This is a genomic window from Geobacter sp. AOG2 (assembly GCF_019972295.1).
Lineage (GTDB): Bacteria > Desulfobacterota > Desulfuromonadia > Geobacterales > Pseudopelobacteraceae > Oryzomonas.
The window spans coordinates 1,418,755-1,467,599 of the sequence record NZ_BLJA01000001.1 but is presented as its reverse complement, the minus strand read 5'-3'; the positions used below and the strand labels follow the sequence as shown (position 1 = coordinate 1,467,599).

At 54.0% G+C, this 48,845-nt stretch carries 36 protein-coding genes (1 of these 36 running past the window's edge); 19 read left to right on the top strand and 17 right to left on the bottom strand.

Annotated elements, in window-relative coordinates; genetic code table 11:
- On the bottom strand, positions 1 to 524 hold a 524-nt coding region (locus LDN12_RS06665; RefSeq protein ID WP_223924035.1), incomplete at its 3' end, for a porin family protein.
- A 380-nt stretch (positions 525 to 904) separates the two neighbouring features.
- Here LDN12_RS06665 and LDN12_RS06660 point away from each other — a divergent pair.
- From LDN12_RS06660 to LDN12_RS06640, 5 genes are all read left to right on the top strand, one after another.
- Positions 905 to 1,309 (top strand): MGMT family protein, encoded by a 405-nt coding sequence (locus tag LDN12_RS06660; RefSeq protein WP_308464310.1) that lies wholly within the window; start codon positions 905 to 907, stop codon positions 1,307 to 1,309.
- A 100-nt stretch (positions 1,310 to 1,409) separates the two neighbouring features.
- Complete coding sequence (locus tag LDN12_RS06655; protein ID WP_223921899.1) at positions 1,410 to 2,162, top strand: ATP-binding cassette domain-containing protein; 753 nt, start codon at positions 1,410 to 1,412, stop codon at positions 2,160 to 2,162.
- Positions 2,155 to 2,952 carry an iron export ABC transporter permease subunit FetB gene (gene fetB, locus LDN12_RS06650; RefSeq protein ID WP_223921898.1) on the top strand — a complete coding sequence of 266 codons (798 nt, stop codon included), beginning with the start codon at positions 2,155 to 2,157 and terminating at the stop codon, positions 2,950 to 2,952. Before LDN12_RS06655 ends, fetB begins: the two co-directional genes overlap by 8 nt.
- A gap of 30 nt (positions 2,953 to 2,982) precedes the next feature.
- Positions 2,983 to 3,894 carry a methylenetetrahydrofolate reductase gene (locus tag LDN12_RS06645; protein ID WP_223921897.1) on the top strand — a complete coding sequence of 304 codons (912 nt, stop codon included), beginning with the start codon at positions 2,983 to 2,985 and terminating at the stop codon, positions 3,892 to 3,894.
- Positions 3,891 to 5,045 (top strand): MalY/PatB family protein, encoded by a 1,155-nt coding sequence (locus LDN12_RS06640; RefSeq protein ID WP_223921896.1) that lies wholly within the window; start codon positions 3,891 to 3,893, stop codon positions 5,043 to 5,045. The genes LDN12_RS06645 and LDN12_RS06640 overlap by 4 nt, the downstream gene beginning before the upstream one ends.
- 789 nt (positions 5,046 to 5,834) lie before the next feature.
- Here the strand turns inward: LDN12_RS06640 and LDN12_RS06635 are convergent.
- The 3 genes from LDN12_RS06635 to LDN12_RS06625 form a co-directional block, all read right to left on the bottom strand.
- The gene (locus LDN12_RS06635; RefSeq protein ID WP_223921895.1) at positions 5,835 to 7,454 is read right to left on the bottom strand and encodes an NADP-dependent glyceraldehyde-3-phosphate dehydrogenase; all 1,620 of its coding nucleotides are present in this window, start codon (positions 7,452 to 7,454) and stop codon (positions 5,835 to 5,837) included.
- Between the two features lie 203 nt (positions 7,455 to 7,657).
- Complete coding sequence (locus LDN12_RS06630; RefSeq protein ID WP_223921894.1) at positions 7,658 to 8,578, bottom strand: 2-dehydropantoate 2-reductase; 921 nt, start codon at positions 8,576 to 8,578, stop codon at positions 7,658 to 7,660.
- A 502-nt stretch (positions 8,579 to 9,080) separates the two neighbouring features.
- On the bottom strand, positions 9,081 to 9,275 hold the full coding sequence (locus LDN12_RS06625) for a hypothetical protein (RefSeq protein WP_223921893.1): 195 nt from the start codon (positions 9,273 to 9,275) through the stop codon (positions 9,081 to 9,083).
- 204 nt (positions 9,276 to 9,479) lie between these two features.
- On the opposite strand from LDN12_RS06625, the gene LDN12_RS06620 reads away from it, so the two are divergent.
- The 3 genes from LDN12_RS06620 (at position 9,480) to LDN12_RS06610 (ending at position 13,130) form a co-directional block, all read left to right on the top strand.
- Positions 9,480 to 11,729 (top strand): trehalose-6-phosphate synthase, encoded by a 2,250-nt coding sequence (locus LDN12_RS06620; protein WP_223921892.1) that lies wholly within the window; start codon positions 9,480 to 9,482, stop codon positions 11,727 to 11,729.
- Complete coding sequence (gene otsB / locus LDN12_RS06615; RefSeq protein ID WP_223921891.1) at positions 11,726 to 12,517, top strand: trehalose-phosphatase; 792 nt, start codon at positions 11,726 to 11,728, stop codon at positions 12,515 to 12,517. Before LDN12_RS06620 ends, otsB begins: the two co-directional genes overlap by 4 nt.
- Before the next feature lie 121 nt (positions 12,518 to 12,638).
- Positions 12,639 to 13,130 carry a MarR family winged helix-turn-helix transcriptional regulator gene (locus tag LDN12_RS06610; RefSeq protein ID WP_223921890.1) on the top strand — a complete coding sequence of 164 codons (492 nt, stop codon included), beginning with the start codon at positions 12,639 to 12,641 and terminating at the stop codon, positions 13,128 to 13,130.
- 111 nt (positions 13,131 to 13,241) lie between these two features.
- Here LDN12_RS06610 and LDN12_RS06605 read toward each other — a convergent pair whose 3' ends face one another.
- From LDN12_RS06605 to pal, 7 genes are all read right to left on the bottom strand, one after another.
- Positions 13,242 to 15,035 carry a chloride channel protein gene (locus tag LDN12_RS06605; protein ID WP_223921889.1) on the bottom strand — a complete coding sequence of 598 codons (1,794 nt, stop codon included), beginning with the start codon at positions 15,033 to 15,035 and terminating at the stop codon, positions 13,242 to 13,244.
- A 158-nt stretch (positions 15,036 to 15,193) separates the two neighbouring features.
- The gene (locus LDN12_RS06600) at positions 15,194 to 16,633 is read right to left on the bottom strand and encodes a DegQ family serine endoprotease (protein WP_223921888.1); all 1,440 of its coding nucleotides are present in this window, start codon (positions 16,631 to 16,633) and stop codon (positions 15,194 to 15,196) included.
- Positions 16,634 to 16,753: 120 nt separating this feature from the next.
- Complete coding sequence (locus tag LDN12_RS06595; RefSeq protein ID WP_223921887.1) at positions 16,754 to 17,479, bottom strand: hypothetical protein; 726 nt, start codon at positions 17,477 to 17,479, stop codon at positions 16,754 to 16,756.
- 167 nt (positions 17,480 to 17,646) lie between these two features.
- Complete coding sequence (locus LDN12_RS06590) at positions 17,647 to 17,919, bottom strand: cytochrome c7 (protein ID WP_223921886.1); 273 nt, start codon at positions 17,917 to 17,919, stop codon at positions 17,647 to 17,649.
- 118 nt (positions 17,920 to 18,037) lie between these two features.
- Positions 18,038 to 19,399: a DUF4403 family protein gene (locus LDN12_RS06585; RefSeq protein ID WP_223921885.1), complete on the bottom strand. Its 1,362-nt coding sequence runs from the start codon at positions 19,397 to 19,399 to the stop codon at positions 18,038 to 18,040.
- An 89-nt stretch (positions 19,400 to 19,488) separates the two neighbouring features.
- On the bottom strand, positions 19,489 to 20,760 hold the full coding sequence (locus LDN12_RS06580; RefSeq protein ID WP_223921884.1) for a chloride channel protein: 1,272 nt from the start codon (positions 20,758 to 20,760) through the stop codon (positions 19,489 to 19,491).
- A 175-nt stretch (positions 20,761 to 20,935) separates the two neighbouring features.
- Positions 20,936 to 21,502 carry a peptidoglycan-associated lipoprotein Pal gene (gene pal, locus LDN12_RS06575; RefSeq protein ID WP_223921883.1) on the bottom strand — a complete coding sequence of 189 codons (567 nt, stop codon included), beginning with the start codon at positions 21,500 to 21,502 and terminating at the stop codon, positions 20,936 to 20,938.
- A gap of 230 nt (positions 21,503 to 21,732) precedes the next feature.
- Here pal and LDN12_RS06570 point away from each other — a divergent pair, with 230 nt between their 5' ends.
- Positions 21,733 to 22,167 (top strand): MarR family winged helix-turn-helix transcriptional regulator, encoded by a 435-nt coding sequence (locus LDN12_RS06570; RefSeq protein WP_223921882.1) that lies wholly within the window; start codon positions 21,733 to 21,735, stop codon positions 22,165 to 22,167.
- A gap of 131 nt (positions 22,168 to 22,298) precedes the next feature.
- Here the strand turns inward: LDN12_RS06570 and LDN12_RS06565 are convergent, their stop codons facing one another.
- The 6 genes from LDN12_RS06565 to LDN12_RS06540 all read right to left on the bottom strand — a co-directional run bounded on the left by LDN12_RS06565 (position 22,299) and on the right by LDN12_RS06540 (position 30,478).
- On the bottom strand, positions 22,299 to 24,206 hold the full coding sequence (locus LDN12_RS06565; protein WP_223921881.1) for a potassium transporter Kup: 1,908 nt from the start codon (positions 24,204 to 24,206) through the stop codon (positions 22,299 to 22,301).
- Positions 24,207 to 24,211: 5 nt separating this feature from the next.
- A complete protein-coding gene (locus LDN12_RS06560) occupies positions 24,212 to 25,831 on the bottom strand; it encodes a TIGR00341 family protein (protein ID WP_223921880.1) in 1,620 nt (539 codons plus the stop codon).
- A 19-nt stretch (positions 25,832 to 25,850) separates the two neighbouring features.
- Positions 25,851 to 26,474, bottom strand: a complete 624-nt coding sequence (locus LDN12_RS06555; protein ID WP_223921879.1) for a hypothetical protein — start codon at positions 26,472 to 26,474, stop codon at positions 25,851 to 25,853.
- 28 nt (positions 26,475 to 26,502) lie between these two features.
- Complete coding sequence (locus LDN12_RS06550; RefSeq protein ID WP_223921878.1) at positions 26,503 to 27,750, bottom strand: sodium:proton antiporter; 1,248 nt, start codon at positions 27,748 to 27,750, stop codon at positions 26,503 to 26,505.
- Positions 27,751 to 27,861: 111 nt separating this feature from the next.
- Entirely contained in the window at positions 27,862 to 29,337 is a 1,476-nt protein-coding gene (locus tag LDN12_RS06545; RefSeq protein ID WP_223921877.1) for a hypothetical protein, read from the bottom strand.
- A 7-nt stretch (positions 29,338 to 29,344) separates the two neighbouring features.
- Entirely contained in the window at positions 29,345 to 30,478 is a 1,134-nt protein-coding gene (locus LDN12_RS06540; protein ID WP_223921876.1) for an SPFH domain-containing protein, read from the bottom strand.
- Positions 30,479 to 31,288: 810 nt separating this feature from the next.
- Here LDN12_RS06540 and LDN12_RS06535 point away from each other — a divergent pair.
- From LDN12_RS06535 to LDN12_RS06490, 10 genes are all read left to right on the top strand, one after another.
- A complete protein-coding gene (locus tag LDN12_RS06535) occupies positions 31,289 to 32,707 on the top strand; it encodes a tetratricopeptide repeat protein (RefSeq protein ID WP_223921875.1) in 1,419 nt (472 codons plus the stop codon).
- Between the two features lie 90 nt (positions 32,708 to 32,797).
- Positions 32,798 to 34,111, top strand: coding sequence for a lysine 2,3-aminomutase (gene ablA, locus LDN12_RS06530; RefSeq protein ID WP_223921874.1), 1,314 nt, complete (start codon positions 32,798 to 32,800; stop codon positions 34,109 to 34,111).
- Positions 34,104 to 34,955 (top strand): putative beta-lysine N-acetyltransferase, encoded by an 852-nt coding sequence (gene ablB, locus LDN12_RS06525; RefSeq protein WP_223921873.1) that lies wholly within the window; start codon positions 34,104 to 34,106, stop codon positions 34,953 to 34,955. Before ablA ends, ablB begins: the two co-directional genes overlap by 8 nt.
- A 78-nt stretch (positions 34,956 to 35,033) precedes the next feature.
- Positions 35,034 to 36,095: a mechanosensitive ion channel family protein gene (locus LDN12_RS06520; protein WP_223921872.1), complete on the top strand. Its 1,062-nt coding sequence runs from the start codon at positions 35,034 to 35,036 to the stop codon at positions 36,093 to 36,095.
- Positions 36,096 to 36,165: 70 nt separating this feature from the next.
- Positions 36,166 to 38,037 (top strand): malto-oligosyltrehalose trehalohydrolase, encoded by a 1,872-nt coding sequence (gene treZ, locus LDN12_RS06515; RefSeq protein WP_223921871.1) that lies wholly within the window; start codon positions 36,166 to 36,168, stop codon positions 38,035 to 38,037.
- A 1-nt stretch (position 38,038) separates the two neighbouring features.
- Positions 38,039 to 40,489: a DUF3536 domain-containing protein gene (locus tag LDN12_RS06510; protein ID WP_223921870.1), complete on the top strand. Its 2,451-nt coding sequence runs from the start codon at positions 38,039 to 38,041 to the stop codon at positions 40,487 to 40,489.
- Complete coding sequence (locus tag LDN12_RS06505) at positions 40,486 to 43,470, top strand: malto-oligosyltrehalose synthase (RefSeq protein ID WP_223921869.1); 2,985 nt, start codon at positions 40,486 to 40,488, stop codon at positions 43,468 to 43,470. Before LDN12_RS06510 ends, LDN12_RS06505 begins: the two co-directional genes overlap by 4 nt.
- 71 nt (positions 43,471 to 43,541) lie before the next feature.
- Entirely contained in the window at positions 43,542 to 45,035 is a 1,494-nt protein-coding gene (gene malQ / locus LDN12_RS06500) for a 4-alpha-glucanotransferase (RefSeq protein ID WP_223921868.1), read from the top strand.
- Positions 45,032 to 48,376: a maltose alpha-D-glucosyltransferase gene (treS, locus tag LDN12_RS06495; protein ID WP_223921867.1), complete on the top strand. Its 3,345-nt coding sequence runs from the start codon at positions 45,032 to 45,034 to the stop codon at positions 48,374 to 48,376. The genes malQ and treS overlap by 4 nt, the downstream gene beginning before the upstream one ends.
- A gap of 69 nt (positions 48,377 to 48,445) precedes the next feature.
- A protein-coding gene (locus LDN12_RS06490; RefSeq protein WP_223921866.1) for a c-type cytochrome crosses the window boundary here: on the top strand, positions 48,446 to 48,845 show its start. It continues 1,382 nt past the right edge of the window; the window shows 400 of its 1,782 coding nt (coding positions 1-400); it begins with the start codon at positions 48,446 to 48,448; the stop codon falls past the right edge of the window.

Genomic DNA, 48,845 nt, shown 5'->3' with positions numbered 1-48,845 from the left:
CCTTTGACGCCTCCAAAAGGGATGGTTACGCCCAGGGTATACTCAAACGCGCTGGCATTGGCCACGACGTGGCGCACATCCGCCCGCAAAGCCAGCCGGTCGTACAGGAAGTATTTTACACCGGCCCCGTAGTCGACGAAACCCATCACTTTACGCGAAACAAGGGCCGAAGGGCCGGACATGTTGTAACCGCCAAGCCCGAACGCCACGAACGGCACGAGTTGCTTGTCCGGCATGAAGTGGTACAACCCTTCGACTCCATACTTGAAGATGGCGACATTCTTGTCCGTCACCAGCTTGGATGAGGTGATCGAGTAGTCCAGCCCGGCTTCAACCCCGATGTTGTCCGTAAGATTGTAGCCACCCTTCAAGGAATACATGGGGGCTGTTTCGAGATGCTGGCCGCCATCGTAGGTATATCCTCCGATCATGGGAGAAATCGAGAACTGCCCCTCCGATACGGCCCCGAACACCGTGCCGGAGAATACCAGTACCAAGAAGGATATGGCCGCAAATGCATACACTCTTTTCAAGAAACACCTCCCCTTCCGTCAAGCTATCATTTCAATGTGAATCGTGACCGATATTTTTTATCCGATTCTGTAAATATAGCCATAAACGCACAAAAAAACAAAACAAAAAGAGCCATGTTCCGACATGGCCGGACAGACCTCTCATTACCCCACGTCAGGTGGCATAAGGAACGTCGGTGAAACGCGGGGCAGAATATCATGATTGTCGTGCGTGGTCAAAGCGAGGTTCGGGGTTCAGACGTTTATGGAACAATCTGAGCAAGCGTCAGGTATTTGTGTTTTTCACGAATATGTGAGAAAAGATGTTTTAATTTTGAGTTGCTTGGCAAACCGGTTTTACAGTTGAACGTTCGGCATCATCGCCTGCCCGGATGCGGCAGGCGGAAAGGCAGCGCGCCGCGGAATCTATCATGCCGACATCTGCGTCCGTATACCGGAAAATTTACGCAATTGTATCGAGCATCCCTCAGGGGCGCGTGGCGACCTACGGACAAATCGCACGTTTGGTGGGTATGCCCGGCCATGCACGGCTCGTGGGTTACGCTTTGAGTTGCCTTCATGACCGGGCTACCGTCCCATGGCACCGCATAGTGAACGCCAAGGGGCAGATCAGTGTGCGTTCCGACGGCAGTCCGGCAGACATGATACAGAGACTTCGCCTTGAAAGCGAGGGTGTGAGCTTTGACGAGCACGACCGCATCCCGCTGGGCAGGTTTCAATGGCAACCGGAGAGCAGTGAAGACAGTCCATTCCCACCTGCTCTCCGGAGCTCATAAGACTTTAGAAGTCCTATCGAGTCCTAGAGGCCTCGTTGGGAGAGGGCATTACATGACGTCGCTTCAAATGTCACAAAAAATACCACCGGAATCCCGACCGATGGTTCAGGTGGAAGGGATAGGCCTGACGCGGTTTAACCAGCAGGGCCTGAAGGCCATCATCCTGAGTGACATATCCTTCTCGGCCGCCAGAGGACGGATTACTGCCATCGTGGGGCCTTCCGGGGGTGGCAAAAGCACTTTGATCCGGTTGATAAACCGCCTGGACGACCCGACTACGGGTCGCATTCTACTGGATGGCTCGGATATTGCGGGTCTGGACCCCCTGCTGCTGCGACGAAAGGTTGCCATGGTACTACAACGGCCGTTCATGTTTCCCGGCACGCTGTTTCACAACCTGCAACGCCCTCTGGCCTATCGCAAAGAGCCTTTGCCGAACGCTGCCAGCCCGGAGGTCAGACGTACCATGGAACTGGCCCGCCTGACCCCTGACCTGCTGGAACGGGATGCCCGGAGCCTGTCCATCGGCCAGCAACAGCGGGTCAGCCTGGCCCGGGCAGTGATCACCTCTCCTCCGGTGCTGCTGCTGGACGAACCGACCAGCGCCCTGGACCGGCCAACCGGCGATCAGGTGGCCGCCGCCCTCCAAGACATCTGCCGACAACAGGAGATGGCGGTCATCTTGGTGACCCATGACCTGCGGCTTGCCGGCAAGGTCGCCGATGACCTGATCTACCTGGAGGCGGGACGGATCAGGGAAGCAGGACGTGCGGCGACGGTTCTGGCAGAACCTGCAAGTTCCGAATTCAGACGATTCCTGGCAGAGCCGGAGAAATGGAATAGTCATGGATAACCACGGACTCGTGAATCTGGATCTCTCTAACCTTCTGCTGGCCTTTACCCTGATTCTGCTGGCCATGGCCCTGTCCCGTTTCCAACTGCTGGGACAAACACGAAAGATTGGCTGGGCCGCACTACGGATGATCGTCCAGCTTCTTGCTGTCGGTTATGTCCTCCATCTTGTTTTCTCCGTCAAGAGCCCGCTTTTGGTAGTGTCCATACTGATCGTCATGGCCGGGTTTTCCTTTCAGGTGGCGGGTTCGCAGGCCAAGCGGAAAATGCCGGGATTCTACCGAGTGATGGGAGGCTCGATCCTGGCAGGCTGTGGGGGTGTAACCTTCTTCTTCTGCACCCTAGTGGTGAGATACTCGCCCTGGTACGAGCCCCGCTACCTGATCCCCCTGTTCGGCATGATCCTCGGCAACTCCATGCAGGGAGCCAGTCTGGCGGCCGAACGGCTGGAGGCCGAGATCGGGGAACGACGCGAGGAGATCGAGACGGCACTCTGTCTGGGAGCCACTCCCCGCCAAGCGGTTGAGACAGCCCTGCGCAACGCCTTCTCCGCTGCCCTGATCCCGACCCTCAACACCATGGCGGCCATGGGGATCGTCTCCCTGCCCGGCATGATGACCGGCCAGATCCTGTCCGGCACGGAGCCGGCGGTTGCTGTCCGCTACCAGATCGCCATCATGTGCGCCGTGGCGGGCGGAGTGGCGGTCACCGCCTTCCTGCTCCTGATGCAGGGGTATCGGCGCTATTTCACCCCGGCACAGCAGTTACGACACTGGGATTCTCCACAATAACGACCTTACGACAGGAGCACATACTTCCCCATGAAGATAATCGATACCATAACACCGGGCACACCATTTCTTTCCCTGGAATTTTTCCCCCCAAAAGAGCGATCGGAATGGCCTGCCTTTTTCCACACCGTCGACCGCTTGAAGGAGGTAAACCCTCTCTTTTGCTCCGTTACCTACGGAGCGGGGGGAAGCACCCATGGGGACAGCCTGGAGATCGTCAGCCGACTCAAGCAGGAACATGGCCTGGAGACGATGGCCCATTTGACCTGCATCGGGGCTCACGACGGCGATGTGCACACATTTCTGGATCAGTTGACGCAGGCACAGGTGGACAATGTCCTGGCCCTACGCGGCGATCTCCCCCAGAACAGCACGGCTGAATCATCGCCCCACCGCCCCCTGCTGCACGCCTCGGACCTCGTGTCCCTCATTCGTGGCTCCCACCCCCATGTGGGCCTGGGAGTGGCCGCCTACCCTGAGGTTCACCCCGAGGCTGCGAGCCCTGCGGCGGATATGGCATATCTCAGGCTCAAGCTGGACCATGGTGCCGACCTTGCCATCACCCAGCTCTTCTTCGACAATCGCATTTACTTCGATTTTGTCCGCAACGCCCGCGACCACGGCATCACCAAGCCGATCATTCCCGGCATCCTGCCGGTAGTCAGCCTGAAGGTGATCAAACGTATCGTATCATTGTGCGGCACGGTTATGCCGGCGGAATTCATGGCACAGCTGGAAGAGGCGGATCGTCGTGGAGGTGCCGCAGAGGTGCAAAAATTGGGAGTCGCCCATGCCCGAAGACAGACGGAGGAGTTGTTGGCCGGCGGCGCGCCGGGTGTACATCTGTACACCCTCAATCGGGCTGACGCCGTACTGGAAGTGACGGCCGGCCTGCTACCACTCTCCGCCACCCTCCGCCTCCCCCAAGAGCCCACTCCATGACGGCCGACGCCAGATTCGACTTCGATGCCCCCATCGACCGCAGGAGCAGCGGCAGCGAGAAATGGGACCGGTACCAGGGACGCGACATCATTCCCCTGTGGGTGGCGGACATGGACTTCCGTTCCCCTCCGGCGATCATCGAAGCACTCCACGAGCGGGTCAGCCATGGTGTATTCGGCTATACGCATCCGTCGCATGAGTTGACGGCAGCGGTTCTCAACCACCTTGAACGGGATTTCGGTTGGCGGGCGGAGCCGGGTTGGATTGTCTGGCTGCCTGGCTTGGTGTGCGGGCTGAACGTACTCTGTCGGGCCGTGGGTGATGCGGGCGACGCGGTTGCCACCTTCGTGCCGGTCTATCCCCCTTTTTTGTCAGCCCCGTCTCTATCGCAACGCAGCCTCGTAACGGCGCCGCTTCATATGCAGAACGGTCAATGGGTGGCTGAAATGGCGGAACTGGAGCGCACCATCACCCCGCAAACAAAGCTGCTGTTGTTATGCAGCCCCCATAACCCGGTGGGTAGATCCTGGTCCCGGGAAGAACTGCTCCGGTTTGCCGAGTTTGCCGAGCGCCACGACCTGGTGATCGGCTCGGATGAAATCCATGCCGGGCTGGTCCTCGACAAGGCCAAGCGCCACATCCCCATTGCAGCCCTCTCTCCGGATATAGCCCGCCGCACCATCACACTGCTGGCCCCTAGCAAGACCTACAACATCCCCGGCCTGGGATGCTCCTTTGCCGTCATTCCCGATACGGGGCTACGCAGGGATTTCCAGAAGGCCATGGGCCGCATCGTCCCGCATGTCAACCTTCTGGGCTATACCGCAGCCCAGGCGGCCTATAATGAGGGAGAAGCATGGCGGCAGGAACTTATTGCCTATCTGCGCGGGAACCGCGACCTGCTGACCGAAGGGATAGCCCGGATACCGGGCCTCTCCATGACCCCGGTCGAGGCCACCTATCTGGCCTGGATTGATGCCCGCGGGACCGGTATCGACCAACCGGTACATTTTTTCGAAGAGGCGGGAGTGGGGCTTTCGGATGGGAGTGATTTCGGCGCCCCGGGATTCATTCGGCTCAACTTCGGTTGTCGGCGCGAACTTCTTCGCGAGGCTCTCAGACGGATGGAGGCAGCGCTAATACGCCGTTGAGTCTGTCAAAGGCTGGTCGGGCTTCTGGGGCTTTATCCTCATCAGGCCGTACTGACACACTAGCTTTCCTGATGGGTAAAGAAGGGGACCATAAACCTGTCGGCCAGGCAGAGTTTTTTGAAAAGATAAATCTCGCCCAATGATATTTTTGTCATACCTGTTATACTGGACACCATGAGAAAGATATGTGCATGGTGTTATGGCGAGATAGGATTTACGGTCTCTCCGGGTGAGATACACCCTAGCGTCAGCTATGGCATATGCCTGGAATGCGCCAACCTTTTTCTTGCGGACCAGGGAGTTCATCTGTCCGCCTTCCTTGATGCCTTGAATGTCCCCGTGCTTCTAGTCGATAACGATGTAAGGGTTATTGGTGCGAACACCTTGGCACTATCCCTTGTCCAAAAGGATCTACCTGAAATAGAAAACCATCACGGAGGTGATGTTTTCGAATGCATCTATGCGGCAACGCCGGAGGGCTGCGGCAAGACAGTTCATTGCAGCGGATGCGCCATCAGGATCGCCGTCAGGGACACCTTTCACTCGGGCTGTAGCCATCGGGAGATACCCGCCTACCTGAAGTGCGAACGCTCGGGACAACCTGAACGGATCGGGCTCTTGATATCAACCGAGAGGGTTAATGATGCCGTCTTATTGAAAATAGACAGTGTGATTTAGCCGAAGCTGTTGCAGTAAAAAGCGCGAGGAGTTTCCGGAAAACGGCCCCTGAAACAAACGTCTCCTCTCTCCCACCATCCCTAATGAACGCCACCAAAGCAGTTTTTACCTTTACAACATGAAATCCGTGGAGAGAAAGTGTGACTTCCGCCCCTTGACGATGTCGGTGATAATCTCACGGTTGGCCTCGGATTCCCGCGCTGCGACTACGATCCTGATGGAAAATATGCGCAGGGCGTCGGCCACGGATTGGGTCCCCTCGGCGGAGTTTTTGCGGCCGTTGAAAGGGAAACAATCAGGGCTTCGCTGGCATTGGCTGTTGATGTTGATGCGGCAGACCTGATTGACCAGGGCATCCACCAAGTGGGACAGCAGGTCACTATCCCGACCGAAGATACTAGCCTGTTGGCCGTAATTCGAGGCGACCACATAGTCGATCGGTTCCCGGATATCGTCGTAGGGGACGACCGGGATTACCGGTCCGAACTGCTCCTCGTCGTAGACCCGCATGGCTGGGGCGACCGGGTAAAGCAGCGCGGGATAAAAAAACGAAGCGTCGTTGATGCCGCCGTTCCTGTTCAACACTCGTGCACCGCGGGCCTGGGCGTCCCGCACCAACCCTTCCAGATAGCCCGGTTTTTCCGGTTCCGGGAGGGGCGTGATAGTCACATTTTCATCCCATGGCATACCGCATTTCAGGGCATCTATACCTGCGGACATCCGCTCCACGAAGTCATCCGCAAGGGAACGATGGACAAACATGATCTTCAGCGCGGTGCAGCGCTGGCCGTTGTAGGTGAGACTCCCCCTCAGGCATTCGGCCACCGTAAGGTCCAGGTCAGCATCAGGCAGAATGATGGCCGGGTTTTTGGCGTCCAGCCCGAGCACGCAGCGCAAACGGTGGGGGCGGGGATGAGTTGCGCGGAGCGCGTCCGCAACCCGATGGGTACCGATAAAACCAAGAACATCCACCTTGCCTGAGGCGAGCAAGGGCGGCACGACCACCTCGCCGTCGCCGTAGACCATGTTGACAACCCCCGGCGGAAATGAATCACGGAAGGCCTCCAGCAGGGGGTGAAAGAGCAGGATACCGAAACGGGGCGGCTTGAGCAGTATGGTGTTTCCCATGATCAATGCGGGGATGAGAGTCGTAAAGGTCTCGTAGAGCGGGAAGTTATAAGGCCCCATGCAAAGCACGACCCCCAGAGGAGCACGCCGTATCTGGCCAATGATCCCCTGTTGGATGATAAACCGGGACGACACCCTGTCCAACTCCTTCAATGCCTCGATGGTGTCGTGAATATAGACAACGGCACGCGCGAACTCCCGTTCTGCCTCTTGCAGCGACTTCCCGATCTCCCACATGAGGAGCTTGACAATCTCCTCCCGTTTCTCCAGCATGACGCTCGTAAAACGTTGCACGCACTGGATGCGCTCCCCCACCGACATGGTCGGCCAGATCCCACGACCGGTGTCATAAGCCTGCACCGCTACCTGAAGAGTCTCCATGGCCGCCCCCTCGCTAAGAAGTGGCGACTCCCCTACCCGCTTCTGGATAAGCCCTCCGGATGTTCTGACCCGGACCGGCGAAAGAACATCCTGCAACGGGCCGTCCCAATGCCGCAATTCACCCGCGACCAGGTAATAGTCCTGCCGGATCGGCGTATCGATACGATATGGCTCAGGGATTTGCCCTTCCTCGGGAAAGAGTGATTCAATGGTCTGTTTCATGGGGCTGTTTTCCTGTTCATGTTGTCTGTTCTTTGCGGTGCCTCAGGGTAAAAAAAAACCGGGGGTTGTCACCCCCAGCCTCCGTTCCCGGCCAGCTCCCGTGCAAACACCAGAGTTTAACCACTAACAATATCAGTACAGATAGCTATCCTTACACCTGATCATTGTCAAGTAAAAGGTGTGAGGATGGCCGCAAACGGACGTTACGGATTAACCGGTTCCCCCAAGTCCAACAGGGCACGGAGCATTCCGACCCGGACCATATTTACCCCGTGTCGTGCCGCATAAAGCAACGGTATCCGATAGATCGCCTCCAGTTCCAAAGGACGCCCCTCAAGCCGGTCAACCATCATGCTGGGCCGGTAGTCGCTGGTATGTCGGACCGTACTGGTCAGCATCTCTTCGCCGTATTCCCGGGAGATCGGCTCGGACAAGCCTTGGGCGTTGCCTCCGGAGATGACCTCATCCATAATTTCCACAACCAGACATCGGGTGGCAGGATTGGCCAACAGCTTACCGGGGGTCTGGTTGGTCAAGGCGCACAAACCGTTGAAGGGGATATTCCATACCAACTTTTCCCAGCGAATCTTTCGGAGGTCGGCTACCGCCTCGCAGATAACGCCGGCGGTAGTGAACATGGTTGCCAGTTGCTCACTTCGCGACGAACGTCCGCCGTTGAACTCCCCCAGCCGGATGGAGCCGAGCGCCATATGGTTCACCACACCCGGCTCGCCGCGGGTAACGCCGATCATGGCCACTCCGCCTAGGACACGATCACCGCCAAAGGCGTCTGCCAGCAATTCTTCGTTGCCGAGACCGTTCTGGATGGTCAAAAGCGCGGTGCTGTTTCCCAAGAGCGGGCGCACCATCTCCACCAGATGTTGATTGGCAAAAGCCTTTAGTGCCACAAGGACCAGATCGACAGTCCCTATGTCGCAGGAATTGTGAAACCCTTGGACCTGGTCAAGATGAAAATTCCCTCGCGGGGAGTTGACGGTCAGGCCGGACCTGGTAATGGCGTCATAATCCCGCCGCAGTAAAAAACGCACATCATGGCCGGCACGCTGCAAGAGACTTCCGTAATAGAGGCCGACGGCCCCGGCCCCAATAACCCCAATCTTCATGGATCTATTTTCCTCATCACCGATTTTTTAGTTATCAGTCGGCCATGGTTCGACTGCCATGCTAGGCTTGGCACAAGGAGGTCCAAATGTCAATGTTGTAGACCGATTAAACATCCGTCATCTTAATCATTGTAGCAAGCAGACGCTACTGTGGGGGGCCTGCCCCCTGGCTGGTAGGGCAGCAATGCCATGATGCGTCATCGCAAATACCTCTTTACTATTCACAGTTCCGGTGATGTGTAGTGTTTTATTCGCTAAAACGCATAACGTTCCATCTTTAGTTCCGCATCACGACAATATGTAAAAAATAATAATTTCAGTATAATACATAGCAAGTATCTTACACAAGCTGGGTTGTGTCGCCAAATCAAACCTTGACGGGATAACGATATACCATTATCATTTATATACCAATAATTGGTAACACCAATTAATATGTTGGCCGGTTTCAGTAGTTGTACTCGGGGACAATGAAGCGGGGACCTTGGAAATTAACGACAACTTAGAGCCGGGTGTTCCAGGCAATCGACCATATTCCAAGAAAGCAGAACGAATAGTCGGTTATCGGCAAAGGTTGCTGCTGGCTCCGGACGCCGGAGGTTCCTTTTTTCGCTAAGTCGAGAAACACGACTTCGTTGCCCCCGAGAACGCCCTCGCCGTTTGAACCTATGGGTATCTCCATGTACTTCTTGTCCATGTGGGCGGTTCACCGAAGCAGGACCGCAGTCCAAGCACCTACTGGCGCGGTATAGTCGATAAGGTCTCATTGCCAGGCGCCTTGACGTTTTAACATGAAAACAGGAGGTAATTTTGTCGAGAGCCACAGTATGGCCGGATTAACCAACGCCGCCATCCGGTTCATCAAATGCTGCGACTACCCACTTAAGAGGAGAATACGGTAATGTCGACTCTACGATCCCTTCGCCTGTCACTGCGCTTCATCTTGCCTCTCGTCATCGCACTGACACTACTTGCCTATGCGGTGGTACCCCTGGTTGACAAGCTTACCATGCGTTGGGCCATTCGTGATATGGATATCCGCTCCCGCCTGATTGCCAACACGCTGCATGACCCGCTGGCCGAGCTTCTCCAGCAGGGAAACAAAGCCAAGATCAATGCCCTTCTGCTCCGGGTCATACAGGACGAGCGCCTGCTGGCTCTTGGTTACTGTGATGGCGATGGCAAGCTTCTCTATCGCACGCCGACCTTTCCGGAATCCCTTTCCTGCTCATCTGCCGTATTAAAAGACGATAAGTCGGTAAGTCCTCCTCTTCACCAACTTCCCCAAGGGTCGGTTCATGTGGCCGTTTATCCAATGGTACAGGATGGGGGACAAAAAAACGGCTCCCTGATTCTCGTTCACGACATGAGTTTCGTCGAGCGCCGCAGTGCCGATACCCGCAAATATATTATTATCGTCTTTGCGCTACTCGGGGTTGTCATCTCAGTCATCACGGTATTTGTCGCTCATCTGAGCTGGCGCGGTTGGATGGACGGCGTACGGGCCATGCTGCGCGGCGAAGGCATACTCAAGCCGTTTTCCCAACCTGCGGTAGCTTCTGAATTACAGCCGCTCGTGGGGGATCTGCGCACACTCCTACGGGCGATCGATACCGAGCGGCGATTTGCCGATGACGCGACCATTACATGGAGTCCTGACTCCCTACGGCAACTCCTGCATAAACAACTCACCGGTGAACGGATTATCGTCGTATCCAATCGAGAACCATACATCCATATCAAAAAAGAGGAACGGATCGAGGTCAATCGCCCCGCAAGCGGCTTGGTGACGGCAGTTGAACCGGTCATGCGGGCCTGTTCCGGCACCTGGATCGCCCATGGCAGCGGTTCGGGCGACCGTGAGACTGTTGATCGCCATGATCGGGTTCAGGTTCCCCCGGAGCACCCCGAATATACGCTACGGCGGATCTGGCTAACCAAAGAAGAGGAAAACGGTTATTACTACGGCTTTGCCAATGAGGGGCTTTGGCCGCTCTGCCATATTGCTCACGTACGCCCCATTTTCCGTTCCAGCGATTGGAAACAATATGTGGCCATCAATCAGCGATTTGCCGACGCGGTGGCCAAAGAAGCGGACAGCGACGATCCGGTTATTCTGGTTCAGGACTATCACCTTGCACTGCTACCGGGAATGATCCGTAAAGCGCTCCCCAAGGCAACTATTATCACCTTCTGGCACATCCCCTGGCCCAACCCGGAATCCTTTGGCATCTGCCCCTGGAGAGAGGCGTTATTGCAGGGGATGCTCGGCAGCACAATTCTTGGATTCCATACCCCCTTCCATTGCAAGAACTTTCTTGAAACCGTGGACCGCTACCTGGAAACACGCATCGAGCACGAATCTTCCACGATTTCCCGTCACGGCAAACTGACGATGGTGGAAAGCTATCCGATCTCGATCCAGTGGCCCCCGCCCTGGCGAGATTCGCAGCCGACCGTTGAGAGTTGCCGGGCGAAAATACGCAAGGCGTTTGGGCTCCTGCCGGATCACAAAATAGGGCTCGGCGTGGATCGGATGGACTATACAAAAGGAATACTTGAGCGCTTCAGAGCCGTTGAAAAGCTGTTGGAACTCTATCCCGAGATGGCGGGACGCTTTACCTTTATCCAGATTGCTGCACCAACCCGCTCGGCACTTGAAGACTACCAAGCGTTCGAATCACAGGTCCGGGGCTTGGCCACAAGCATCAACCAACGCTTCTCGTACGGGAGCTGGCAACCGATCTACCTCAAAGCGGAACATCACGAACCCGAAGAGGTGAACCATTACTACCGGGCAGCGGACGTCTGCATGGTGACAAGTCTTCACGACGGGATGAATCTGGTGGCGAAAGAATTTGTAGCCTCCCGTGACGATGAGCTGGGGGTGCTGATCCTAAGTCAGTTTACCGGTGCTGCCCATGAATTGCACGAAGCGCTCATCGTTAACCCCTACCATATCGAACAGACGGCTGAGGCGCTGTATCGCGCGCTCACCATGCCCGACTTCGAGCAACGCGAACGCATGCACAGTATGCGGGCGCTGGTTCGCGATTTCAATGTCTACCGATGGGCCGGCAGGATGCTTCTGGATGCGGCCCGTGTTCGCCAGCGGGAAAAATTAGCTACCAGGATAGGGAGGAAAGGATGACTTCATCATACTTATTTCATTCGGAGGGACTTGCTGCCCTTGCCGGCTATGTGGCTCCTGACACCCTGTTCGCCTTCGACCTCGACGGCACGCTGGCACCGATAGTTGACGATTATTCCGCAGCCCGGATTGTCGAACCGATGCGAACTACTTTGGATAAATTTGTCAAACTGGCGAAGTTCTGCGTTATTACGGGGAGAGCGCGACAAGATGCCTTGGACATTCTCGGTGTTGAACCGCAATTGGTCATCGGCAACCACGGTGCAGAATGGCCGGCTGATTCATATCTGCAGAATCCTCAATTCAGGCAATGGAGCAGTGCCTGGCAAGATCAGCTCCATGAGCGTCTTAACGGCATAAATGGAGTGGAAATCGAGTTCAAGGGGGCATCGCTTTCCATCCATTATCGCAAGGCAACCGACCAGGCGAACACCCTCTCGCTTATAGATGCCGCGATTAGGGACCTCAAGCCCAGCCCAAGGAGGATAGGCGGCAAATATGTGATCAACCTGTTACCAATGGAAGCCTTTACCAAAGGAGAGGCACTTGTGGCCGCCATGGATATCTTCGGGTTAAAAAGGGCAATATTTTTCGGAGATGATGTGACCGACGAAGAGGTCTTTCGACTGAGAAATGTCGATGTATTCGGCATTCATATCGGCGAGGACGATCAGACGGCTGCGCCGTATTATCTTTCCAAGCAATCGGAACTGACCGGACTCCTCAATTCAATGATCGGAATTCTGGAATTACATCGATTTGAAGGTGAAAGCACGCATGAGGAATGAACCTCCTCGTAGCAAGCCGTGGGAGAGTTCCTTTTTGAAAATATTTTAAAAATCGCATGATTGTGTAACAGACTGAAATTATGTTATTGAAACATAATACGTGTTGGCAAGGGAGTTTGGAATGAAAGCTACACCGGAACTGGTGGCGGGCATAATCGATAATTTGCGGCGCGTATTTCAGGTCGTCAATGAACAGTCGAAAAGGGCCGAACACGAGACGGGGTTAACCGGACCGCAACTTTGGGCGATCAAAGTGATGTCCGAAATTGCTCCGATCAAGCTTTCTGATTTGGCTCGCAAGATGTATTTACATCCTGCGACGGTTGTCGGTATTATTGATCGACTCGAAGCAAGGGGGTTGGTCGAAAGGACAAGGTCAACCAAGGACAGGCGGGTTGTCGAACTTGCGCTTACCCCTCTCGGGAACGAAAAAGTCAGCCAATCTCCAAATGTGGCCCAAGAACTTCTTGTCGGTGGACTTGAAGCTCTAACGGACGCGCAACTGATAAACATATACGACGGACTGGAACAGTTTGTTAAGATTTTGGGGGCACAGGAAATTCCTCCTCAATTGATTATGTCACCCGAGGTAAATGTGCCTAAGCCTTTGTAGACAACTCGTTAAAACTATCTATGAGGACTTTGCTCTACTATAATTCTAAGCTGGCACCACCAACATTACCCCTTAATGCCAACGAAAAGCAGCCTCCCGAATCTTTCACACTTATCTGCCGCCCGACAGAACCGGAAAAAATTCAGCTCCTTGGGCAACCGTTTTGGTTATCTGGGTGTTGCCGATAACGCCAACCACGTTTCCAGGCTGCAATGCTTCATCCCGAACCACTAATGCCGCTGCGGCATTGGCAAGGTGCATCCGCACAATGATATTGTAAAATAGAATATCTTCCCTCACGATTATAAAACTAAGCGATGAGGCGGATTCCACATTTTCCGCACCCGACCTGGAGACCACCGCTTCGAGGGCCGCTTCCCGCGATAACAGGCCAACCAGTTCTTCCGCGTCTGTGATGAGAAACCACTGAGTATCGGGCTCATCCTGAACCAGCTCAGCCAGTTTGTGAATGGAAAGACCCGGTGGTATCGCGGTGAACCGAGTCTCCATAATCTCTTCCGCCCTTCTCAGGTTATGAAGAGTCGAATGAAGCGCATCCGGCATCACATGGCCACGTCTGGCAAGCTTCATGGTGTAGATGCTCTCCCTGCAGAGGAGTTTCCTTACACCAAAGCTGATTGCGACGGTTATAGTCACAGGAATCACCACGCTGTAGTCAAGGGTCATCTCCAGAGTCATCACGATTGCTGTCAGGGCCGCCCCAGTCACCCCACCAACGCTTCCAGCCATTCCCGCCACGACAAATGCGGGAGCTATTATCCCCATGTTCGGAAAAAATTGATTGATAACGATACCATAGGCCCCTCCGAAGGCTGCCCCGATAAATAGGGACGGTGAGAAAATTCCTCCTGAACCACCTGATCCGATCGTGAGGGCCGTAGCAACCAGTTTCATCGCCAACAAAATGAGAAGAAAGCCCGCCCCATGAAGGGTCATCGTAAGGATGTCCTGAATCGTTGCGTAGCCGACTCCTTCAATGTAATAGTGTCCTGTATACCTCATAAGTATCATGAACATGAAGCCGACAATGAACATTCCGGTTATGTGGCGTACATAGTCATTGCCGGGGAACCGTCTTTCAAAGAGGTCCTCGATACCATAGAAAGTTCTTATGAAGATGGCTGATACCACCCCCATCGTAATACCCAACCCAATATAGGCGATAAGTACTGGCGGATTGTCGAGATGAAAGAAGGGGGATTCAAGGGCTGGAATTTTAAAAGCCGGATAAGTGCCAAAAAAGAGCTGACCGATATAAGTTGCCGATGCGGTGGCAATAATTACCGGGACCAGGGTTCTGACGCTTACCTCATAGAGCAGTATTTCAACCGCAAAGAGAAGGCCGCCCAGAGGGGTATTGAATGTTGCGGCGATACCACCTCCCGCTCCTGCGGCGATAAGGACGTTACATTGCCAAAGACTGACCCGCAGCATTTGTCCAAGTGTGGATCCAAAGGCTGACCCTATCTGGGCAATCGGACCCTCCCGCCCCACAGAACCGCCACTGCCTATTGAAATGGCGGAAGCAAGCGATTTCACGACTGCAACCATGGGCCGGATGACTCCACTATTGTAGTAGATTGCATCCATCACCTCAGGGACCCCATGTCCCTTTGCTTCTGGAGCAAAATTCCTGACCAAATATACGACAATGACAGCACCGATAACCGGAACGAAAATTATAAGTGCTCCCCAAGGGCTTGGGGCCATATGGATATTGGCATCATAAGAAAATGAAAACGTGCCGTAAAAAAACAGATTATGAAAACAAGCAATCAAAGATCGAAACAGGAATGCTCCGCAACCGGCAATGATGCCGGTGAGAAAAGAGAGTAGGGCCAATACGAAAGGCCCATACTCCCTTCTTTCCAGAATGTCACTCATTGCCGTTCCTTTTTCGTCTCATGATCACGATATGCAGCCGCTATTCATGGCGAGACGGTGGCATTTGACATGCTCCTCAAAACAGATGATAACATGTATCCCGTACCATTTTTGTTCCCTATGGCGATTGTCTCAGGAACGGACTGTGTTATCAAACGTCATTGCCTTTCCATGGTAACGAAGAAGGTTTGTTTTCCCCGTTTTACCAGCAGCAGCACCGGCTGTCCCGCGCCACTCTTGCCAAGTGCGGTATTGTAATCCGCCACGTTCCCGACGTTCTTCCGGTTTACCTGTTTAATGACGTCGCCTTGTTGGATCCCGGCCTCATCGGCCAAGCTGCCCTGCTCCACACTCACCACAACAACCCCTGTTTTTTCGGTAGTTCCCAGTTGCTGACGGATCTGAGGCGTAATGTTGTCAACCTTCATACCGAAACTCTGTACCGGGGCACTGGACTGGGCGGCGACCTTTTCCTCGGTCAATTCTTCCACCTTGACGGAGGCATGCACCTCCTTGCCCTCACGAATGACCGTGATGTCAACACTTTTGCCCACCGCCGTTTCGGCAACGAGACGGGGCAGATCGTTGGAGGTTTTGACGTTCTTCCCGTCAAAGGTGACAATAATGTCACCGGTCCTTATTCCGCCCTTTTCTGCTGGACCGCCCTTGACGACATCTCCCACCAGGGCGCCCTTCGCCTCTTTCATGCCAAAGGATTGGGCCAACTCGGGGGTGACATTTTGGATCGTCACCCCGATCCAGCCGCGCACCACTTTGCCCTTCTCTTTAAGTTGGGCTGTGATGGTTTTAGCAAGCGCGCTCGGTATGGCAAAACCGATCCCCTGGCCGCCGGGGATTATGGCGGTGTTGATGCCGATGACCTCGCCCTTGAGATTGACGAGCGGCCCGCCGCTGTTCCCCGGATTGATCGGTGCGTCTGTCTGGAGAAAATCGTCATAGGGACCGGAACCGATCGTCCGGCCGGTGGCGCTGATGATCCCCTGGGTGACCGTCTGTTCCAGGCCGAACGGGTTCCCGACCGCAATCACCCAGTCGCCGACCCGCATCTTTTCCGAATCACCGAGGGCCAGGACCGGCAAGTTCTCGAAGGTTGAAGATATTTTTATCAACGCAAGGTCGGTCTTACTGTCACGACCAATAACCTTGGCCTTGAATTCCCTGCCGTCTGAAAGTTTGACCTTGATTTCATCGGCGTTATTCACCACATGGTTATTAGTGATAATGTAGCCGTCTTTGTTGATGATGAAGCCGGAACCGAGACTCTGTTGTTTCATCTTCCGGTTCGGCGTCTGATCAAAAAAATGGTTGAAAAAATCACCGAACGGGTCATTCTGCCCCCCCTGGTTCGGTCCGAAAAACTGGTGAAACGGGTTGCCGGGAACGGTGATGGTGGAGGTGGTGCTGATGTTTACTACGGCGGGCTTCACCTTCTCGGCAAGATCGGCAAACGATTGGGGGAATCCAATGAATTGGGTCTTTGCCTTGTTCTCGCTGCACCCCAGGGTGGCCAGAGAAAACAACATAAGTAATGAAATGAATCCTGCCACGCCGAATTGCACTACTCTTGACTTTCTCATAATGGACCTCCTTTAGAGCTCGTTATTATGTCCTGGTAGTAATCACGTGTACCTTTCCATTATAATTAAAACCTGTCCGGTTGTAGAAGACAAAAAAAGGACCATATTTAAAGTATCAAATCAATGTATATTCTCAACATAATCGATCATCTCTTTTCTCATGACAATAGACTGCCGTGTTTGTTTATCGTAGAAGAAATAATAACTGCTATTTGCCTCAAGAAGAACTAACGGTGCCTGTTTTAAATGGACTCTGTCAGAAAAACTGATTCTATAGCGTTTTAACTCATTAAGGGGTTCTTTATACACGGCATCCCGATCTATAATTATAGTTGATCCGATAAGAAGGAGGTAAAGCAGCAGTACCGTCAGAATAAAAAATCTTGAGTAGGATTCGTGATTGCCTTTGAAGATTATTTTGAACAATAGATAGTCGCAGGTAATATAGACGGAGAAGGATAGAAGATAATAGCCGGTCGGGTTATCAAGCTTCATGATAACAATAAGCCCTGCGACAAAGAGGAGCAAAGGGAACAAGTAAAGAAACCCCTGGAACAGGCGATGTCCCAAGAGTTTTTTTTGTTCCTTTAACAAATATCTGATCACATGGCTGCCGCCAGAGGCGAGAAGAATGGCAACTACGATCAGATAGACCTTTTCAATACTGGAAGCGAGATAATCCTGAAGCGTAAAAAATAACTCGGCCCGAATGTTGAACAGGCGGAAAAACACGAAGTTATAGAAAAAGCCGGTACAAAGGAAGATCGTCGTGAAGCTCAGGTAGAAGGTCTGAAACTCACTTATCCTGAAAAAAAATGTTTTTTTGCTGCCGGTTGCCATTGTCATGGGTCTTCGTTGTCAATTTATTTATAGACCAATTATTTCATAACGAATTAATTTGTCAAGAGTCTACTTTAAAACAAAATATGCGTTATATTTAAGGATGTTAACAAAAAAGGTGACGCCTGAGCGCCACCTTTTCCCTTGCTGTATCTGGAGTTACTGTCGAGTGTTTACTTCTTGTGACAATCTTTGCAAGAGGTCGGCCCTTTTTTCATCTCGGAATGGCATCCCTTACAAGTCTTGTGAGCCCATTCCTTGCCGAATCCCTCAATCTTGCCGGGTGCCTTAGCGTGGCATTTCTTACAGTCTTTAAGAAGCTCTTGATGTTTTTTGTGTGGAAAGGCCACTTTGCCCATTGAAGCAGGAAACTCCAAAACGTCGGCGGCAAAGGCGGTACCGGCAAAAGCTACAATGGCAAGCATGGCGACTACTGTTTTTTTCATATTCTTCTCTCCTTTCGATTTTGTGCTGCAAAATTATTTGCGAAACGGATTATAACGCGAATAGAGGTTTCGCCTGTTGGTGAAAGCGTTAACGCTCTATCCGTCCCAAAAGAAAGTACTATTGAAACATGATGGCTGATTCTCCCTCGGTGTAAACCCGTATAGATATTTTGTCACGCTGTACGATCACATCGTTAAACTTCAGGTCCTTAATATCACCTTTCAAAAAAACGTGATCCGCCAGCGGCACCCGGGCAAGCGCCTTCCCAGCCATCTGACGTGATTGTTCCAATTGCCGGTTCAGGTTCATGTTGAGCTTGTCCTGGATCACGCTTCTGATGGTACCGTGCAAAAACCAATCGGCCGACTGCAGGAGCAGGCTCTTGGTCTGCATGTCAAAGTCCACATCCTCTACGGAAAAGACATTGGTCTTTGGATTGTATACCGGTTTAGCCGTCAGGTAGAATACGCCGTCAAGCGAACCCTGGGTCTCCAGTTTGACGACAAGATCGTCCCCGTTGCCATACAGGTCGAAATTTTTGATAATGATACTCTTACCGTCAGAGTCAAATTTCTTGTTGAGCAAAAGTGGCGCTGCAATGGCCCGCAGATCCTTGTAGAAAAGATCCGCATTCAGAGCAATGCGAAAAGTCTTGTCGAACGCGTTGACCAGCTTGAGATTGGGCAGGGGAAGCAAAGATTGGGAAGCAGGTTCAGGGCCCACTACCAATTCGGCGAACGTGCTGATGCCCACACTCAACCGTACCTTGTTGTTCTGGGCGGACAACGGATATAACATAATCTCCCGTGGGGTTAACTTCAGCCAGGCATTGTAACTTTTATCAAGCATGATCGGCCTCTGGACAGTATTCCACGCCTTGGCAACCTGGGCCTTCAGGGGGATCAGGTCATTGATCTTTTGTGCGATCAGATCGGACAACAGCCTCTGCACCGGCTGGGTAATTCCTTCCACAATGCTGCGGGGCTTGATCGACAACGGCCCAATCGCGACCTCCTCGGCAAGTAGATCGCTCAATCCTTGGTAATAAATCTCCGCATGAAGTCGCCAGTCGGGAGTAATGCCGGCTGTAACCTTGAATTTCAGTTTAAGGGGAATGGCCGTGGTTTCGAACATACCGTAGCTGAGTGACATGGAGATCGGCAGGGTCACATAAAGGTAGTTATCGGCGGCGCTGACAGAGATCGAACCGTTGCGGACCAAGTCCGCGGTCAATCCCCAGCTATTGGCCGTGCCTTTGTAGAGCTCTCTGCGGATCGTCTCGTTCAGAACTTTGGCGAGTTCGACCGTCGATGTTTCAATCGGTATATTGAGTGTGGAAGCTTCCTTTCTCAGTATGGTGCGGAAGGCTTCATCCCTTGGCCGCTCGGCCGTCAGCACCGTGACGCCGGCACAGGAGCTGAGGGTTATTGCGGACAATAACAGCGCGACCAGCGTCAATGTCCGTTTTTTCGATAACATTTGTGACCCTTTTCCATCCAGATAGTTAGATTAATCTGCGCGCCCACAAAACGATTCCTGATATTGTGATCAGCAGTCGCCGCACGAACTTAACCCTTCCGATTTTTATCCGCAAGAAAACGATACAGAGGGATCGGCATAAATTGTTTACCGATGCCGCGAGCAAGAAATGCGGTGACCATGAACGGGATAATCAGGATGTGTTCGTCAGTCATCTCCATAACGATGATTACTGCCGTAAGCGGCGCTTGAATAACCCCGGAAAAGAAACCGACCATGCCAAGCAGCCCGCAGACCTTGAAATTCGTGAGAAAGAAGATCTTGGCAACACTGAACCCGATACCCGCACCGATTGCCAGGCACGGCGAAAATATTCCGCCGGCCATACCCGACAAGTATGACAGAACCGTAGTACAGAACTTTCCGATACTGAAAAAGAACGGATATTGCTCAACCGATGCGCTTTCCAAAACCTTTCGAGTAATCTCATATCCGGAGCCAGCCGTTGTGGCGTCACTGTAAAGTCCGATTAATGCGCATGCGACTCCACAAAGCAACGCGCGCTTCCAGCTTTGCTCCGGTAATCGAATCAATTTCGGGAACGCCAGCAAGCGTGCGAAAAGACCGCCGAGGAGTCCGCCGCATATTCCAAGGACAATTGTCTCGGGCATAATGACCGCAGTGAAGTTCGACACCACAGGGTGACCGAAGTACAAATAATTTCCGGCAAGCGCCATCGACACAATACCGGAAAGAATGACTGCAAGCATGATCATTTCCCGGTATTGGCCAAGCAGGCCTTCGGTAATTTCCTCGATAGCAAAGGTGATGCCGGCAAGGGGGGCGTTGAACGCCGCAGCAACACCTGCTGCTGCTCCAGCAGTAAGAAAAGATTGGAAATCAATGCGGGGGAGGATCGGGCGGGTTACTCGTCCAGCCCAGGTAAATATTGATGCTGCAATCTGCACGGTCGGTCCTTCCCGTCCGATTGACGCGCCCCCAAGTATACCGAGGACGCTTGATACTACTTTCACCGCTGCCGTGCGTAGCGATACCAACGGGTTGTGCCAGGGCGGCTCACGATTCTCTTGGATGTGGCTGTGAGAGTGTTCTATCACTTCAAGGACTTGCGGAATCCCGCTGCCTTTCGCAGCTGGGCCGAACTTCTCTACGACCAGCGTTGCCGCAACAAATAGTGCTGGAGTGCTGAGTGCAACCAAGTATGGGTGCCCGTGTGCAAGTATAAAATAAAAATTTTGCGTGACTTCGATGAGCCGCGCATACAATACTGCTGCTCCTCCAACAAGTGCCGCAGCAACCCAAATGGTAATTTGCAGATATGTACGCTGACGAAAACGCATTATTCACGATCCTATATGACTCAGATGTGCGCCTGAATATAAATAGACACAAAAGGCATGACATGCTGTGCTGTTCGATAGATTTTGTTCGTATAAGGCCTTATGGGAAAATTGGAGATGAGAAGCCCCTCCTCCGGTTCACCTGCGAACCTTGGAGGAGGGGCTATTATTGCAATTATTTCGATACTATCGTGAAATCGTCGCGGCGGTTCTTTGCCCAGGCTGATTCATTATGGCCAGGGTCCGCAGGCTTCTCCTTGCCATAGCTGATAGTTGTCAGGCGGTCCGCCGGAATACCCATGGTAACGAGATATTTCATGGCTGTTTTGGCCCGTTTTTCACCAAGCGCAATATTGTATTCGGCAGAACCGCGCTCGTCGCAATTACCCTCGATACGCAGCTTGGCAGCAGCGTTCTTGCGCAGATAGCCGACATTATCCGTCAATGTCTTACGTGCCTGGTCGGAAAGTGCATAGGAATCGAAATCAAAGTAAATCTTCTCAAGCGCCGTGGTCAATGGTTGAGGCTCGACCTTTGCCGGTGCTGTTTTGACGCTTTCCTGAACCGGTTTCGCAGGGGTGGCAGCAATGCTCTTCGTTGTTTTAACGTCTGATTGTTTTACCTGAGTGGTCGCGGAGGGGGCAATCGCCTCATCCTTTTTGACCACATTCTCCTTGGCACAGCCACTGACAACCAATGCTCCTAAAGCCCCAACGACACAAAAGCCGACCATCGTCTTCATGTTCTTCTCCTTTTAGTAGTATGCTACAGCTTCGACTTCTGCCGATCCACAAAACGCCAAAACACCCGCGCGCATCAATACTCCATACGTCACAAGCTCCATCAATTCAGCGGCTTAAATGTTTAAAAATTAAATTCACCTCTACAAAATAATTATGATATCATTTGATTGGTGGTTAAATTATTTGCACTACTAATTACATTTGTCAATATCTATTTTCAGGAGAAAGCATGGGAAATAGCGCCAACACCATTTCCGAGGTGATCGACAATTTGAGGCGGTCCATCAAAGCGATAAACGAGTATTCAAAAAATGCGGAAAAAGAAACCGGGCTGACCGGACACCAACTCTGGGTGATAAAGATAGTGGCCAGCAGCGCACCGATCAAGGTGTCTGACTTGGCACGTCAGATGTACCTGCACCCGGCGACGGTTGTGGGAATTCTGGATCGCCTCGCATCGAAAGGATTGGTACAACGGCGGAGATCAACAGAAGACAAGAGAGTGGTTGAAATTGATCTTACTGCTGAGGGTAGAATCGTTGTTGACAAGGTACCTGAAGTTGCAGAAGGCATGCTGGCCAGAAAACTTGAAATTCTCCCACAAAACAGGCTTTCACATGTATCCAAAGGTATGAAAGAAATTGCTAGGATATTAGGCGCATAAAGGCCTGAACCCAACACCGCAAGCAAACCTGGGTACACAAATCGTAACACTTTCCCCAAATCAGTATCTTGTTCTGGCGATACCCGCCCCGGTGTTTCCTTACAGACGTGCGGAGGATAACGTCACTCTGTTCATATCTCCACCTGTTGACCGATTTCGACAACCCGGTCCGGGGGGATATTAAAGAAGGCGGTTGCCTGTTGGGAGTTGCGCGTCATGAAGGCGAAGAGTTTTTCCCGCCAGATGGACATGCCCGGGACCTTCGGGGTGGGGATGGGCGTCTCACGCCCCAGATAGAATGTCGTCGTCTCGGAGTCGGTTATCAGGCCATAGGGTTCACATTGACGTAACGCTACTGGAATATTGGGACTCTGCATAAATCCATAGTAGACTATCACTCGCGCGAATCCTTCGGTTAGCTTGGTGACCGCCAACCGATCAGTCGCCGATACCCGTGGTACCTCCCGAGTGATAACGGTCAAAAGGATAACCTGTTCGTGGAGTACCCGGTTATGGGTCAGGTGGTGGATAAGCACCGGAGGGGTGCCTTGCGGACGGCCGGTCATGAATACCGCCGTTCCCGGTAAACGATAGGGGGGGCTCTGTGCAATTTCCTGCAGAAACGCCTCCATCGCCACATTCCGGTGGTAAAGGTGACTGTCAAGGATCCCCCGCCCCCTGCTCCATGTGGTCATGAAAATGAAGACCGCCACACCCGCCGTCAGCGGGAACCAGCCCCCGGATGAGATCTTCAGCATGTTCGCGCAAAAGAAGGACAGATCGACGGTGAGGAATAGCAGCGCGGCCAGCACGGAGGCGGGTAGCCCCCAGTGCCATCGTTCACGCATCAGAAAAAAGACCAGCACCGTGGTAATGACCATAGTGGTCGTGACGGCCACGCCGTAGGCAGCGGCAAGATTGCCGGAGGAACGGAATCCGAGCACCAATGCAATGGTGGTCAACATCAAGCACCAGTTCACAGCCGGCACGTAGACCTGGCCGATCTCCTCCGAGGAGGTTTGAACGATACGCACATGGGGGCACTGGTCCAACTGGACCGCTTGTCGGGTAAGGGAAAAAGCACCGGAAATAACGGCCTGGGAGGCGATGATAGTGGCCAAGGTGGCAAGCAGGATGAGCGGATAGAGCGCCCAAGGCGGCGCCAACTGGTAGAAGGGGTGAACACCCTGTGCGGGATGTCCCAGCATGAGTGCTCCTTGACCGAAATAGTTGAGCAGCAACGCCGGCAAAACGCACCCGAACCACGCCCAGCGGATAGGCAGACGTCCAAAGTGGCCCATATCCGCGTAAAGGGCTTCGCCACCGGTGACGACCAGGAATACCGAACCGAGCACCATGAAGCCGTGCCAACCGTTGTCCCGGAAAAAACGCGCCGCATGGAGCGGATTGACGGCGGCCAGCACCCGGGGCTCGCCGATGATCCCCCGCAAACCGAGGATCGCAAGGCAGATGAACCAGATGACCATGACCGGCCCGAAGACCGCCCCCACACTGCCGGTTCCGCGTTTCTGGAAGTAAAACAACAGCATCAGGACAAGGCAGGTGAGGGGTATCACGTAGTGCCCGAAGGCTGGTGAGGCCAGATGGAGTCCCTCGATTGCTGAAAGGACCGAGATGGCCGGCGTGATGACGCCGTCGCCGTAGAGCAGGGCCGCGCCGAAGAGCCCCAGTCCGACCAGCAAAGTGTTGCGCCGCGATTTCTTCTGCCAGGGGTTGAGTAGGGCCAGGAGTGCCAGGATACCGCCTTCCCCACGATTGTCGGCACGCATCAAGAGCACCAGATACTTGAACGAGATGACGATCATCAGGGACCAGAAAATCAGCGACAAGACGCCGAGCACGTTGGCAACACTGGCGTTGAGGGGTTTGATCCCGTAAAAACATTCACGCAGGGCATAGAGTGGGCTGGTACCGATGTCGCCGTAGACCACTCCCAACGCCGTGAGGGCGAGGCCCGTTATATTGCGCCTGGTTGGACGTTCCTCCCGCGTTTCGGTTGCGAGCGTTGAAGGTTCCATTAAGTCTACTGCCTCTGGTTCGGCAAACGGACCGGTTCGACCCGTACGCGCAGATCCGAGCCGCTATCCGGTCCATGGGTGATGACTGCCGCGGGAATCCCCAGCACCTCGACCAGATACTCCTTGACGGCCGCGACATCACGAATTTTAAGAGCGTGGTTTTGTCGCACACTGCGCGGCGCCGTAATCATGATTTGCGGCTCACTGTCGTTTTCGACAACCTGCTTGAGAACCGCAAGGGCCTTCCGGCTCGCCTCATCCAGTTTCCCGTCCTCCCCAACTCCAATGGGAGGCAAGAACGGGACCGTCTCCAGATCCAATTCCAGCGGTTCACCGAGTTTCTTTTCCAACGCCACCCTCAGCCAGCGTCGTTCCTCTTCGGAAAAGGGATAATCCCGCCCAATGGCCATTACCACGGTGATAGGCGCCCCTTGATCGGAAAAACGGATGCCACATTGCACGATGGGGTACGGCTTGACGAATGCCCGCAGTTCTTCACAACCTTCCTTGACACGGTTGACGGCCTTTTCCCGGAGGGTGGCAAGGGTTTCCGCCTGTGGTGGCGGGGGGGCAATGAGCGGAATACGCGGCATCAGGTTCAGGGGTTCCACACGACCGGTTTTGACGATTACCTGTTCCAGGTCAAGCTGAACCGGTCTTTTCAGTGCCGTCTTCAGGTCGCCTTCGATCCGCTTTTCCGTTGATACGTTATAAAACCTGGTCGTGTTGACCGAAGCCGCGACGGTCAATCCATCGCCCCGCTGTTGGAAGGAAAAATCGGTCATCCGGGAGTGATCCTTGCGGTCCAGCTTACTTCTCAGCACCCGCTCAACCCGACTGGTGAGGTTCACTTTTTTTACATCCGTTACTAATGTATAGACGAGCGGTACCGATATGAACGCCAGCACGGCTCCCAGAATCTGGATTCGTCTGCGGACCGGGTAGCGAGCCTCTTCCACCATGCTTGCCCGAAACTTGAATATGTGGAAGACGATGACAGAACTGATCACTATGGCCACCAGGTTTGTGAAAAACAACAGAAAACCGCCCAAGGCGATGGCGGCCTGGCCGGTGCCGATCCCGTATCCGACCACACTGAGAGGGGGAATGACCGCAGTGGCCACGGCAACACCGGTGGTGACAAACAGGTAATTCACCCTGGTGCAGAGGGCATAGGCGCCCGCTGCACCGGCGAATACTGCAATCAGGAGGTCATAGATATTGGGGCGGGTTCGGGAAACGATCTCCTGGGTTTGCGCCTTGAGCGGCGAGAGGATCGTGAAAAAGGCGGCGATCAACACCGACAGGAGGATACTGACGATGATAATTTTCATCGCCTTTCTGGCCAATTGCAGATCTCCCAGACTGAAAGCCAAGGCCGCCGAAAAAATCGGCCCCATGAGGGGAGAGATCAGCATGGCGCCGATCACCACCGCCACGCTGTTGGTGAGCAACCCCAACAGCGCCACCAAACAAGAGAAGACAATCATCAGCAGGTAACTGCCCGACAGGTCGGCGCGGCCGGTCAGATCCTTGATGACGGCATTATGCTCAATACGCGCCACGGCCGCATCGATCGAGGTCGACATGTTATGGGCCATCAGCTTCAGATAAGCACGCAGCATACATGTCTCCTGAATTGCTTCACCGATTGAACAACCCGACCAGGTCAGGTACGGCCTGTAGCATGACCGACTGCAGAGCATCCTGAAGCACACTTGCGGCCAGCAGGTCACGATCCTTGATATCGGTTTTCGAGGAGGTGGCCTCATACTGAAGCCGTTTGATCATCTGACCATTCCTCAACGCATCCATCTTCACCTGCACCCGGCATTTTGCCTTGATATCCGCAATGGCGGAGGTTTGGTCCAACTTGATCTCCGTTTTGGTAAGGTCAATTACCAAATGGTCGCCACCTGGACGCGTAACGGAAGGGATAACGGTATAACCAGCCTTCCTCAGCTCCAGGCCGAACGCCGACTGAACGATCTCCGCCGGAGAACGGGGACTGAACACCTCGTCGATCTGATTATTGTCATTATCCGTGACCTTGCCGAGCACCCATTTGATATCCGGCGACTGAGTATTCTGGGTTGCCGGGATGACGACATACACCTCACCGCTCCCGCCACGGGCAGTCGCCGCAGGTTCATAGAGAGCATTTACATTGCGCGCATAGCGGGCACATCCACTGGCAAGCATCATGCCGCCTATCAAGATAAATATGACAATCGGTGCCAGTCTAAGTTTTTTACTTACTCTTTTCATGTCCGGACTCCTTGTTTAAGTTCGTGATCTATCCTTGACCATCGGGATAGATGCGATCAACCAGCCTCCCCAAGGTCATACCTTGAATGACTATGGAGAATACCACGATAATGTAGGTAATGGTGATAATGGTTGCCCGTTCAGGCACCGTAGGAATCGAGAGCGCCAAGGCCACCGATATTCCTCCGCGTAATCCTCCCCAAGTCATAATACCGACCGCCCCCGTATTGAATGACCTGAATGGCCGCATGAAGAACACTGCCCCGGCTACGCTTGCCCACCGGGCAAACAGGGTGATAATGATCGCCAGCACTCCGGCAATGAGCAGCGCCCGCGTAAAGGGCATAATCAGTACTTCCAGGCCGATAAGCATGAAGAGCAGGGCATTGAGAATCTCGTCGACCAGTTCCCAAAACTCATCGAGGCGGGCGCGGGTAACTTCCGACATGGCGAAGGTCCGGCCGTGGTTGCCGATCAGCAGACCCGCCACCACAATAGCAATCGGCCCGGAGGTATGAATCCGGTCAGCCAGGGCATAACCACCCATAACCAGGGCCAAGGTTATGATCACTTCCACTTTGTAGTTGTTAACCCTTTTGAGCAACTGATAAGCAAACGCTCCGATCGCCAACCCCAGTAAGGCGCCGCCAATAGCCTCCTCAAAAAAAAGCAGCGCCACTCTTCCCACGGTAACATCACCACCCCCCGCCGTCAGCTCAAGGATGATCAGAAACACAACTACGCCGATACCGTCGTTGAAGAGCGATTCCCCGGCGATTTTAGTTTCAAGACTTTGGGGGACTCCCGCTGTTTTGAGAATACCGATTACCGCCACCGGGTCGGTCGGAGAGATCAGCGCCCCGAACAGAAGGCAGTAAATGAACGACGCAGGGATGCCAAGAAGACCCAAAACGCCCCAGGTAAGGCCACCGACGATAAAGGTAGAGGCAATAACGCCTGCGGTTGCCAGCACGGTGATGGCCCACTTTTGGCTCGCCAGATCATCGAGTTTGATATGCAAAGCCCCGGCGAAGAGCAGAAACGACAACATGCCGTGCAACAGCGCCTGATTGAAATCGATGGTTTCCAGAACCAGGGCCAGTTGTTTTTGTCCGATTTCCATGCCGACAGCACCGAGTGCGACAATTCCAAGTGAGACCATTAAGGCGATGAACATCACCCCGATGGTGGTCGGCATGCGGAGAATGCGATAATTGAGGTAACTGAACAGCGCCGTCAGCACCATCAATATGGATGTAATTTCAAATAAACTCATGTCATGTCCGCCATCAGACACATTCTATCGAGAACCGGGAAAAGAATACTATTTATAATCTGTTCTATAAATTCCTGTCTACTTTAACACGAATCACCTCAGATATCTGGATTATCCCTCTCTGAGTGCAGCTATAGGCAGGGACTGTCCGGTCACCTCATCGGTATAGTCCATCGCGGACCTTGCAAACGGAACGAGGACAAGCTCAGTTCCCTTCACTTCCACCTGGGCCTCCAGGGCGAACTTCAACGCCTTTTTATTGCCCTTGGGGACAAGGGTGAACAGGACCAAGGGGGCTAGTTCCCGGACGTCTTGAGGTGAAATGAAACACCCCCGGGCAGGGACCGTTCCCCTCGGTAGTGGCCCATCCTCCCAGATCGGTTGGGTGCGCGTGAAGTTTCCCGCCAACCGGGAAAGGATGTTCAGATTGTCGATCCGGAAGGCGGGGACGAATAACCGGAGCGGAATCTGCCGGTCCGCCTCCCGAGGTACCCGGAGGCCGGGTGCAAGTTGGGTCAGCTCGAATTTGTTCCCGATCTCCCGGCCGTTGGAAACCATGCGCGCTTCCATAACCCAAAAGGGGAAGTACTCACCGCCGTCCGCTGTTCCCCTCCGCGGGATGCAGGAATAGGGAACCTGCTGCATCTCCGTATCCTGGATCTGCCAGGCCTTGCCGCACCCGGCGCAGAAAAAGATCACGTCCAGCGTCCGTACCGGCAGGTCCACCCCGCAATCGGGGCATTTCAGGGGCCGCATCCCCACGGTCTCGAAAGGGTTTCCGTCCCGCGCCACCAGGCTGTCCAGCAGGCCGGGAGAAGCCGCGTCGTTGGTTATGTCGCCGCTTACCCCATCCACAACAGCGATCACACCCCCATTCCCGCCGCCGGCGACCTCGACGATCCAGAAGGGGAAGTGGATGATGCTCCGGGTCTTGCCGATAACCTCGCGGGCGATGATTCCCTCAGGCCGGACCGGGGCGTAGCCTTGCGGCTCCAGGTCCTCTCCCGCGGCCTGCACCGGAGATATCTGCCCCCGCTTCGCAACCGCCTCCTTCTGGAAGAGGCTGAGTTTCAGCACTTCGGGGCGGAGTCCCAGGGAACTCACCCGTAATTCCGTGGCGTCCAGGGCTGGCAGGGTCCGGTCGATGTGCCGGGAGGCCATTTCAAACCTCTTTTCCGCCAAGCGCGGGGTGTCCTGCCCCGGCGTCTCGCCCGGATATCCCCAGAGGTCCTTCAACTCTAGGCCGCTCAATGGTTTCGTCCAAAAGCCCGGCTCTTTATCGTTGTTCGTATCCTCCTCTTCCACACGCCAGTAGAGGTCCTGTCCGGTGAAGTGGTAAAACGGCACAAAGAAGAGGGTTGCCTCTCGTATCTGCCATATCCCCTCTCTGGACTCCAGCCTCGCTTGTACACGCTCCACGGCACCCTGCAGATCGATCCGTTCCGGAATAACGTAGGAGAGGATCCGGCCGTGTCCGGTGACCAGGTGGCTGGAGCCGCAAAACCCGCACCGGACGGCGACGGAGCCGTGGGTGAACTCCAAGGAGCCGCCGCACGAGGGGCAGGTAGTGGCAACGCTCAACGGCATGGGACCCTCAGGCCAGTTTCTCGCCGCAGCCGGTACAGAACTTCGTACCCGGCGGCAGGTCAACATTGCAGGTGGGACAGCTCGGCCTCTGCTTCAGGTTCAGGCCACAGACCATGCAGAAATTGGCCTCGGCCGGCAGATCCTTGCCGCAGGCCGGGCACCGGTTCGTGACCACCATCTGGTGGCCGCACTTGGGACAGAATCGGCCGTCCAGGGGAACATCGGCGTGGCACTTGGGGCAGTTCACCGCTCCCCGAGCCGCGATGCTTTCCGGCGAGCCGTTCTCCGGGGTGAGGGTCTTGTAGACCATCCCAGGAAGCATCATGCCCAGGCCTGCACCGGCGCCCATCCCGACCCCGGCCGCCAGTATCCCGCCGCTACCTTCCGTCTTGGCCGCGTCGCCCAGCGCCATCGCCGCCTTGAACTTCATGAAGCGGTCCATGTCGCCCAGCGCCTCCAACTGGGAGCGTTGGTCGATCATCTTCTGCACCTCCTCCGGAGGGGTGATGGAGTTGACATAGAATTCCTGCAACTCCAGGCCATAGCGCCCGAAATCCCCCGCCAATCGGCCCTTGATGGCCATGGCCAGTTCGTCATAACTCTTGGGCAGGTCCAAGATGGTATCCAGACGTTCACCCAATAAATCGTTCAGACGGGACACGATCACGTCGCGCAGGTAATCGGTGATCGCCTCCGTGGTGTAGACCCCCTGGGTCCCCACCAGGGAGTTCACGAAGAGAAGCGGCTGAGTGATATGAAGGGTGTAGGTACCGAAGGCCCGAAGCCGCACCATCCCGAGTTCACTATCCTTGAACGCCACAGGATCCCGTGTCCCCCACTTCTGTCCGATAAATACCTTTTGGTTAACGAAGTAGACCTCGGCCTTGAAGATGCTCTCGAACCCCCAGGGCAGCATTAACATCTTGGTCAGGATCGGGAGATTTCCGGTGGAAAGCATGTGGCGGCCGGGGCCGAGCACGTCCATTCCCTTGCCGTCCTTGAAGAACACCGCAGCCTGGGAGTCGCGGACGATGCACATGGCGCCGAACTTCAGTTCGCCGGAGCCCTCTTCCGGGACACGATGGACCATATCATCGCCGCCCGGGTCGAGAAATTCTACAACTTCCATGAACTGGGACATAGAACCTCCTCAGGTTTGTTCTGTGGAACAAATGGGTAAGTGAATCAGTTACCCTTTTTCAGGCACCTTCACCTCATTCGGGAAGGGCCATAGGCCAACGATCGCTCATCGGATTTCCTTCTTTGCCCGTCCCTTCCCCTTCTACATCACGCAAAAGTGAATTTCAACGTAATTTCAATGACAACAAATAATTGAAGCCTAAAAAATGACCATCTCATCCGAAATCAATTACCAAAATCTCGGCAGGTAATCAGACATCAACAGACCAACTCCTTCCCAAAACCAAAAGCCGGGAGAAATGCCGACACGTATGAATTTATTTTACCTCATGCCATCACGTCTGGAACATCCTGATTACTTTCGCTTGATTGACGTTCACTCCCCTTTGATTGCAATAGCCGTCACCACATCAAATAAACCATATATTTTAAAATGTTATTCCAATATCACACTCCCAGGAGTTGACACAATTTAATTTGTATGCAACTATTATGTACACCAATTATTAATATAACTAATAGGGACTCTCCGGCAGCAGCCGTCCACAACACACACAGAGAGCAAAACGTGGCCGCGCAGAATGATTCGGCAGGTTCATGACCAGTAGCAGCAAGCATTCCATCATGTTTCTTCCCTAGGCGAACCAACGATCACCCCGGCATAGTCCTCTGGTGACGAATTCGCACATCTGTTACACCGACCGATCGGCACGGAAGCCCCGTATCACATATGTCTGGACTTGGCAGGCGAGCTCACAATGTTACCCTGTCCATGCCGTGGAATAAGCCAGGCAGCTTGAAAGGAAATTTGATGAAGATAATTACCAAAACTCTTTCTCTGCTTGCGCTGGCCGTCGCCACCTGCGGATTTAGCGAAAATACGGACCATTGCCGCGAAGCGGGCGCAATCGTATCCACACTTCCCGGGCTTACGGGGATTAAACTGGCTGGAGAAGAGGACCGGGTGCTGCGACTTTGTCCCGATGGCGCTCCCGGACACGTGGTGAAAGGAATGCGCTTTGAACGTGAGGGAAATCATGAACGAGCCAGTTTCGAATACCGCCAAGCGTTGGCGGGAATGGTCTGGGCCATTACCCCCGACAACTATATCCGGCAGGGTGACGCGCATATGTTGGCCAAGGAATACGACAAGGCCATCAGAGCATATCAAGCAGCACTCCCTGATAACCCCAACCGGCCAGATATCCTGCAAAAGCTGGCAAATGCCAATATGGCCGCAGGACGTGATGAACAGGCCGTCGAGCTCTACCAGCAATTGCTTGGCAAGGGCGACATGAACAGCACCATTCATTATAAGCTCGGCGTGCTGTATGAGCGGCAGGGGAAGTTGGACGAAGCGGAAACGCACTACCGGCAGGCGGTGCAGATAGATCCCAAAAATGGCGATGCGCGGCGACACTTGGCGGATATCTTCACCCTGAGGGGCAATTTCACCCAAGCCATCCGGGAATACCGAGAGCTTCTGAACGAATACAGTGACAACCCGCTGCTGCACTTCAAGCTGGCGCGTGCCTATTGGAGAAGCAAGAAATATCGGGAGGCCACCGAAGAGTATAAGGAGACGATCTCTCTTGCCCCGGAAAATGCCGAAGCGCACAAGGAGTTGGCGACGCTTTACCAGAAGCAGGGAAAGGATGCGGAAGCCACCGACCAGTACCGATCGGCACTCCAGTTGAACAAGAACGACGTCTCAACCCGAAACACCCTGATCACCCTTTACGTGAAGCAGAAGAACTATGAAAAGCTGTTGGCTATTGTACAGGAAGGAGTGGAACTTTTCCCCGACGACCCGAACAGCCACTTCAAGCTGGGATTGTTGTACGACTTCAGAAAAGAATTCGACGCTTCCATAGCCGAGTACCGAAAAGCACTCGAACTCAAAAAAGATTTCGCCAAAGCCATGAAGGGTCTGGGGAGAGTCTACCTGGAGCAAGGCAATCTGGAACAGGCGCAGGAATATCTGGAGGCTGCAAAAAAGGCTGATCCCAAGCTGTTTGCATCAAGCGGGCTGTTGGATAACCTGCGCATTGAACAGTCCAGGGTTTCGGCTATTAAATGGCAAAAGGCCCACAAGCTTAAGAAGCAGAGTACGCGGCATCACAAAAAAAAGAAGGGCAAATCCATAAAGAAAAAGAAGCACGGGCCAGCTTCCAAAGGCGGCAAGAAAACAAAGAAGTCCGCATCTACCAAGAAGAAGCACCGGAAATAAGTCGGCATGAATGACATGGCAGAAAATACACTCAGGCATTTTTATTCACCTGCGGAAAGTGCCAGAATTTCCCCCGAGAAAGGAGCATGAATGACCATCTATACGAAAAAACAGCAGACCATAGCAGAAAAAATAGGCAAAAATCCCGGCATATCGAACTGGAAGGATTGGAAGTGGCAGCTTGCCCACTCCATCAATGATATCGGCACCTTCGAGCGGTTGATAGGCGTTTCCTTTACCGATGTGGAGAAAACGAGCATCCAAGAAACTATCGCCAAATTTCCCCTCTCCATCACCCCCTACTACCTGTCGCTGATCGACCGGGCCAATTACGCCACCGACCCGATATTCCGGCAATCGTTCCCGTCGCCCCAGGAGTTGCGGGTTACCTCTTGCGACCATACCGACCCCTTGGACGAGGATGCCGACAGCCCAGCCCCCGGCATCACCCACCGTTACCCGGACCGGGTGTTGTTCCACATCAGTAATACCTGTTCCATGTACTGCCGACACTGCACCCGGAAAAGGAAGGTGGGTGATCGGGACTCCATTCCGGGCCGCGAGGAGATTGCCAAGGGGTTGGACTATATCCGCGGGACCCCGGTAGTGCGCGATGTCCTCCTGTCGGGCGGAGACCCGCTCATGCTCTCCGACGACTATCTGGACTGGATTCTCGGCGAATTGCGCGCCATACCGCATGTCCAGGTGATCCGTATCGGCAGCCGCATGCCGGTGGTTCTTCCCTACCGAATTACCGACCGTCTGGTCAGCGTCCTTAAAAAGCACCACCCCCTTTGGCTCAACACCCATTTCAACCATCCGCGGGAGATCACCTCCTCTGCCAGGGAAGCCCTGACCCGTCTGGCCGACGCCGGCATCCCCCTGGGCAATCAGACCGTACTGCTGGCCGGACTGAATGACTGTCCCATGATCATTAAAACGCTGGTGCAGCGTCTTGTGGAAAATCGGGTCCGCCCCTATTATCTCTACCAGTGCGACCTGTCGGAAGGGCTTTCCCACTTTCGTACCCCGGTAGGAAAGGGGATGGAAATCATGGAAAGCCTCATCGGTCATACCAGCGGCTTTGCCGTCCCGACCTACGTCATCGACGCACCCGGCGGCGGTGGAAAAATCCCGGTCATGCCCAACTACTTGATCACCCTCGCCACAAACAAGGTAGTGCTGCGCAATTATGAGGGTGTAATCACCACCTACCAGGAGCCGGACAACTACGAACCGGTTTTTTGCGACCGAAACTGCTCCGACTGCAAGTTGGAACTCAGCTTGGAGGGAACGGAGGAGTACGCTGCGATCGGCATCGAGCGGCTTCTGTCGGACTTTGACGACGCCATTTCCCTCACCCCGGAGGATAATGACCGAATGAAACGGAGGAACCATGAGTGATATGATCAAAACCATAGGCCGCTCCATCATCCAGCATGGACCAACCAACGACCGGGTCTACCTGATGAAGCTCCACGCTGACGATGCCACCGACTTTGCCGAGTATCTGGACCGACTGGCCTGTTCTCGCGGCTATTCCAAGGTATTCGCAAAGGTCCCGAGATGGAGTGTAGCCCGCTTTGTTGCCGCTGGGTACGAAGTAGAGGCATCGATACCGGATTTTTTCCCCGATGGGGTCGCCGCCTGTTTTATGGGGAAGTACTTCACCGATGCCCGCAAGCTTGAACCTCAACCGCAGCTTGTCCAAGAGGTCCTGGCGGTTGCCCGGGCGCAGGAACCCTCATACCGAGTCAAAGAACTCCCGGGAGACTTCACCATGCGGATGGCCCGTGAAGAAGACACCGTCAGGATGGCGGAGGTCTATCGCGAGGTGTTCGCTACCTACCCGTTCCCTATCCACGAGCCCGGTTTTCTCCAGGCGGCCATGCATGGCGGCACTGTGTTTTTCGGCATCTGGAAGGGGGAACGGATCGTCGCCCTGGCCTCCGCTGAAATAGATTCTTCATCCCGGTCGGCAGAGATGACCGATTTTGCGACCCTGCCCGAATATCGCGGTCACGGCTTTGCCCTTCATCTGCTGCAGCAAGTGCAAAAAATAGCACAATCACGTGGAGTCCGACTATTCTTTACCATTGCCCGGGCTTACTCCTTCGGCATGAACGTCACCTTTGCCCGGAGCGGCTATCGGTATGGCGGTACCCTCACAAACAACACCAATATTTCCGGCAACCTGGAAAGTATGAATGTCTGGTACAAAACCGTCCCTGACCAAGTGGCGCCGTAATCAGGATAAACCGTACAGCCACGTTCTATTGTTCGCGTTTTGGGAGGATCGTATGACCTACTGTTTCGGATACATGATATGGTAACGGCAGATACGTTGAATATGTTGCTTACGTCAGCCTGTCTATTGGTAGCGAGCGCAGTCATTGGCTTGATCATGGAAAAATTTGTCCTGCACCGCCTCGAAGCCTTGACACGACGCACGGCCTGGGAGGGTGACGAGATCATAATCACCTCTCTCAGGGGCCTCACCTTCTACGCCTGTTTTCTGGCAGGCAGCTATGGCGTATCCCAGTTTCTTCACCTGAATGGCCGAATACGCGACATTTCAGGCAAGCTGCTTCTCGTTCTTTTCCTGCTGCTGATCACGGTGTTCCTGATGCGTTTGGCCGCTGGGTTTGTGTCGCACTATGCCAAAAAAGCCGTACTCCCCGCCACGTCAATCTTCATAAACTTGGCCAAGGCCATTGCCTTTTCAATGGGCGCCCTGATCATTCTGCAATCCCTTGGCATCTCCATCACGCCGATTCTGACCGCCCTCGGCGTGGGTGGACTTGCAGTAGCGTTGGCTCTGCAGGATACCTTGTCAAATATTTTTTCCGGTCTGCACATCATTGCCACCCGGCAAATTCGTCAAGGCGACTACATACGCCTGGACGGCGGCGAGGAGGGGTATGTCACCGACATCACCTGGCGTAATACGGTGGTTCAAACCTTGCCCAACAATATGGTGTTGGTCCCCAATTCCAAACTTGCCGGGGCCATCGTCACCAACTACCACCTCCCCGATACGGAAATGGGTCTGCTTGTCCAAGTCGGCGTGAGCTATGACAGCAACCTGGAGGAAGTTGAACGGGTAACTATCGAAGTGGCGCGGGAGGCGCTGCAGGACGTTCAAGGAGGCATCCATGCTTTCGAGCCTTTCATCCGCTACCATACCTTTGCCGACTTCAGTATAAATTTTACGGTAATCCTGCGCTGCGTGGAATATGTAGACCAGTATCTCCTCAAACACGAGTTTATCAAAAAGTTGCATCGCCGTTATCGCGATGAAGGGATCGAAATTCCTTTCCCCATCCGGACTGTTCACATTAAGGGCGAGACAAGTGAGACAAGTGAGACAAGTGAGACAAGAGACTAATTCAAAATCTGGTACAATACTATTCGCAATATAATAATTAAGGCCCATACATCACTCAAAGGGAGAGAACATGGCTGACAGGGAGAGAGCTTCCATAGGGACGAAAAGTGCCTGGCAACTCGATCTCGGTGCCACCCCACTTCCTGATGGATCTACGCGTTTCCGAGTCTGGGCACCCCGGGCACGAAAAATCGCCGTTGCCATGCCGGGGCGCGGTCGGGCCTCGGTCCCCCTTTCCTCCGAAGGGAACGGTTACTTCAGTGGTATTGTCGCCGATACCGTGGAAGGCGACCTCTACCGCTACCTGCTGGATGACACCATCGAACGCCCCGATCCCGCGTCGCGCTTCCAACCGGAGGGCGTGCACGGTCCATCACAGGTTGTGGCCCCGGATCGCTACCAATGGCATGATCGCGAATGGTGCGGTATACCGCAGGAACAGTACGTCATGTACGAGCTCCATGTGGGCGTCTTTAGCCCGGACGGCACCTTTGGCGGGATCATCCCGCGCCTGGACTACCTGTGCGATCTCGGCATAACCGCACTGGAGCTTATGCCGGTAGCTCAGTTTCCCGGCAGTCGCAACTGGGGCTACGACGGAACCTTCTCCTTTGCGCCCCAGAACAGCTATGGAGGCCCCCTTGAGCTGAAACGATTGGTCGATGCCTGTCACGTCAGGGGGCTCGCCGTGATCCTCGATGTGGTCTACAACCACCTGGGGCCGGAAGGCAACTACCTTCACGCCTTTGCCCCCTACTTCACGGATCGCTACCATACCCCTTGGGGTGATGCGATCAACTTCGATGGCCCCGACAGCGACCCGGTCCGCCATCACTTCATATCCAATGCCCTTTACTGGGTTAGTGAATATCATATTGACGCCTTGCGGCTCGATGCCATCCATGGCATCTACGACTTCAGCGCCCGCCACATTCTTCAGGAACTTACGGAGGCGGTGCACTGCCAAGCCGCTGCTCTCGGCCGCCGGGTCCACGTTATCGCCGAAAGCGACCTGAACGATGTGCGGGTGATCACCCCTCCTGCACAGGGTGGATTCGGCCTTGACGCCCAGTGGAACGACGATTTCCACCACGCCTTGCGGGCTCTCTTAACCGGTGACCGGAACGGCTATTATGCCGATTTCGGACCGTTTTCCTGCCTGGTGAAGGCCTATCGTGAAGGATTTGTGCTCAATGGGACGTACTCCACATTCAGAAGGCGACATCACGGCAGTTCGTGCGCGGACCGGCCCCCAAGCCAGTTGGTTGTATGTGCACAGAATCACGATCAAGTGGGGAACCGCATGCGCGGGGAGCGCTTGCAGGAGTATCTCACTTTGGCACAACTCAAACTTGCAGCCGCCACGGTACTGCTTTCTCCTTACCTACCGCTGCTCTTCATGGGGGAGGAATATGCAGAGCCGGCTCGCTTTCCCTATTTTGTGAGCCATGACGATGCAGATCTGGTGGAAGCGGTCAGGATGGGGAGGCAACGAGAGTTCGCCGCTTTCAACCAGCCTGGGGAGATTCCCGACCCACAGGCAGAGGAGACTTTCCTGGCAGCCCGGCTCAACCCGGCATTGCACCGGCAGGGAGACCATGCGGATCTGTTCGGTTTCTACCGGCATTTGATACAACTGCGAAAGGATTTGGCGCCGCTCGCCCGCTTGGACAGAAATAGTATGGAAATAGTTGAATACGGGGAACAACAGGTCCTCGCCGTCAGACGCAGCTACCATGGCGATCAGGTGCTCTGCCTGCTCAATTTCAGCGCAGAGCGCCAGAACGTCCACCTGCCCGGCAAACAGCCTGCGTGGCGGATTGCGCTCGACTCGACAACGTCGGCCGACGCGCACACCCCCCGCATTCGGATCGACAACGCTGACGATACGGTGATCATATCGCTTGCGCCATACGCCGTACTCGTCTGTCGGAAGGAATAAAATGGAACGATTTCTTTGCATACATGGCCACTTCTACCAACCCCCTCGCGAAAACCCCTGGTTGGAGGCCGTCGAGATTCAGGATTCCGCCTATCCCTATCACGACTGGAATGAGAGGATTACCTCCGAGTGTTACGCCCCCAATGCAGCCTCACGCAATCTTGACGGTGAGGGACGCATCATGGGGATTGTCAGCAACTATGCCCGCATCAGCTTCAATTTCGGCCCCACCCTGCTCTCCTGGATGGAAAAATTTGCTCCCGACACCTACCAGGCGATCCTGGCGGCCGACCTCCAGAGCATCGCGTGGCGTTCCGGCCACGGCGCGGCCATGGCCCAGGTCTACAACCATATCATCATGCCACTTGCCACCCTGCGTGATAAGGAGACGCAGGTACATTGGGGAATCAGGGATTTTGAGCATCGCTTCCAACGCTTCCCCGAGGGAATGTGGCTGGCGGAAACCGCCGTAGATACGGAAACCCTGGAGGTATTGGCCAAGGCGGGCATCCGTTTCACCCTGCTCGCTCCCCACCAGGCAGTACGGGTGCGGAGGATCGACTCCGGCCGGTGGAAGGACGTTTCCGGCTCGCGCATCGACCCTTCCCAAGCGTATCTTTGCCGGCTTCCATCCGGGCGAAGTATCGCCATTTTCTTCTACGATGGTCCCATTTCCCAAGCAGTGGCCTTTGAAAAACTATTGAGCAATGGCGAGCAATTTGCCGCCCGTCTCATGTCCGGCTTTTCAGCCCACCGTAACCACCATCAGTTGGTACATATCGCCACGGATGGCGAAACCTATGGTCATCACCACGTCTTCGGCGAGATGGCGTTGGGGCATGCCCTGAACCACCTCGAAGGAAACGGACTGGCACGCCTTACCAACTATGGAGAATATCTGGAATTGCACCCGCCAACCCACGAAGTGCAGATTATGGAAAATACCTCTTGGAGCTGCATGCACGGCATCGAGCGCTGGCGGAGCGATTGCGGTTGCAACTCGGGCGGGAATAATGGTTGGAATCAGCAATGGCGACGACCGCTACGGGAGGCCATGGACTGGCTCAGCGAACAGTTGGCCGTCTGTTATGAGGGCGGCATGGAAAATCACATGAAGGACGCGTGGGAGGCGCGTGATGATTACATCAGCGTCATGCTTGACCGCTCCGAGGAAAATGTCGCCGCCTTTTTGCTCAGACATTCCCTGCACCCACTTGATGAAGATACAACCGTCGCGGTTCTCTGCTTGCTGGAGATGCAGCGACATGCCATGCTCATGTACACCAGTTGCGGGTGGTTTTTTGACGAACCGTCAGGGCTGGAAACGGTTCAGATTCTCCAGTATGCCGGCCGTGCAATGCAGTTAGCTGAAAGGTACTGCCTTCAGGGCGTTGAAGACGCTTTTTTGGAGCGGTTGTCCCTGGCCAGGAGCAATATCTCCAAACAGGGGCATGGAGCGGACATCTACGCGAGACTGGTTGAGCCGGCAAAGATTTATTTGATAAAGGTTGGTGCACACTACGCCGTAAGCTCCGTCTTCGAGGACTATGGGGAAGAAACCGACATTTTCAGTTATCGAGCCTCCCGTGAAGATTTGCTGATCATTGATTCCGGTCAAATGAAACTGGCGATCGGCAGGATATTCATCCGTTCCTCAATCACCCGCAAAGCCGACCGGATAAGCCTCTGTACCCTGTACTTCGGCGGCCATGCCCTGAACTGCGGGGTCCGTTCCTATTTGGGCGAAGAGGCTTACCTGATCATGAAGCAGGAGGTTGCAGCCGCGTTCAAAGAAGGTGATTTCGCCACCATCATAAGGCTAATGGACACGCATTTCGGCATGCACACCTACTCGCTCAAGGATCTTTTCCGGGATGAGCAGCGTCATATCCTGCAGCTCATCATTGCCGGCACGCTTCAGGAGTTTGAAGATAAATTCATAACTCTCTACGAAAACAGCAGAAACCTGATGAGCTTTCTGAAAGAAACCGGTATGCCGGTGCCGCACCGCTTTATGACTACCGCCGAGACCGCTCTCAATCTTGAGTTGCAAAAAATTTTCGCCTCGGACATGGTCGACATTGTCAGACTCGGTGAGATCATCGACGAGATCGGAAGATGGAATGTTGGAATGGATACCGTAGCACTTGAGTTCACCATCCGCCGCAGACTGGAAGGCGCCATGGCCGCACTGTTGGCGGAACCGGAAAACAGCCAGCGGTTGGCCGAGGTTCACCTGCTGGCCCAGACAATTGTGCTACTCCCGGCAGAGGTAAATCTTTGGCAGACGCAGAACATGTACTGGGATTTTCTGCGATCCTGCGCAGCGAGACTCCGGCCCGGTCTTGGAGAGACCGACCGGGATACGTGGTGTAAAACGGTCACGGACCTTGGGCAGTTGCTCTATTTCAATATACCGGCAGTGCTGACGGCGGCGGGAGGATATCTATGAACGGCACGGGGCTTAGAGTACCGGCAGCAACCTACCGCCTTCAGTTCAATTCGCACTTCCGCTTCAACGATGCCAGGGAAATCATTCCCTATCTGCATGCCATCGGCATCAGCCACATCTATGCATCACCTTACTTCAAGGCACGGGAAGGCAGCCTCCACGGTTATGACATCCTGGACCAGAACAGTCTGAACCCTGAAATCGGCTCCGAGGATGAATTCGACGCGTTGGTCGGCGAACTGAAACAATGGGGGATGGGACAAATCCTCGATATTGTCCCGAATCATATGTGCATCGAAGGGCAAGGGAACGCTTTCTGGATGGATGTACTGGAAAATGGCCCCAGCTCTTCTTACGCAAATGTCTTTGATATCGACTGGCATCCGGTCAAGAAAGAGCTGGAAAACAAGATTCTGATCCCCATCCTGGGCGACCAGTACGGCACCATACTCGAAAACAGGGAATTGCAGATATGCTTCGAGGAGGGATCTTTTTTCACCTGCTACTACGACCACAAGCTTCCGATTATTCCAAAAACCTACAGCAATATCCTGACACTCGGCATCGAAGGACTGGAACAGGAACTCTCCCCGGCCGCTCCACAGTTTCAGGAACTCATGAGCATCGTAACGGCGCTCCGGCACCTGCCGCCCACCACGGAACAAAATCCGGAGTTGATCACAGAACGCTATCGCGAAAAGGAGGTCGTCAAGCGGCGCCTCTGGAATCTGTACCAAAACAGCGGGGCTATCAGGGAGTTCATTGACGGCAATGTGGTTAGCTTCAACGGGACTAAAGGCAACCCGCGCAGTTTTGACCAGTTGGACGCGCTGCTTCGTGAGCAGGTCTATCGCATTTCCCATTGGCGCGTCGCTACCGAGGAGATCAACTACCGTAGATTCTTCGATATAAACTCCCTCGGTGCCATCAGGATGGAGGACCCTGCCGTTTTCGAACTGACCCACCGGCTGATCTTTTCGCTCGTGGCAACGGGAAAGATCAATGGCTTGCGCATTGACCACGCCGACGGCTTGCAGGATCCGGAAGACTATATCAGACGGCTTCAATCGGGCTGTTTCAATCAGATGTATGGTGGCGCCCCCGACGAGCTTCAGCTTACGGGCAATGAAGAGGATACTGAAACTGCCGCACATGAAAAATATGATCTGATTGTTGCCGCAGACCCTTCGTACAAACCGTTTTATATTGTTGGGGAAAAAATCCTTCTGAAAGGCGAGAAGCTGCCGGATGGTTGGCAGGTATTCGGCACCACCGGCTACGACTTTGTCAACCAGGTGAACGGCTTGTTTGTGGATACGTCCAATGCCAAAGCATTTGAAACGTTGTATACCCGCTTCCTGCAGCACCGAATAGATTTCCCGGAGGTGGTCTACGACAAGAAAAAGCTTGTCATGCAGGCCACCATGTCGAGTGAAATCAACACCCTGGGGCACTACCTGAACAAAATATCCGAACAGAACCGGCATACGCGGGACTTTACGCTCAACAGCCTGATCAAGGCCATTGTGGAGGTAATAGCCTATTTCCCGGTGTACCGTACCTATATCAACAGTTTTGATGTTCCTGAACGGGACCGGCAATACCTAGAATCGGCCATCGGCCGGGCAAAGCGACAAAACCCCGCCACCAGCGCATCTGTTTTTGAGTTTATCCGGGATGTCCTCCTGCTCCGTTTCCCCGGCAACATGACCAACGAGCATAAAACGGCGTGGGTTGATTTTGTGAAGCGGTTTCAGCAGATAACCGGTCCGGTCATGGCCAAGGGGATCGAAGACACCGCATTTTACATCTACAACCGACTTGCCTCCCTGAATGAGGTTGGCGGAAGCCCCGAGCGGTTTGGCATCACCATGGAGGCATTCCACGGCCAGAATATCGAACGGTACAAGAACCGTCCCTTGGCGATGCTGACTACATCAACCCATGATACCAAGCGAAGTGAAGATGTCCGCGCCAGAATCAACGTGCTCTCTGAGATCCCCGAGCTGTGGAGGGAGGCGCTTTCACGCTGGGGCCGCCAGAACCGAAAGCTCAAAATGATTGTGGACGGCAAACCCGCCCCAAGCCGCAATGAAGAATATCTGCTATATCAGACGCTGGTGGGTGCCTGGCCTATCTGCAATCCGGGCGATGATGAGTTTGCGGAATTCCGTGCCAGGATCAAGGGGTACATGTTGAAGGCCATGCGCGAAGCCAAGGTGCATACAAGCTGGATCAGCCCCAACTCACTGCATGAGGACGCGGTGATGTATTTCATCGACTTGATTCTCACCAAATCCAGTCACAACAATTTTCTGAGCGACTTTGCCGAATTCCAGAGATTGACCACTGCCTGCGGAATATGTAATTCCCTCTCCCAAACCCTTCTCAAGATTGCCTCGCCGGGAATCCCCGATTTCTACCAGGGAAATGAGTTATGGGACTTCAGCCTGGTCGACCCCGACAACCGCCGCCCGGTGGATTTCGGTTTACGAAGAAGGCTGCTGGATGACCTGATTCGGATGGAATCGAGTACCGGAGCCATGGAAACGGCGCGTGAGGTGGTTGCGAACCGCTACGACGGCCGCATAAAGTTGTACCTGACCCGCAAGGCACTCAACGTTCGCCGGGAAAACCGTGAACTGTTCGAATCCGGCAGATATCTGCCACTCGTTGTGGAGGGGTCATGCCAAGAGCATGTCTGTGCATTCGAGCGCTCTATCAACAATCGTTCGGTCATCGTGGTGGCGCCAAGGCTGTTCAGCCGTCTCCTGCACCATGACTACAATGAGCTGCCTCTTGGGCCACAGGTCTGGGGCGATACCCGCATCAATCAACCCTTCGGTAACCTCGTCGGCAGGTATCGCAACATCTTCACGGGAGAACAGTTAACCCTTGATCGCCAGACCGGTCAGCCGAGCCTGGCACTCAAAGATATTCTGGCGTCATTTCCGGTGGCTATGCTGGAACAGCTTGATTGAAAGGACAAACCTATGACCAGTGGGATTTTTCAGATTGCCGGACAGTCAATCACAAGTGTAACGGGGTTCAGATGCTGAATACACGTGGCTGCGGAATTTTGCTGCATCCGACATCGCTGCCGGGACCGGGCGGCATCGGCGCTCTGGGAGCGGATGCTCGAAGTTTTATCGACCTGCTCCACGCCATGGGCATGTCATACTGGCAAGTTCTCCCGTTGGCGCCGCCGGCCTTCGGGAACTCACCCTATTCCGCCTTCTCGGCTTTTGGGGGTAATCCGTTACTGATAGATCTGGAACAGCTTGCCCGGGAGGGCGATCTTGCCCCGGCCTCGCATCAGGATACCTTCTCTGGGAACCGGGTTGATTTCGGTGCAGTAACCGCAGAGAAAACGGCGCTGCTTCGTAAAGCCGGAGAAGTCTTTCTGGCGCAGCCGGAATCGGATCGCGCCGTTGAATTCCGTATGTTTTGCAATTCGACTCCGTGGCTCCATGATTATGCCCGGTTCATGGCTCTCAAACGACGCTACAACGGAGCGGTATGGAATCAGTGGCCAAACGGCGAAACAGATGCCGTGTGCGACAGGCCGACAATTGAACTTGCCCACGAAATAGCGCTTCAAGAATATTTGCAATGGCAATTTTTCAGGCAATGGAGCGCGCTCCGCCGGTATGCCAATGCCCGTGGTATCGCGATAATCGGCGACATCCCCATTTTCGTGGCCTATGACTCAGCCGAGGTTTGGAGCCATCGTGAGCTATTCCTTCTGGATGATCACGGTAACCCGACCGTTGTAGCAGGCGTCCCACCGGATTACTTTAGCGCTACCGGTCAACTGTGGGGTAATCCGCTCTATGATTGGGATGCTCTGGAGAAGACCGGGTACCGGTGGTGGATTGCACGGTTCAGAGCGGCACGTGAACTTTTCGATATTGTGCGGGTTGATCATTTCCGCGGGTTTGAGGCTGCCTGGCAGGTGCCGGCACAGGCACAAACCGCACGTGAGGGTGTCTGGGTCAAAGGGCCTGGCGAACGACTGTTCGATATGTTGCACAAGGCCTTGGGACCGCTACCGATAATTGCAGAAGACCTGGGAGTGATCACCCCTGAAGTACTGGCGCTACGTGACCGATATAATTTTCCCGGCATGAAGATTCTTCAGTTCGCCTTTGATGACAAGCTCGATGACCGTGACCTGCCCCACAATCATGTGAAACACGGGATTGTTTATACCGGTACGCACGACAACAACACCACAAAAGGGTGGTATGGCTCTCTTTCAGAAGCTGAACGCCGGGAGATGCATGCATACCTCGGCACTTCGGGACGGGATGGGGTCGGCGACCTGATTCGTGCCGCCTTGATGTCGGTTGCCGATACGGCTATCATGCCTTTTCAGGATGTTTTGCATCTGGGCTCCGAAGCACGCATGAATATTCCCGGCACCGCCCATGGAAATTGGGAATGGCGTTTTTCCTGGGATATGCTGCCGTGCAACCTGGCTTTATCCTTCCGGGGTCAGCTTGAACGTTACAGCAGGACAGCAAAAGGGGGGATTTGTCAATGAATCAAGCCGGTTTTCCCTTGGAGGACAGCCCCCTGTGGTATAGGGATGCTATCATTTATCAACTGCACATCAAGGCTTTTGCCGACTCGGATGCAGATGGCGTGGGTGATTTTCGCGGGCTGATCGGTAAGCTTGACTACCTGCATCAACTTGGTGTAACGGCGATTTGGCTCCTCCCTTTCTATCCTTCTCCGCAGCGGGATGACGGCTACGATATATCCGACTATTTCAACGTCAACCCCACCTATAACAGCCTCCGCGAGTTCAGGCATCTTCTGCGCGCCGCACATGACCGCGGCATCCGGATAATCACGGAATTGGTGTTGAACCACACCTCGGATCAGCACCCGTGGTTCCAGCGCGCCCGACGGGCAAAAGCGGGATCAATTCACCGGGACTATTATGTCTGGAGCGACACACCCGAAAAGTATCGTGAAACACGCATTATTTTCAAAGACTTCGAAACATCAAATTGGACGTGGGACCCTCTGGCAAAGGCATACTATTGGCATCGTTTCTATTCCCATCAGCCTGATCTTAATTTCGACAACCCGAAAGTCCAATCCGAAATGCTCCGGGTTATCGACTTCTGGATGCAGATGGGAGTTGACGGAGTACGGCTCGATGCCGTTCCCTACCTGTTCGAACGGGAGGGGACCAATTGCGAAAATCTTCCCGAAACCCACGAATTCCTCAAGAAACTCCGGGCGCACATGGATGGTTCCTTTAAAAATCGCCTGCTACTTTCAGAGGCCAACCAGTGGCCGGAGGATGCCGCAGCATATTTTGGCAACGGTGACGAAAGCAATATGGCGTTCCATTTTCCGCTGATGCCCCGCATGTTCATGGCTATCGAAATGGAAGATCGTTTCCCGATAGTCGATATTCTCGACCAGACACCGGACATCCCGGAAGGGTGCCAGTGGGCCATATTTCTCCGCAATCATGATGAATTAACCCTGGAGATGGTAACGGATGAAGAACGGGACTACATGTACCGGGTCTATGCCTCCGATCCAAGGGCGAGAATCAATCTCGGCATCCGTCGCCGGCTTGCGCCGCTGATGGGTAACAATCGAAGAAAAATAGAATTGATGAACATGCTACTCTTCTCCATGCCGGGGACGCCTATCATTTATTACGGTGATGAAATAGGCATGGGCGACAACTACTTCCTGGGCGACCGCAACGGAGTCCGGACACCAATGCAGTGGAACCCTGACCGTAATGCGGGCTTTTCCCAGGCCAGCCCCCAAAAACTCTTTCTGCCGGTAATTATCGAACCGGAATATCATTTTGAATCCATCAACGTGGAAAACCAGGAACGGAATTCATCTTCGCTCCTGTGGTGGATGCGTCGAACCATAGCAATGCGCAAGCGTTTCAAGGCCTTTGGCTGCGGCAGTCTGGAAATGCTACCATCCGACAATCCAAAAGTATTAACGTTCGTCCGCAGTTACGAAGACGAAAACCTGTTGGTTGCCATAAACCTCTCACGTTTTGCCCAGACTGCTTCCGTCGACCTTTCCCGTTACGCAGGCATGATCCCTGAAGAAGTCTTCAGCAGAAATCGCTTTCCCATGATACAGGGAACCCGCTACCATTTTACCATGGGACAATACGACTATTTCTGGTTTGCTTTGCGCAGAACCGAGGCGAGGGTCGAACAATGTGGAGTCGAATGCCTGAAGCTTTATCTTCAGGATGGACAGCCTTGGTGGACAGTCCTGAAAGGTGCCGCTGGAGAATCATTGTGCAATGCCGTACTACCTCATTATTTGCAGCGAGTTTTCTGGTTTTTCGGAAAAGGAAGGGGCATCCGAAAGATCAGCGTAATTGACAATTGCCCATTAAAACAAGAGGACCAAATAGTTCTGCTGACCTTTATCAAAGTCACCTATAGCGATGCTGAGCCGGAAATATACCAGATACCCATGACGTGGCTTTCAAACGATCAGGTGCAAACAATGGCGGAACGGCATCCTCTGGCGACCATAGCTGAGCTGAATATTGGAGAAATACAAGGTTTTCTGTGTGATGCTGTTTATTTTGAGGAATTCAGGATCCTGCTTTTTGATCTCATGAGAGAGCGAACGAAAGTGCACAGCACAACCGGTTCAGTCCTCGTCGGTATGCGCGGCAGGGGGTTGATGAAGAGTTTTTCTCACAAGTCGGAACTGTTTCCCAGCAGGATTACCGCGGTCGAGCAGAACAACACCACTATCCTCTATGGGGACCGCCTACTGTTGAAAATATACCGGAAACTGGAGGAGGGAATAAACCCGGAGCAGGAGATACTACGCTTCCTCGCCGGAAAAAGCAGTTTCCGTAACGTTCCGGCGTATGCCGGCAGAATTGAATACCGTACAGGACACGCAAAAAACTATGATTTCGGCGTGCTGCAAACGTACGTTTCCGGCCATGGTGATGCCTGGCACAATACATTGACCAGCCTGACGCAATTTGTTGAGCACCTGTTATCACACCGTCATGACTTGCCTTCACTGCCGGCCTGCCTCCCAACCCTTATTGAGGTTCTCGATAACGGCATTCCAAACCAGTTTCGCAATCTCGTGCGCGGCCTGCACCTGGAAATGGCCCTGCTGCTCGGCCGCAGAACGGCGGAAATGCATCGGGCACTGGCTTCCGATTCTGCCGATTCCAACTGGAGTGTTGAAGAATTTTCCAGCTTATACCAGCGTTCAATCTATCAATCCATGAGCGGGCTCGTCCGAAAAAATTTCCGCACCTTGATGCTCAATCTCACCTATCTGTCGGAAGACGTCCAGCGCCGGGCTTCTCTGGTATTGGCCTCCGAAAAGGAGATAATCGACTGTCTGCATAAAATTACCGGGCGGGCGCTTTCCGCCATGAAATGCCGGATTCATGGTGATCTACATCTGGGCCAGGCTCTTTTCACGGGCAAGGACTTCGTTTTTATTGACTTTGAAGGTGAACCGGCGTACCCGCTAAGCGAACGGAGACTGAAACGTTCACCGTTACGTGATGTGGCGGGGATGATCCACTCTTTTCACTATGCCGCCATGACAATCCTGCTCCATCACGGCGCCAGCCATCCTGACGACACGGCCATGCTCGAACCGTGGTTGAACGCCTGGTATATATACGTAAGCGGCTCCTATTTAAAGGCATATCTGCATACCTTGAAAAATACTCCCCTTGTGCCGATGGACAGAGCTGAACTGGAAATTATGTTGCGCTGTTTCCTGATCCAGAAAGAGGTTCACGAACTTGGCGTTGCATTAAATAACCGTATAGAAGGAGTCGAACTTCCCCTGAGGGGTTTAGAGATGCTGGTGCAGGATTGTCGCCGCACATAACCCGAAATGATCTGTAGTTGGCAATAAAACCTGATTAGGTTAACATCAGCTTTCTGTCTGGAGGAGTTTGTGAACTATCCGGTTTGGTATATCCCCGAAGTCGGCGGTGGGCTACTGATCGCCATCGTTGCGATTATTCACGTTTTCATCTCCCATTTTGCTGTTGGTGGCGGGCTCTATCTGGTGTTCGCCGAGCGCAAGGGACTCCGCGAGAAGAACCCGGCGATCCTTGATTTTACCCGATCACACACCAAGTTTTTCATGCTGATGACCCTGGTTGCCGGAGGTGTGACCGGTGTCGCTATCTGGTTCGTCATCTCCCTTGTCCACCCGGCCGCCACCTCACTCCTGATCCACATCTTCGTCTTCGGATGGGCCACCGAGTGGGTTTTCTTCCTGGTCGAAATCGTGGCGATCCTCGTCTATTTTTATACGTTTGGCCGAATGGACGACCGAAACCACCAAACAG

What these genes read in the sequence shown, in the direction of transcription:
- LDN12_RS06660 (WP_308464310.1), top strand. Translation starts at nt 905, where the DNA reads ATGCGGCAGGCGGAAAGGCAGCGCGCCGCGGAATCTATCATGCCGACA.
- LDN12_RS06655 (WP_223921899.1), top strand. Translation starts at nt 1,410, where the DNA reads ATGGTTCAGGTGGAAGGGATAGGCCTGACGCGGTTTAACCAGCAGGGC.
- fetB (WP_223921898.1), top strand. Translation starts at nt 2,155, where the DNA reads ATGGATAACCACGGACTCGTGAATCTGGATCTCTCTAACCTTCTGCTG.
- LDN12_RS06645 (WP_223921897.1), top strand. Translation starts at nt 2,983, where the DNA reads ATGAAGATAATCGATACCATAACACCGGGCACACCATTTCTTTCCCTG.
- LDN12_RS06640 (WP_223921896.1), top strand. Translation starts at nt 3,891, where the DNA reads ATGACGGCCGACGCCAGATTCGACTTCGATGCCCCCATCGACCGCAGG.
- LDN12_RS06635 (WP_223921895.1), bottom strand. Translation starts at nt 7,454, where the DNA reads ATGAAACAGACCATTGAATCACTCTTTCCCGAGGAAGGGCAAATCCCT.
- LDN12_RS06630 (WP_223921894.1), bottom strand. Translation starts at nt 8,578, where the DNA reads ATGAAGATTGGGGTTATTGGGGCCGGGGCCGTCGGCCTCTATTACGGA.
- LDN12_RS06625 (WP_223921893.1), bottom strand. Translation starts at nt 9,275, where the DNA reads ATGGACAAGAAGTACATGGAGATACCCATAGGTTCAAACGGCGAGGGC.
- LDN12_RS06620 (WP_223921892.1), top strand. Translation starts at nt 9,480, where the DNA reads ATGTCGACTCTACGATCCCTTCGCCTGTCACTGCGCTTCATCTTGCCT.
- otsB (WP_223921891.1), top strand. Translation starts at nt 11,726, where the DNA reads ATGACTTCATCATACTTATTTCATTCGGAGGGACTTGCTGCCCTTGCC.
- LDN12_RS06610 (WP_223921890.1), top strand. Translation starts at nt 12,639, where the DNA reads ATGAAAGCTACACCGGAACTGGTGGCGGGCATAATCGATAATTTGCGG.
- LDN12_RS06605 (WP_223921889.1), bottom strand. Translation starts at nt 15,035, where the DNA reads ATGAGTGACATTCTGGAAAGAAGGGAGTATGGGCCTTTCGTATTGGCC.
- LDN12_RS06600 (WP_223921888.1), bottom strand. Translation starts at nt 16,633, where the DNA reads ATGAGAAAGTCAAGAGTAGTGCAATTCGGCGTGGCAGGATTCATTTCA.
- LDN12_RS06595 (WP_223921887.1), bottom strand. Translation starts at nt 17,479, where the DNA reads ATGACAATGGCAACCGGCAGCAAAAAAACATTTTTTTTCAGGATAAGT.
- LDN12_RS06590 (WP_223921886.1), bottom strand. Translation starts at nt 17,919, where the DNA reads ATGAAAAAAACAGTAGTCGCCATGCTTGCCATTGTAGCTTTTGCCGGT.
- LDN12_RS06585 (WP_223921885.1), bottom strand. Translation starts at nt 19,399, where the DNA reads ATGTTATCGAAAAAACGGACATTGACGCTGGTCGCGCTGTTATTGTCC.
- LDN12_RS06580 (WP_223921884.1), bottom strand. Translation starts at nt 20,760, where the DNA reads ATGCGTTTTCGTCAGCGTACATATCTGCAAATTACCATTTGGGTTGCT.
- pal (WP_223921883.1), bottom strand. Translation starts at nt 21,502, where the DNA reads ATGAAGACGATGGTCGGCTTTTGTGTCGTTGGGGCTTTAGGAGCATTG.
- LDN12_RS06570 (WP_223921882.1), top strand. Translation starts at nt 21,733, where the DNA reads ATGGGAAATAGCGCCAACACCATTTCCGAGGTGATCGACAATTTGAGG.
- LDN12_RS06565 (WP_223921881.1), bottom strand. Translation starts at nt 24,206, where the DNA reads ATGGAACCTTCAACGCTCGCAACCGAAACGCGGGAGGAACGTCCAACC.
- LDN12_RS06560 (WP_223921880.1), bottom strand. Translation starts at nt 25,831, where the DNA reads ATGCTGCGTGCTTATCTGAAGCTGATGGCCCATAACATGTCGACCTCG.
- LDN12_RS06555 (WP_223921879.1), bottom strand. Translation starts at nt 26,474, where the DNA reads ATGAAAAGAGTAAGTAAAAAACTTAGACTGGCACCGATTGTCATATTT.
- LDN12_RS06550 (WP_223921878.1), bottom strand. Translation starts at nt 27,750, where the DNA reads ATGAGTTTATTTGAAATTACATCCATATTGATGGTGCTGACGGCGCTG.
- LDN12_RS06545 (WP_223921877.1), bottom strand. Translation starts at nt 29,337, where the DNA reads ATGCCGTTGAGCGTTGCCACTACCTGCCCCTCGTGCGGCGGCTCCTTG.
- LDN12_RS06540 (WP_223921876.1), bottom strand. Translation starts at nt 30,478, where the DNA reads ATGTCCCAGTTCATGGAAGTTGTAGAATTTCTCGACCCGGGCGGCGAT.
- LDN12_RS06535 (WP_223921875.1), top strand. Translation starts at nt 31,289, where the DNA reads ATGAAGATAATTACCAAAACTCTTTCTCTGCTTGCGCTGGCCGTCGCC.
- ablA (WP_223921874.1), top strand. Translation starts at nt 32,798, where the DNA reads ATGACCATCTATACGAAAAAACAGCAGACCATAGCAGAAAAAATAGGC.
- ablB (WP_223921873.1), top strand. Translation starts at nt 34,104, where the DNA reads ATGAGTGATATGATCAAAACCATAGGCCGCTCCATCATCCAGCATGGA.
- LDN12_RS06520 (WP_223921872.1), top strand. Translation starts at nt 35,034, where the DNA reads ATGGTAACGGCAGATACGTTGAATATGTTGCTTACGTCAGCCTGTCTA.
- treZ (WP_223921871.1), top strand. Translation starts at nt 36,166, where the DNA reads ATGGCTGACAGGGAGAGAGCTTCCATAGGGACGAAAAGTGCCTGGCAA.
- LDN12_RS06510 (WP_223921870.1), top strand. Translation starts at nt 38,039, where the DNA reads ATGGAACGATTTCTTTGCATACATGGCCACTTCTACCAACCCCCTCGC.
- LDN12_RS06505 (WP_223921869.1), top strand. Translation starts at nt 40,486, where the DNA reads ATGAACGGCACGGGGCTTAGAGTACCGGCAGCAACCTACCGCCTTCAG.
- malQ (WP_223921868.1), top strand. Translation starts at nt 43,542, where the DNA reads ATGCTGAATACACGTGGCTGCGGAATTTTGCTGCATCCGACATCGCTG.
- treS (WP_223921867.1), top strand. Translation starts at nt 45,032, where the DNA reads ATGAATCAAGCCGGTTTTCCCTTGGAGGACAGCCCCCTGTGGTATAGG.